Raw genomic sequence first — 57,671 nt, 5'->3', positions numbered from 1 at the left:
GCCAGAAATCGCCGGTGGCCCGGCGGCCGCCGACGAAGGGAATGCAAACCCGTTGCGTTTGGCCTGAGTCTCATACGCGAGCGTTCAAATGAATAAGGAAGAATGCAGTGAAAGGTAAGCTAGCGCTCGTAACAGGGGCGGCGGCGGGGATTGGAGCCGCCAGTGGTGCTGTGCTAGGGCGTCGCGGTGCCAAAGTGATATTTGCCGATATTAACGCGGAAAGAGCGTCAGAGCGGGCCTACGAATTGACGCAGCAGGGACTTCAGGCTTGTTCCCTGTCTCTAGATGTCACAGACCGCCGTGCATGCCAGCAAGCAGCTCTAAAAGTACGCGAAGAACACGGCCCGATTTCTATTCTAGTGAACAACGCCGGTATCAATGGGAACTCACATCTCGGTTCAGGTGCTTTCGAGCGAGATTGGGACCGATGTATTAGTACCAATTTGACCGGAATCGTGAATGTTACTAGATCTTTTTTGGAAGATCTGAAATTAACTAAAGGTACGATTGTCAATATGGCATCTATCCTGAGCTTTGTCGGCGGTATTGACCACTTGGGCTACACAGCATCAAAAGGGGGCGTCAGATCACTTACCCAAGCGATGTGTCGTGAGCTCGCTCCATTCGACATACGGRTGAACGCAGTTGCGCCGGGATATGTGGATACTTCAATGGGAGGAAAGGGAAACGTGGACGTTGAAAACTGGCTCGGATTCCATTGCCCTATGAAGCGTCATGGGCGCCCCGAGGAGATAGCGAATGCCGTTTCGTTTCTATGCTCCGACGATGCCAGCTATATAACGGGTACGACGCTGACCGTGGATGGCGGCTTCCTTGCTGTCTGACAGTAGGAAGCTCTGGCGTGGATCCGGATTCGCGCGCGTTGACGGTTGAGGGTTGCGAACCTGGCCTTCAAGCAGACAATTCGGTCGAATKGCCGGGCCAGCAGACCCGGCTCTGGATCAGAGTTTGGCGCGGCGCTGCGGTTCGATGAAGCTATCGAGGGCAATGGATCTGTTTTTTGTCTGTGCCGACATTGCACTTTGCGACCGCAGTCTGCCATGAGGAAATGGTGGGGTTCGGCGTGTTTTTTAGCGACGCGGGATAACACTTGCATGCCAACTTCTCCGCTACCGCGATGGAATGCGCGCGGCATTGTCGGATCGGCATGTAACGATTCGCCCATTGATGGTTTTGGCAGCTGGTGCCGCGAATAATTAGCCGAGCACGGTCATGCCGTTTTTGACCACAGTGACGTCGCGCGCCCTTACCTTGGCTTCGAAGGAGATTACGTTGTCGTCCTTCCATATCGCCAGAGTTACAGTATCACCAGGATAGACCGGTGAGGAGAACCGCGCTGCATGCCGCCGGAAAGCGCTCGGATCGTAATCGGCATACGTCTGCAAAATCGCACGACAGGTAATTCCAAAGGTGCACATGCCGTGCAGGATTGGTTTGGGAAATCCTAGGCGCTTTGCGTATTCTGGATCTGAATGCAGCGGATGTCGGTCACCGCAGAGACGATAAATAAGGGCTTGGTCGGGGCGCGTGCTGATTTCAACAATCCGATCGGGCCTGCGAGTGGGCATCTGACGTGGCTTTGGTTGACCATCTTGTCCGCCAAAGCCACCGTCGCCTGCTGCAAAGTACGAGGTCACTAATGTCGCCAGCGGCACGCCGCCACTGCTTCTCAGCACGCTCTCAAWTGACTGCACCCTTGTCTCGGCCTTTGTCATGGACCCCAATTACGGAAGAGTCAGCGGTGATATCTGCCGTGGCCGTGAACGTGTTGTGAAATGTGATATCGCGTTCACCGTCAAAGGCAATTGAGTCGAGATTCAGCTTTCCGGGTTCAGCAAAGCCGGCAGCCACGGAGGCAAATGTCGGCACAACCTTTAGAGCCCGTGGCCGAGCTGCCTCCTCGTTGACGAAGGCGAGTTCGTTTTCGTTTGTTGGATCGGCGCCCATGCCGATGGCAAGAGCGTAAAGAATCACGTCCCGATCGCAGTAGCTATGTCTCTGGCCTAAATTCTTCAAAGCCATCAGCCGACCATAATCGATGGGCATTGATCTCTCCCCGCACAGAACGTTGGGCCCAACGACTTCCTGACCCATGCTCGGCCACTTGTGTTTAGCCGAGGTCGCCGGCGATGTTTCTAGACATTCCTCAAAGCCGAAGCGTTCAATTGCGGCCATTTCCCGATTGCTTATACCCGCCAAACGGCCCGGTATGGCCAAGGGGCGCGCCTTGCAAAACGCTCGCGGTAGGTTATTGACCCTTTGATGCCGCTGGTCTGCGAAAAGCAGGATGGTTGCGCGGCCATGCTGCGTAGAATCGCRAGGTAGTATCGATTTCCATTTCGGTACGGCCGCTCGGCGATTGACGAGGTTAATGATGCGTCGAAATTGCTGTGCTAATCACAGCCGCCAAAGTTGCACGCGCTGAACACTGGATGGCTCCCAGCAAACAGAAGTTCAGGCCATTTCTGTTGCTGTCCAAATCCTAAGGTCACGCTGGTGGAATGCGCGCCGCTRCAAAAAGGGCATCTCGCGTTGGCAAGCTGCAAACCACTGATATCCGCCCGCAAACGCGGAATTTCGGCTTCCATGCTCAGTTACCATATCGAGCGATTTGGTGAGTGCATCCTAGCGGCGCGCTGATCAATACTGAGCAGGCGGCTTTGAAATGCGTGTCAGGCCCGACAATAGAGAAAAAATAGCGCTCGCAATTCCCAGCACATTGCGGCCCTCCATGTTTTCTCCCCTAGCCAACCGGACATTTAGATCTATTTGGTGGGCCTCCCAAGTGTCGTCCATCGGTTGGATGATGCAAACTGTCGCTATTGGCTGGATCATGGCAACGATCTCTTCTTCCGACCTCATCGTGGCCTTGGTTCAGACTGCGACCACCCTTCCAGCCTTTATCCTTTCTATTCTCGCGGGAGCTATTGCGGATAACCTCAGCCGCCGTGGAGTCATGCTGACCGGCCGCCTGCTGATTTCGGCAGGATCGGCGATACTGACTGGCTTCGTCGCTTTCRGAATCGTGGATCCATGGGTCATCCTGGGTGCTAGTTTCGTGCTCGGATGCGGTGTCGCTCTCAACGAACCTGCATGGCAGGCAGCAGTCGGAGATATCGTCGAAAAACGCGATCTTCCTGCCGCTGTGACTCTCGTCAATGTTGGTTTCGATACGACCCGAAGTGTGGGCCCGGCGCTCGGCGGGATCGTCATTGCCTCATTCGGACCTTTGACAACTCTGGCCCTAAGTACGATTAGCTATTTGGTACCTTTGACTGCTGTGCTGCGCTCAAAGTGGTCGGTTCGATCCTCACCCCTCCCGCGCGAACCGATAAGGACCGCGATCTATGATGGCGCGCGCTTCACCGCAATGTCATCTGAAATCAAAGCAGCGATAGCGCGTGCGACCCTTCTCGGGGCGGCAGGCATCGCCACGCTCGCGCTGTTGCCACTCATCGTTCGTGATCACCTCCATGGTGATGCGCTTGTCTACGGAGTCATGATGGCCGGCTTCGGTATCGGCGCGCTTATCGGAGGCGCCGCTGCCAGTCATCTAAGGCATCTCATGTCGCAGGAATGGCAGATTCGGCTTGCATGCCTCGCCTGCGGTGGCTGCTCGCTTGCTATCGCGCTTGCTCCATCCACGCCGGTGGCAGCGACAGCTCTCATTCCGGGTGGCGCGGGTTGGGTCATTGCCTGGTCTGGGCTAGGYGTGAGCGTGCAGATGGCGAGCCCCCGATGGATCGTCGGACGCACAATCTCGATCTATTACGCCTTGACCTACGGCGGCATGGCTGCTGGGAGTTGGTTTTGGGGTGCCGTGGCGGAGAGGTCTTCTCTAACATGGGCTCTCGAGGGATCAGCTGGCGCACTGGCATTGGTTTCCGCGACTGGCCTATTCTTGCCACTGATCGAGAATCGAGGAATTGACGACGATCCATTGGAAGGATTCGAGGCCCCCTCGGTCGCGCTCGACCTTAAACCGAGAAGCGGCCCCATCGTAGTGAAAATCGAGTATCATATACCGGACGAAAAGACAGAAATGTTCATCTCGCTCCTGCACAAACGCCGACGRGCGCAGACCAGTGTTGGGGCAYGGCATTGGACCATCGAGCGGGACCTCCAAGAGCCCCGTCAATGGACAGAGACATTCCGCACACCTACCTGGACGGATTACCTTAGATTAAATCATCGGCTTTCGGCTACGGATAAGGAGCTGGACGACCGTCTTCGAGGCTTACATGTGGGAACGCTGCCACCGACAACAAGACTTTCAATAGAGCGCCCGGCCGGTCATCCCCGGAAAGCGGATCACGTTTCGCCATTTGTCGCTCGATTCTGATGCAGGATCGCTCTGTGGCCGCCTCGCACGTGGTTGTAAAGCAAGACGGGTCCGTCGAGGTGAGGCTAATGATTTTCTTTACTCGTATTGCCTGTGGGGGCTTTCCACCGTCCTCTTGTTGGCGGCTCTGTTGCTTTACCCGCGCCTATCTCGACCTCGCTGCATGCTGCGCGGGAAATGTGCCCAAAACGCCTAGCTAGCGCAGGAATGCGGCTTAAAGGGCCCGCTAATCACATACACTGCCCTGAACAGATCGTTATGCTTCGGCCTGCTGCGCGACCGTCACAAGGAGTGCGGCCCGTAGAGGCGTCTAGGGTGGAGCCTTGTCACTGGCCCGGTGGCACCGGCGGGGAGCGGCCTACAGCTTGCGGTGCTCATTTCGAACTCCCGGGCAGCAGCGCTATACCGGGCGAAAGCTAGCCGATGTGCCTCGGTGCATGGATTTAAGGTTAGCAGCTAGTTCGGCCTTGCAGCACAGGTTGCTCTAAAAGCAGCAGGCTGGAGGAGCATGCTCAGCTAGTAATCCCAGATGGATTGTACGGTCAAACAGTAACATAGCTATGGAGTGGAGAATATGACGATCCCGAAGGGACCTCAAGTATTTCCTAGAGCCGAATATTTGCGCAGACTTGACGCTGTAAAATCCGAAATGCTGCAACGAAACGTGCAATCACTCGTAGTCACGTTCGATCGCAACATCAATTACCTTGCCGGGTATACAGCTCGCTCGGCTTATGTCCCGCAGGGGATGGTGGTTACGACAACGAAAGAGGAACCGACACTTATTCTGCGTCGCCAGGATGAGCCGGCAGGTATTCACCTGACCTTTCTGAATCGGAGTAGCATCATCGGATATCCAGAAGCGCTGATCGGCAGCGCAGAGAAGGATGGATACGACGCGATCATCGACTATCTGCTTGAAGCTGACCTAGTCAATGACGGTATAGGACTGGAGCTGGGTCAATTGCCAGCTCGATCGGCCGAGAAGTTCCGAGCACGGATACCCAAGGCAAGAATCGTTGATTGCACCCATGTTGTGACCTGGATTCGCACCGTTAAGTCCGATTATGAGATCGCACTGATGCGGGAGGCGGCCGCTATTGCCGACGCGGGGATCATGCGTGCCTCGGAAGTKATACGTCCGGGAGTTCACGAATCCGACGCGATCGCTGAAATCATAGCGACCCTTGCGCATGGGGCGAATGGCAAGYACGGAACCGGGATCGCGAACATATACATGTGCTCGTCACCGCGCACGGGGACATGCCACATCAATTGGAGCGATRACACCTTCAGGCAAGGTTCTCAGGTCAACTTGGAGCTTGGCGGGGTGCGTCATACCTACACCGCGGGACTCATGCGCACCTTCACAATAGGGAAGTCCTCTGACCGGCTGACTCGACTACACGAAGCCGAAGTGGCCGGTCTTGAGTCCGCATTGGAAAAGGTTCGACCCGGAGCAACTTGTAGCGACGTTGCTGAGGCGTTTAATCGCACCATTGCGCGGCATGGCTTCCAGAAGGACTCTCGCTGTGGCTACGGCATCGGCATCGACTGGAACGAAGCCGTCACTAGCCTCAAGGAAGGAGACATGACGGTGCTAAAGCCCAACATGACTTTCCATCTGATGTTGGGAAACTGGATCGACGAGGATTTCGGTTACGTGCTGAGTGAGACTTTTCGGGTGACCGACTCAGGTGTTGAGGTGCTCACGAAAGCGCCTCGCAAGATTTTTGAAATCTAACCTCAGTCACTGCGATCCCCGATCGATATCGTCGCGGTCCGCACCTGTGGCGTCCGACGAAATTTGTTGAGGATTAAGCCAGATTATTTGATCTCAAGCCGACGCTGGCCGGGGGAGCCGTGACAGGCAAACGCCCACTGCCAAACAGGACTGCCGTTGCGCAGCCCTGTTTTCCCGGAGCGCGTGCAGCGCAGTACAGCCGAAGCCCATTGTTCTCGAGGCGACAAACTGGTGCGTTTGTGGACGGAAACCAGCTAGGCGCGATATGTCGGATATGACCAGCTTAGCCACAGCACCCTTGGCCATTGYAGACAACCACTTGGGAGGAGGCCGGCGTTTCGCTTCTGGCGTTAGCAGGCAGTTGAAGCGCCGGCGCCGTTGTTTTGGAGCGTGATTCACTGCTCCCGTGGCGAGCCTCCATCCGCACGATCTGCRCATCAGAAATCGCTGTTTGCGGAAGGACTGCAAAAACCCAAAAGACCGTCACCTCGTGTGAACTCCTGCGTAAATCCGGAATGATCGAAGGATATAAGCTTAACTGAGGCGTATTCTGGTCGAACCGCTCGCTCCTCCGCCTTAGTCTAGTGCTTAATTACGATAGAGAGATCGAATATGAAGGGCATTGCCCTATCCGCACTCGGGAAACTCAAGCGCGCCGATCTGCTTGAATATCGCGCATTCGTCGGCGGTCAGTGGCGTGAAAAAAGCCGAGCGCTCGAAGTCGTTGACCCAGCCACTGGTGAGCGACTGATCGACGTAGCCGCTTGCAGTGATGCCGACGTCGACTTTGCCGTAAAGGCTGCGCAAGATGCCTTCTTCATCTGGCGCGACAGGCTGCCTGCAGAGCGTGCTGCCATATTGCGGTCATGGGCGGCCGCCATGCGCGCCAACGCCGATGACCTGGCCGTCATCATGACGGCCGAGCAGGGCAAGCCGCTTGCGGAGGCCAAGGGTGAGATTTTCTATGGCGCCAATTTCTTCGACTGGTTTGCTTCGGAGGGCGAAAGAGCCTACGGCGAGACGATTCCAAGTCATCTGACGGGAAGTCGTTTGTCGGTGCGCATGCAGCCTGTCGGCGTGACCGCTGCCATCACCCCGTGGAATTTTCCGTCTGCAATGATCACTCGCAAGGCCGGAGCGGCTCTTGCGGCCGGGTGCACAATCATTGTCAAGCCAGCCCCCGAGACGCCACTGTCGGCGCTCGCACTGGCGCGTCTTGCCGAGGAAGCAGGCATTCCGGCCGGAGTGTTCCAAGTGATAACCGGCGAGGCTCCGCCCCTTGCCAGGCGGCTGCTTGAGCGGACTGAAGTTCGTGCCTTTTCGTTCACTGGTTCGACTGAGGTGGGCCGGCTTCTGTTGGGGCTGTCTGCAAAGACGGTCAAAAAGGCTTCAATGGAGCTTGGGGGCCACGCCCCATTCCTGCTCTTTGACGACGCTCCAATAGACGCGGCTATCGCTGGCTGCCTTGGTGCGAAATTTGCCACATCGGGCCAAGATTGCCTGGCCGCTAACCGCATTTACGTCCAGCGCGGCATCTATGACCAGTTCGTACAGGGTTTCGCAGAGGCGACCGCCGAGCTCAAGGTCGGGCATGGTCTCGAAGAGGGTACGGACATAGGCCCGATGACGCGGCCGTCTGTCGCCGAGAAATGCCGTCAACAGATCGCGCAGGCAATTTCGGCCGGCGCTCGCATAGCTGCGGGTAGTCAGGATAATCCGCTGGGTGGCAACTTCGTGACGCCGACCGTGCTGRCCGATGTGTCTGACGATATGTTGATCGCCAGGGAAGAAACCTTCGGCCCCGTTGCTGCGATCCTACCCTTCGAACACGAAGACGAGGTTCTCGCTCGTGCCAACAATTCTGAAATGGGCCTTGCGGCCTATGTCTATACCCGGGACATCAACCGGGCGATGAGACTTACCGACCGGCTCGAGTACGGCATGGTCGCTGTGAACACTCCCAAATTCACTGGGGCGCCGATCCCCTTCGGGGGATGGAAACAGTCCGGTCTTGGGCGAGAAGGGTCAAAGCATGGCCTGTCCGAATATATGGAACCGAAATACGTCTGCATCGGGAATATTGCCGCTTGAGAGGTAGTGATGAGTATCAATATCAAAGAGATTATCGAAAAGGACAGAGCCTCTGTCTTGCATCCTTTCACCCAGTTGAAGGATTTTGCAACCGGCAAGCTCGGCGAGCCCTCCATCATCGAAACGGGCAAAGGCATTCGCATTCAGGACGCGTATGGCAATCAGCTAATCGACGGTTTCGCCGGACTTTATTGCGTGAATGTCGGCTACGGCCGCACCGAGGTGGCCGAGGCGATCTCGCGGYAAGCTTTTCGCTTGGCCTACTATCACTCGTACGCCGCTCACACTACGGACGAGCTCGCCATTCTTTCCGACCGGCTCGTCAAGATGGCCCCGGGCAAGATGAGCAAGGTCTTCTACGGGATGTCCGGATCTGACGCCAATGAGACCCAGGCGAAGCTCGTCTGGTACTACAACAATCTCAGGGGTAAGCCGAATAAAAAGAAGATCATTTCACGGGAAAGAGGCTATCACGGGTGCAGCGTCGTATCAGGCTCRATGACGGGCATGAGCTTCTACCACGACCACATGGATCTACCGTTGCCGCAGGTTGAGCATACAGGGGCGCCGCACCACTACTGGGGCGCGAATCCCGGCGAAACCGAGCGCGAATTCTCCACCCGGCGTGCCAGGGAACTTGACCAACTGATCGAACGTCTCGGCGCTGACAATGTTGGCGCATTCATTGGCGAGCCGGTACTCGGCACAGGCGGCATCACGCCACCGCCTGAAGGCTATTGGGAAGCTGTTCAGGCAGTTCTAAAAAAACACGATGTACTTCTGATTGCAGACGAAGTGATCACAGGCTTCGGCCGTACGGGCTCGATGTTCGGCTCGCAGCACTATCACATCGAGCCTGACCTGATTACGATCGCAAAAGGTCTCACCTCGGCATACTTCCCCCTGTCTGCTGCCATCGTTGGGCAGAAAGTCTATGAGGTTTTGGAGGATGGGGCCGACAGAGTCGGCGCGTTCTCTCACGGCTATACCTATTCCGGTCACCCGATCGGGGCGGCAGCGGYGAACGCGGTCCTGGATATCGTCGAGAAGGAAGACCTCCCTGGCAACGCTCGCGACGTTGGCGCTTTTTTTYAGGAGCAACTCAAGGAGAAATTCGCGCAACTGCCCATCGTAGGTGAAGTGCGCGGTGTTGGACTCATGGGGGCAATCGAGTTCGTTGCCGACCGCGACGGCAAGAAGCGTTTCGATCCGGCTCTCAAAGTCGGGGCAAGAATAGCCAAGGCAGCCCGTGCTCATGGCCTCATCGCCCGCGCCATGCCACATGGAGACATTCTGGGGTTTTCCCCGCCTCTTGTCATCACCAAAGCCGAGGCGGAAGAGATAGTTGCAATCTCTGAGAACGCCGTTCGAAGCGTGATGGACGAACTCGTTCGAGACGGACAGCGGATCTGACATTCTTGAAAGGCAAGAGTGCAGGTTTTGCCTGGCGCTGCTCGGGGGCATTTAACCCAGAGATCCGTCCGGGAGCGTCGCGGGAGCGCCTTCGGCTCAGATTCCTCGCGACGGCCTAGCTCAGTCTGCTTCTTAACAAAATGGGATGGGAGGGCCGCGGCAAGCTCGCCCAGGGGACAGTTTGGTATGAGAGATCAAAGCAGTCAGCCGCGGGAAAGTGTGCAGCTGCGTCAGATTCGCTGCGCTTGACCGATCCTTCTAATTTCCCGCTCAGGCCAATTCACTGCGTTTGTRAGGACTTGCGCGCAGAATTCTCAACCACTGCTGTCCGCATTGACGGAATTCAGCGCAGGGAAACAGCTATTATTCCTTTGCTGGTTTCTCCGGAACACTAGCTAAGCATCGACATCTTTGAGCCTTAAGCCATGACGCCGACGGTTTGCGTTCGCGATGTGCGACTTACGCCTCCTCCCAAGGCGCATCAGCCCGGCAGTGAGCTTTACCTCCTGCCGGGCGCTTGATTGGCTGACTCCTTCCATCAAGCGGCCTCACCTCAGCGGCTCTGGATGCTATCGAGCAAAAATTAGGATGAGCAGGGTCACAAGTCTCCAAGGAAGTCTTTGTGATCCGGCTGGTTCATCYGTGCATCGTTTCTCGGCGAACCCGACCTTAAGCAGAGGGCGGGGTCGTTGCAGCATACTGTGGCCAAGTGCCTTGTCATTGATACCTGCTCGGGTGCTCGCCCAGCGTGTGCCCCAGTAAACAGTGGCRGGTAGTTTGACAATGCAAGACGTCTTCCAAACTTTTGCGGAGAGACTTGCGAGAAGCGCCGATCTGACTGACCTGCACAGTACATTGGCTGAAACGGCGTCCTCGCTCGATTTACCGTTCTTTGCCTATCTGTCCCCGTCGCTGATCTCGGGCGGTCGCACCAACCTGATTTCCACTTACCCGAATCCTTGGACAGCCCACTATTTCGACAGTGAGTACGAGAAGGTCGACCCGGTGATCTTGCGGGCACGCTCAAGTGTCGAAACATTCAGTTGGCATRCAAAGGATTGCGGTCTTGACCTTTCGCTTCCGCAACAACAGCTGATGCAGGAGGCAACGCAATTCGGCATTCGCAGCGGCTTCACCGTCCCGATCCACGACAATCRCGGCCGGTTTGCGGCACTTACCTTCGCATCGGATGAACGACCGTCTTTGTTCTTCCGTGCCATCGAACGTTATCAAAGCGCGCTGCAGCTCATCGCCATCTTCTTCCATCTGCATGCCCGGCTTAGGCTCGCCGGCGGTCGGATGGTCGATGGCGTTTCCCTGTCCCGACGCGAGATCGAATGTCTCAGGTGGGCGGCCGAAGGCAAGTCGGCCTGGGAGATCGGTCGTATCCTTGGCATCACAGAACGCACAGCCGCTTTCCATCGTGACAACGCCCGGAAGAAACTTGGCGTCCGCACCGTCACTCAGGCAGCCGTTCTTTTGGYTCTTTCCCGGCCTTGGGACTTCAACTGACAACCAGCTCAACCTGTATACACGCACAGGCTGAAAGCGGGCCCGCCTTCATCTCCAATCGCAACTGTTTTCCATGCGAGGGAGTAGGCCGCCATGATGCAGTTGATAACGCCCCATTCGTACGCCGAGTTTACAGAAGAGCTGGAGCAGATGCACMGCTTGCGGCATCGTGTCTTCCGCGACCGGCTCGGATGGGAGGTCGCCGTCAGCGAGGGGCTGGAGGTCGATTCCTACGATTCCCTTTATCCCCACTACTTGCTTCTGYGGTCGACGGCCGAACGAGTTGACGGCTGTGTGCGCCTGCTGCCCACGACTGGACCGACAATGTTGCGCGACAGCTTTTCCATCCTCCTCGGCGACCAGCCGACACCAGAAGATGTTCGAATTTGGGAAAGCAGCCGCTTCGCGCTCGATCCCCCGTCCTCCGCTCCGAAACAAGGCGGAATCGCCGTCGGTACATACGAGCTTTTCGCCGGCATGATCGAGTTTGGCCTCTCTCTCAACCTGAAGAGCATCGTAACTGTGACCGATTTGCGCATCGAGCGGATCCTGCGTCGCGCCGGCTGGCCGCTGGAACGCCTGTCGGATCCGCAGACAATCGGCAACACGCGCGCTATCGCCGGCTATCTCGAGGTTTCGAGCGCCAGCCTGGAAGCCGTCCGCCGCAACGGCGGCATCAAAGGCCCGGTGCTGTGGGCGCCGGTCATGAAGAACGCATGACCGGGCGGCGATCCCATGGCACACGGAAATGGTACGACGGACGAGCCAGCACATGGGGTTGCCTGGCCTGACTGGCAGGATACTAGCACTTACGACTACACGGCGCAGCTAACTGCCCGCGGATGGGCTTGGGAGTTTCTGCGGCGCAATCCTGACTTCCAGAATGATTTGGCACCCATCGTGCATCGCGCCAGATGTACGCAGACAGACTCCGGAGATTCTACCATCAGGCTGCCCAAGTCTGTCGATCTTTCGCGCTGGGGGCTTTTGTTTTGCAAGTTCGATTGGAAGTGACGCAGCCGTGTTCTGGTGCCCTCGCCAATGCCAACACGTTTTGCCCGTCATGGCGCAACGCGCCGCGGGCACGGGCGACATTGTTCTAGATCTTGCGACGATATCTTGCCGCGTTTCCATTCTGGTTACAGCGGATGGGCGTCAGCACGTGCTCTTCGAGGAACGTGGCAGGACTTTGCAGCTTACAGTCTTGGGCGCGAGCCTGCGCAAACCTGTGCGATTGAGCTCGACCGTCCTCTGGCCTTCTGAGGAAGTGAAGACGCGCCTATACGGTTTGGAGTGTTTGAACGGTCTGCGGTCCGGCGGAAGACTGCCAGCAAGGTTCTATCCGGCTGAGCCACGGCGCTCCCGGCTTCGGGACGTGCTCCATGCGCTTGACGCGTCAATCGCCGGCGCACCGCATCGCGAGATCGCGGCCGCCGTCTATGGGACCTCACGCGTAGAGCGGGATTGGGGTGATCCCCGGGACCATCTTCGGGATATGGTGCGTCGAGCCATAAAACGCGGCCGATTGCTCATGAATGGCGGGTATAAGCAATCTCTGCTGTAGGAGAACYGGCTTCAGGCTTGGCCTCAAAACAGCTCCTTGTATCCGCTTGATATGAGCCAGTGCGCACGCGCGAGATGACTGCGAACCGCTTTCTCTGCGCGCTCCGGCTCCTGCGCAGGGTCGATCCCCAAGATAGTAGAGGCCATCTCATTTTCGCTAGCGCTATCGGCGCACGCATCAATCAGCCTCAAATAGATTGYGAAGTGCTCATGGTCGTAAGCGGTCAACCGTTCTGAGCAAGGGACTTCGTCGGCTACTTCTTCGTTCATCTTTATGTCGCAAGTCATGATCGTTAATTAGGTCTCGATAAAATTGCGGCAAATGCTTTTCTTCATGGTTGGCGACGACAGAACGGAAGAAAGCTTGGTTTAGTTTGTAGAGTATACTCCGTGGTGAAATCCTCTGCAAGCGGGTGGCTTCCCTTGCATGGAAATTCGAGAGGTCTTCGCCCGCAACCTCCGTAGGTTCCGACAGCGAAAGAAGCTGTCGCAAGAAGCGCTCGCGCACGACGCTGGCGTAGACCGCACCTATGTGAGTGCCCTTGAGCGCTGCGTCTACGCCGCGAGCATCGACACCGTCGCAAAACTGGCGAAGGTCCTTGAGGTTGAGCCAGCCGATTTGCTGAATCCAGAGGCCTGAGGAGTGCGTCGTCATGCGGCCAGCCTGGCTCTCTCGCAAGAGCTGCGGCTTTTGGGCGTTTTGTGTGATCTGATTTTTTCAATTTCGTTCTGGCTGCAAGGTTCAGCGTTCCGACTCCGGATGATTGCCTCACTATATCGAATAGGAACGATCATTCCTAGAACGATAGTTCCAGTTCTGGTCCGTATCTGGCCATGGACCTCAAGGAGGTTATGGCCATCAATATGCGTCGTGTGCGCCATGATCAGGACCTGACGCAGGAAGAATTGGCAGCCCGCGCAGAGCTCAGCATGCGCTACGTGGGCTCGATCGAGCGGGGTCGTGTCTCCGCAAGCGTATCGGTGCTTGGTAGGCTGGCAAAAGCACTTAACGTTGACCCTTGCGAACTGATCAGGCCGCCAAAATAGGCTCGGGCAGCCGGCCCCTGGACCGCCTCTTGTTTGGCATACGTGCGATTTGGACTGGCTGGGCGCCTGCACGCCTGACGGCGTGCACCGGGTGCTCGTGAACCGAGCCCGCTTTTCTTCGCCGGGCTCAGGCGGTCTCGGCCATTGAGGCTTCGCCCCCTGGCGCGTGCAGCCCTTGCGGGCTGCGACGGCCGCCGCCCTTTCGTGCGGCGCTGTCTTTTTGGGTTGGCCTTCCCGGCGGCGCGGTGTGGGCAACTCTCCCTTCTAGGCCTGCCGCGGCGGCCCGCAACCCTTCGCGTTCCGCTCCGGGTCCTCCACTGGCGTTGCGGTCCTGCGGATGCCGGCCACCTCTGACGGCGGGCCTTTCCGGTCGTTTTCGCCGCCCACCCCGCTTCCGGGGAGGGCGCAGCGAGATTGGCGAGCGGAGATTTAATCATGCGCAAGACCGGCAAACGCAGTGTCCGTGGAGACGTTGGTGAGAAGAGGGGCGAGCCGCTTAAGCGTAGCCTCTATTCCGAAATCACCGACCGCATCATTGCCGATCTGGAGCGGGGCTCGGTGCCTTGGGTCAAGCCTTGGGGCAGGGCGAGGGCGAGCCTTGGGCTGCCGAAGAACGCCGCTACCGGACGCAGCTATTCCGGCATCAACATCCTGATCCTGTGGGGCGCGGTGATCGAGCGCGGCTACCCGGGCCAGAACTGGCTGACCTTCCGGCAGGCGCTTTCGCTTGGCGGCAATGTCCGGAGGGGCGAGCACGGCACGACGATTGTCCATGCCGACCGTTTCGTCCCGAAGGACGAGAAGGAGCGCGCGAAGCAAGAAGACGCTGAGCCGCAGGCGGTACCCTTCCTCAAGCGCTTCAACGTCTTCAATGTCGCGCAGTGCGAAGGCTTGCCGGAGCACCTTTACGGTCAACCTGAGCCGCTGCCCGAACGCGATATCATCCCGCAAGCCGAAGCGCTCATGCGTGCAAGTGGCGCGGATATCCGCATCGGTGGGGATCGCGCTTTCTATATGCCAAGCGCGGATTTCATCCAGCTGCCGCCGCAGCCGGCCTTCTTCGAGCAGATCAACTATTACCGCACGGCTCTGCACGAGCTAGGCCACTGGACTGGCCATCCGGCCCGACTTGCGCGCGACTTCTCCGGCTCATTCGGTAGCAAGACTTACGCCCGCGAAGAACTGATCGCCGAGCTGACGGCTGCGTTCACCTGCTCGAGCCTCGGGATCGAGCCGACCGTGCGCCATGCCGACTATATCGCCTCTTGGCTCGAGGTGTTGCGCGAGGACAACCGCGCCATTTTCCGCGCCGCCAGCCTTGCCTCGAAAGCCGCCGATTTCCTTCTTGGCTTTCGGGCTGACGCGCGAGGTGAGGGGCCGGAAGGCATCGCGGCATGAGCGCGCGCGACTTCGTTCCGGCGCAGACCGAGCCGACGCYGGAAGGCGAGCAGATGCTCGTTCCGGGGGGCCAGCCGATCACTGCGCGTGATCGGCTGGCGCTGCTGATGGCAGCGCCGATGCGGCCGCGCGCAACCAACTCGACCTGTTTTGACGAGGAGTTTTTGTCATGATCCTGATCACCGACGAATTGCGCGCCTGCCTGCTCGCCAACGGCGCCGAGATCGAAACCGACCATGTACCGGTCGTCAAACTGTTCAATCCGGTGGGCGCGGCGACCTGGCTTCTGACCGAACTCGACGCTGACGGCGACACGCTGTTCGGCCTTTGCGATCTCGGCTTCGGCTTCCCTGAGCTTGGTAGCGTGAGCCTTGCCGAACTCCAAGCCGTGAAGGGGCCGCTTGGCCTTGGCATCGAGCGGGACCTGTACTTCAAGCCGCGGTTTCCGCTGTCGGTCTATGCCGAAGCGAGTCGCACTGCCGGCCATATCACCGAGGCCGAACAGCTTTTGCGGCAAGCCGCTGCCGCTCTTTCGATTTCCCTTCCTAAGCTTCCGCCCGACCGGGCGGAATAAGTGCGCCACAAGGCGCAAAAGCCGTGTCCGCCGCTCGGGCCTCCGGCCCTCGCGGGACAAATCCCAACCAGCCAAAGGAGAGAAGACCAATGCAACTCGCTCACGTTTCCATTGACCATTTGAGTGTCTCAGCCATCAACATGCGGCATTCCAAACGCGCGCCCGACATCTCCGATATCCTGCCATCCGTGCGGGCGCGCGGCGTGCTTGTGCCGCTGCTTGTGCGGCCCAACGGCGCGCCGGACAGCTTTGAAATCGTCGCCGGGCGGCGGCGTTATTTCGCGGCAAGAGCGGTGGCCGACGAGCGCGGCGAGGCCGAACCGCTGCCATGCGCCATCATGGAGGATGGTGACGACGCCAATGCGTTAGAGGCCTCGCTGATCGAGAACATCGCCCGCCTGGATTCCGATGAGGTCTCGCAATGGGAAACATTAACGCGCCTCATCAAGGAGGGGGCGCACCGTTGCCGACATTGCCGCCACTTTCGGGCTCACCGAGCATCAGGTGAAGCGCAYTCTGGCGCTCGGCGATCTGTTGCCGAAAATCCGCGAAGCTTATCGCAGCGAGGAGATCGACACCGAGACGGTCCGCCATCTCACCATGGCCTCCAAGGCGCAGCAGAAGGACTGGCTGGCGCTCTTTTCCGATCCCGATCAGCGCGCGCCGCGCGGCTTCCAGTTGAAGCAATGGCTGTTCGGCGGCCAATCGATCTCCACCAAAGTGGCTATCTTCGCCATCGAGGACTATGGCGGCCTGATCGTCTGCGACCTGTTCGGCGAGGAGAGCTATTTTGCCGATGCCGACTTGTTTTGGCAGAAGCAGAACGAGGCAATCACGGCGAAGCGCAATGCCTATCTTGAGGCCGGTTGGCCCGAGGTGGTCGTGCTTGAACCCGGCCAGTATTTCCATTCATGGGACTACGAAAAAACGCCGAAGAAAAAGGGCGGCAAGGTCGTCATCACCCTCTCGCATCGCGGCGAGGTCGAGGCTCACGAGGGCTACCTGTCGCGCAAAGACGCCCRCCGCGCCCGTTCGAATGCCGAGRCTGGCGAGGAGGCCGGGCCACCGGCCAAGCCGTCGCGGCCCGAACTCAGYGGACCGATGCAGAACTATGTCGATCTGCATCGCCATGCCGCCGTGCGCGCGGCGCTGCTCGATCATCCGAGCATTGTGCTGCGACTGACAGTGGCGCACGCGATCACGGGTTCGAACCTTTGGCAGGTGCGTCCTGACCCGCAGCGCGCAGCCAACGAGGCCGTGGCCGCAAGCATCGCGAGCTGCAAGGCCGAAGCCGTTTTCGCCGACAAGCGACGCGAGGTCTTGGCCCTGATCGGCGCGATCGATGAGGATGGTCCGGTCGCCGGCGGCAATGGCGACGACTTCGCCACGGCCAACGTCTTCGCCCGGCTGCTTACGCTTTGCGATGACGATGTCCTGCGTGTTCTGGCCCTCGTCATGGCTGAGACACTTAGCGTGGGCAGCGCCGTTGTTGAGGAGCTCGGCAATTATCTCAACGTCAACATGGGCATTTACTGGCAGCCGGATGATGCCTTTTTCGACCTGCTGCGCGACAAGGAAGTCGCCAACGCAATGCTCGCGGATATCGGCGGCAGTGACGTCGCCGAAGGCAATTCCTCGGAGAAGGTGAAGACGCAAAAGACAATCATCCGCGACTTGCTTGCCGGCGAAAACGGCAGGCAGAAAATCGACGGCTGGCTGCCGCGCTGGCTGAAATTCCCGGTCGAATCCTACACCGACCGCGGTGGTTTCCGCACCGCCGATCAGTGGTCGAAGGTCCGGCCGCTGTTCGTGTCCGAATGACGATCCTGCATGACGAGCGGCGACGTTTCGGACGTCGCCGCTTGTCCGCAAGCCCGGCCGCGTGGACCGCTCGGCACGTGCCTGCGATGGCGCCGCGCCGCGCCGGTCTCCAGCTTTGGYCCTTTCAGGTGGAAATCTCCCCGGAGCGCCTGCTCGACTTCCAGAAGCAACCGGGTTTAGTCGAGCGTTCTTCATAAGCGAAAGTGTCTTTCTGTAATAAAGGTCTGTGGACTGCTGCTGGACACTACAAATCCGTCTTGAAGCCGCGCTTGCCAATACATACGTGTGGCGCGGRCCTTGGGAGGGATCGCAATTGGCGGACGCAGTCGTGGCGAATTGGAGCGGGCATGATTTTCAGGCTCGCTTTTTTTGGATCAAGGCCTCGGCTCTCATGGATCCCGACCAGCATTACGTGATCGAGGTAACCTATGAAGCAGACGGCCCGAAGGCATTCGATGATGTCGTGGTGAAATACGACCCAGGCCGCCAGTCTCCCACCGGCTCGCCCATTTCGGCCGATTACCATCAGATAAAGTTCCATATGGATGGAGCAGGCCGGTTTGGCTACGAGGACCTCACCAAGCCGGAATTCCTGGGCGCAACGGCGTTTTCGCTCCTCCAGCGCCTGCAAGATGCAAAGAAKGTCGCCCCAGCCAATTCGGCATTCACTCTGGTCACGATCGATAAGATCGGGGATGGCGATCCCCTCGACAAGATCGTGAGTTCCATCGACGGCTCGCTTCTGCTTAACCGCTTGTTCGATGGCAAGGGCGATCGCAGCAAGTTCGGGAAGGTTCGGAAATGTTGGCGCGACCACCTGAACCTCGCCACTGATGATGAGTTGAAGGCTGTCTTGACAGGCCTGCGTATCGACGCAGGCTTCACCACATTGGAGAAATTGCGCGACGAGGTTAACCTTCGCTTCAGCGTGGTCGGGCTGCTGCCTTGCCGTGAGAGTGCCGGCTTCAAGTACGACGCCGCCGCGCGGGCGCTCAAGGTTCAAAACAGAAACCGGTTTGACCGGGTATCCTTCGAAGCACTTTGCCGTGAGCAACAATGGCTCGACCAGGGATCAGTCAAAAAGTATCGCTCGGTGTCCATCCGGTCGTTCCCGGTGATGYCGGTCCACGAATTGGAGGCGGCTCCCCAAGACACCTTGTCGCTGCTGCATCTTTTTGATGAGCGCCACTTGCAGGCCGGGGGCGATTGGCAGAGCGGCGTGCAGCCCGCTGTCGAGCAGTTTCTGAAAGAAGTGGCCAAGCGTTACACGGCGGTGCGGCTCCATCTCGATGCGCATGCCTCCATCGCATTTCTCGCGGGATCGCACCTGGGTCTCAAATCGGGGATAGCCGTTGAACTGGTCCAAAAGGGCCGCAGCGACCATTCCGTTTGGCTGGCCGACGATGGAAAAGACGGCCCCGATCCCATTGTCGAGACCGTGGTCGTTGGCCGGGGAAAGGATGYCGCCCTGATCGTCAGCTTGTCCCGGGACGCCTTCCACGATGTTCGTGATTACGTTGCAAAGAACCTGCCAGACGTGGGCAGGCTAATCCATCTGGTGCCGAAGGATGGTCCCGGCCAGCGTTCGATCATTGGTGGGGAACATGCCGCGAGCTTGGCTGACGCCGCTGAAAACGCGGTGCGAAAACTGYGTCTGCCAGTCGATGCCAAGACCCACATCTTTGTCTCAGGGCCTAACGCCTTCACGTTCTTCCTCGGCCAACATCGCCAGGCAATCGGACACTGCGTCCTTTATGAGTTCGACTTCGGCAAGCGTGTCGACGGCAGCTATCACCCCTCTTTTTGGATCAAATGATAATGGAACTGAAACCGCAATTTCGAGAATTCCTGACTTCCATCCGGCCGACCGACAAGCAGAAGGAGGACTGGCGTGTCGGCTCCAGCACCTTGCGCAATCGCCTGGCGGAGGACGATGAGTTGGGGCCTCAGATCGTCGCAACGTTCCTGCAGGGCAGCGTAAGGCGCTCAACCGCCATCAGGCCGCATGGAGATAAACGGCCCGATGTCGATGTCGTCGTGGTCACCACCATCGACCCAACCAGCACAACGCCGGCGAAGGCGATGAACAGGTTCATTCCGTTCCTGGACAAGTTCTATAACGACAAGTGGCGGCCGCAGGGACGTTCGTTCGGCATCGAGCTGTCATATGTCGATATCGACCTTGTGGTCACCGCGCTGCCGCCGGACCAGCAGTCCCGCAAGGTCATGGAGGRTCTTTACCGATCGCAATCCGTCAATTCGTTGGCCACTCTGGAGGAGCAGCCCGATTGGCGGCTGAACCGGAATTGGGTTCCCAGCAATCCCAATCCGCTAAGTATCCAGAAAGCGCAGCCGCTGGTGGAGGACGCGCCTGCATCCGAATGGAAGCCCAATCCTCTGCTCCTGCCAGATCGTGATGTCGGATCGTGGGGCAGAACCCATCCGCTCGCTCAAATCCAGTGGACCGCATCGAAGAACCGGGCCTGCAACGGGCACTATGTCGATATCGTGCGATCATTGAAATGGTGGCGGCAGACAAACAGCGATAGCTTGCCCAAATACCCCAAAGGCTACCCTTTGGAGCATATGATCGGATACAGCCTGCAGGACAACATCGCGTCTGTCGGCGCCGGTGTCGTTCAGGTTCTTGAACAGATGACCGCGCAATGGGCTTTGGCTGCCGAACTCGCAACAGTGCCGAACCTGAGCGACCATGGCGTGCCTGAGCACAACGTTTTGAAGCGGTTGTCGGTTGAGGATTTCCAGGCCTTCCACAAGGCTGCCGGAAACGCGGCCGCCATCGCACGGGATGCTCTTGACAGCGATGACGCTCAAGAGAGTGGAAAGCTTTGGCAACGTTTGTTTGGAAGCCGCTTCCCGCTTCCAGGACCCAACGGCGGTGACCGTGTCGGCTTCAGCCAACCTTCGCGCCCGGCGYAACCAAAGGATGCCCGCTTCGCGTGATTGAAAGCATTCCGCGTCCGCTTCAGTCACTTTCCGACGAAATCAACAATTGTCCCCGAACCACTCTCTCCAAGGGATGGTTCCGGGACAACAAGCGCCGCTGGGTGCTTGGCTTCAACGCTGCCCTTTCGGTAGATTCGTCTTCCCTCATGCCGGCTGAGAGCTCCTGGTATGTGGTGATAGAGGATCTGCCGCCTCGCCCGACTATCACGATCTTCCCGGCGCTCGAGGGTGGGATCACTTGCACTTTTCCGCATCAAGCCGCCAATTTGCGCGGGCCACCCGACTGCCTTTGGAGAATGGGCAATCCTTGTATCGAGCGACCTGAGGCAGYGTTCAAAAGGGACGCTGTAACGGGCGAACCCGCTGAATTGGCAGAACGGCTCATATGGAGGGTAGGGCGCCTCCTGAGCTGGATCGATGCCGCAGCATCGGGAAAGCTCATGGAAATTGGCGACCCCGTCGAGCTGCCCGCGTTCGGCGCTGYGGCGGGAACGACACTTGGTTTTAACGAAACGACTGGCGACCTGTCGGGCTGGTTGTCGCGGGTCGGAAGCTGGGGTTACGCGGTCACCGAGGCTATCAGCGGCGCGATCAAATATCGGCAGGTCATCAGCTATCTGTCGGCCGATGGGCAGGTTTTCAAAAAGGATGCCGTCAAGCAGGAAGGATCTGACCTGCCCGTCGACGCCGTTTGGGTGATGTTGCCGAGAATGCCTGTCGCTGAACCCTGGCAAGCGCCGATTACCTGGCAAGAATTGTCGATGTTGTTGGACAGCGACGGTATCGGGCTCGCCGAAATATTCCAGCGAGCGGGTTCCCGATCACGCGTGCTGGAGCGCGACAGCCCGAGCCGTTTGCTTCTGGGCTTTCCGTTTGCGGAGAGGCTTGGCCAGGTACCGCAGCGCGTTCATTGGATCGCCGCTGAAGATATTGGACTGTCCGATGCCACCGCGWAAAGGAACGGTTTCCGTCCGGTCGAGAAGAATCGGGCCATATGGGACGCAACCAGGGCTACCTCCAATGATCGCATCCGATGGATGAGGACCGCCAACTGGGCCAGCGATCAACTGCGCACGCGCGGGGAGGCGGAGGACGCGGTCAGGTCGCAACGTATCCTGGTCATCGGCGCGGGGGCGATCGRCAGTGCGGTCGCCGAGAACTTGGCAAGAATGGGTGTGCGCGATTTCGGCATACTGGACGGCGACTTTCTGGAGGTCGGCAACCTCAGTCGGCACACACTTGGTTTGTCTGACTGTGGTCACGCCAAAGCGAACGCAGTCGCGGCTCGGTTGAAAAACTGTGCGCCAGATATCGTCGCGACCGCGTACAAAAGCACCTTCCCGCCGGCGGATGCCCGTGTCGTGGAAGAGCTTTGCAAATATGATGTCGTGATCGATTGCACAGCTTCCGACGCGGTCCTGCATAGCATGGCCGCATTCGATTSGCAGAGCGAAAAGCTGTTTGTCAGCCTTTCCATCGGGTGGGGCGCCAAGCAGTTCTTCTGCTTTTCTGCCTCAGAGGTGGCGTTCCCCGCACACGATGCGTTGGAACGCTTTGATCGGAATTTGATGTTCAAACCTGAAATGGAGGGAGCCAATCGTGAGGGTATCGGTTGTTGGCATCCGGTGTTTCCAGCGAGCGCGGACGATATCCAGCTATGGGCGGCAATTGGCTCGAAATATGTGAGAAACGCTGTCGTCTCGCGAGGACGGCAATGCAAAGTCTATCGCCTTATGGACGATACGACTGTGACGGTCATCGATGGCTGACGCTGCTATCCAGGCTCAGTCTGCCGACGCCAGGTTTCGCGTTATTGTGGAGACCGGCGCATTAGACCTTATGTTATCAAACACCCGAGCCGCCAAGGATCGCGAGACCGGTGGAATCCTCATCGGACATATCGACAACGAAGGCCGCGCGGTGATCCGGGAGGCCACCGGCAAACCACGCGGTTCAATTTTCGGCTGGTACACATTCGTGCGCAAGACGGCCGGGTTGGGTGCGCTTCTGAAGAGAAGATGGCGAGAAAACCAATATTACCTCGGGGAATGGCACTCGCACCCTGGCATGCCACCGGTGCCCGGCGGGCAGGATCGGTCGACCATGAGAGCGATCGCCGCAGACGGCGCCTATTGTTGCCCCGAACCTATTTTGCTCATTGTGGGAGGCCGAGACGGTTCCCGGGAGATATCAATTACGGTTTTTCTGAGCAACGGGGATGCTGTGCAACTTAGATGAGCCTGGCCTCGCCTGGGTCAATGACGAGACAACGCTGCGAGCCTATGACCGCGCCAAAGACGCTGACGCCGTGTTCCRCAAAATGCGGAAACGCGGCAACCCACCCGACAGCTGGGCGGACCTGCTGGCCGCCGCCTCCGCCGCGTCGGCCAAGCGCCGGCTTGCCCGATCAACGCGTGAGCGTTGATGTGGAGACGGGGCCTTGACATCTGCTGGCGACCTCTTCGCATAGCGCCATTGTCGAGGGGCATGGCAGTCAGGCCTCGACACGCGCAGCTATTGGCAGCCTGACGATGCCTTCTTGATCTGCTGCGCGAGCCCAACACCTGTTGACCTGCAACGGCACCCGGCTGCTGGTCTGATTTGGCGCTTGCCGCCTGGGCAATTGCGTTGGCACGGCAGCCAAGCAACCCCGCCCCACCGCTGCCTGACCTCTACTTGGCACCAGCGACCGCGTCTCACAGGCGTCTCTTTTTTGCTGTCGCCTGGCACCATTCCACTGCGCTTGGCTGTTCGACCTATGGGCGGTTCCGGCCCGCCCGAAACCCTCCCCGGCAACTTTTTTCCCCGCCGCCTGCGGCGGCTTCCTCGCGCCGCTTCTCTTCAAAAAAGCCGCCCGCTCGGGTCCTCCGCTACCGCTGCGGCCCTGTCGGGTTCGGGCGGCCCGGACGCGCCCATCACGGTCCGCCATCGCAGGGGAATGGTCCCCGGCGAAAGCAAAAAGGAGACTTTCAGATGACCGCGATCGGTTACGTCACCAAGCAGGAAAACGGCGCCTACAAGGGCCAGCTCAAGACCCTCAGCGTCCGCGCCGACATCGACATCGTGCCCAATCAGGCCAAGAGCGCCGACAACCATCCGGACTTCCGGGTGCTGACCCAAGGGGTCGAAGTCGGCGCCGGCTGGGTCCGGACCGGCGAGGCTTCCGGCAAGGACTATGTGAGCCTGTCGATCGCAGCCCCCGAGTTCGGCCCGCGCAAGCTTTACKCCAACCTCGGCCGCGCCGCCGGCCAGGAGGACGACGACACCTACGCCATCATCTGGAACCCCGCCGACTGATCGGCAGAACTAATAGCCCTCGCGCTACCGGTGCGGGGGCTTTCCTTCGTCATCCAACGACACGCGCCTGAAGGGGCGGCGAAAACTCCCAACCGACTCTTCGCCCGTCCCGCAGACGCCCTCGCTCGCCGATCCTCTCCGCCGCCTTCCATCGGCAAAACGAGGATCATCATGGACGACGAAAACGAACGCGCGGCCCGCGCCAAGAAGGGCAGCCCGTTCCTCAACACGGCGCAAGCCGCCTTTTACATCGGGCTGTCGCAACGAACCTTGGAAAAGATGCGGATCAAGAGCGCCGGCCCGAAATTCCGCAAGCACGGCCGCTATGTCCGCTACCACATCGACGAGCTCGACGAGTGGTCGAAGGGCCACCAGGACAAGATCGTTGCAGATGATGGAGGTCGCTCGTGAGCCGGGGACCCTCCATCCATCTCATCGGCAGCAGGCTGCGRCGAATTCGCGCCCGCAAGGTGATCGCCGCGACTGCGATTGGCTTGGGTTTGYTTGCCTTCACGGCCATCGCCAAACCGACGCCCTGGCTCGTCTGGAACGCCTCGGCAAGTGCGCCAATCGGCCTTTACCACGTTGTCGCCGGCACCCCTGCAAGGGGCGATCTCGTGCTTGCCCGCGCACCGGCATTCATTGCCGATATCGCCGCTGAGCGCGGCTATCTGCCTCGYACTGTGCCGTTGGTGAAGCACCTCGCAGCACTCCCGCGCGAGCACGTCTGCGCCTTCAATGATGCGATCATCATCGGCGGCGAGATCGTCGCGCACCGGCTCGCGACCGACACCAAAGGTCGTGGCATGCCCTGGTGGAACCAGTGCCGGGCACTCTCGGCCGACGAGATCTTCCTGCTCAATGGCGAGGCCCCGCGCTCCTTCGACAGCCGGTATTTCGGGCCGGTTCCGGTCAAAAACATCATCGGGAGGCTCGAGCCGCTATGGACCGAGTAACCCTCCTCATGCTGGGCATGATCGCGGTCGCGCCATGCGCCTGTTCCGCCTCGATCGGAGCTGAGCCGATCGCCATCTCCTATAGTCCGCAGTTGCGAAACTGGCAGCAGTTCGTATCGGAAGCAAGCCAACGTTTTCGTGTTCCTGAAGGCTGGATCAACGCCGTTATCGATGCCGAGAGCGGCGGCAGGACCATGGTCCACGGCCACCCAATCACCTCGCGCGCCGGTGCCATGGGCCTCATGCAGGTGATGCCTGGCACCTATGATGAGATGCGCGTCGAGCATGATCTTGGCAGTGATCCGTATGATCCGCGCGATAACATTCTGGCGGGAGCCGCGTACCTGCGCGCCATGTATGATCGCTTCGGTTTTCCCGGCCTGTTCGCGGCCTACAATGCCGGACCAGAGCGCTACGACGACCATTTGCAGCGCGGACTACCGCTGCCGTCCGAGACAGTCGATTATCTAAGAAAGCTCAACGCAGCCGGGGTTTCGGCTGCGGACATCAACGAGTTCAAGGGCAAATCTCCTCCCTCACCGACCTCGAAAGCCTCCCCCGGGCGCTCGCTCTTTTTTCTGCGCGACGGCGTGCCAGCGGGCACTCCGAAGGGCCAAATTCTGGTGCCGCTTGGATCGCAGGGATCGGCATCGGAGCTGCCGGATCACAAGTGACAGCGAGGGTGCGGCGGACCYGGTGCAGGCGGGCGAGGGCAGGTTCGCGTAAGGCAAGATAAAGGTACCGCCTCCATGAGGCGGTCAAGTCTTTGTCTGCACATCGTTTTTCCAGGAGGCTGCCAACAGTATCAGGAGGCTGGGGCGCGCAAGCGGCTGATTTTGCTGCAATTATACGGGAGGCTGGGGTGAAAGACGACGAGTTCAGGCCAAAGCTTGGCAAAATCGGGTCGCTGGGCTCGAAGGCAGGGAAGCGGTTTGCCGGTCAGCTTAGGGCCGCGATCAACCGAGCCGGTGGCAAGTCCCGGCGCGGCAACCATTTCATTGGGAGTCGGGTTGGGCGCGGAGGGGCGGCCGCCGCGCTGCTCAAGTCACGCGACCGATATGCAGCGTTCCGGCAGCGTCGTGCGATCGTCAAGGCACGCGTAGTGAGGCTAGCCGGCAAGAGTGCGGACGGAGCGCGTGCGCATCTGCGCTATCTCCAGCGCGACGGCGTCACCAGCGAAGGCGAGCCCGGTGAGATCTATGATGCCGATAGCGATCGCGTCGACGGCAGAGCTTTCCTCGATCGCGCCAATGGCGACCGGCATCAATTCCGCTTCATCGTCGCAGCCGAAGATGGCATCGAGTATGAGGATCTCAAGCCGCTGACGCGGCGCCTCATGGCTCAAATGGAAGAAGACCTCGGCACCAGACTCGACTGGGTTGCCGTCGACCATTTTAACACCGGCCATCCGCATACGCATATCATCGTCCGCGGCAAGGATGATCGCGGTGAGAATCTCGTCATCGCGCGCGACTACATCTCGGCTGGCCTGCGCAAGCGGGCGGCGGAACTGGTGAGCCTCGACCTCGGCCCGCGYACCGACCACCAGATCGAGCAACGCCTACGGCAGGAGATGGAGCAGGAGTGCTTCACCAGCATCGATCGCCAGCTGCTGCGAATGCGCGACGAGGACGGAGTTGTTTCTCCGGTCGGCCGCGACGCGTTTCGCCAGACATTGCATCAGGGTCGCCTGCGCAAGCTCGAGCGGATGGATCTTGCAGCGGAGATCGGTTCCGGCCGCTGGCGCCTGGACGACGAGCTCGAAGCAACGCTCCGTCGGTTGGGCGAACGCGGCGATATCATCAAAACCATGCATCGCGAACTAACCGGCAAGGGACTCGCGCGCAGTGCAGCCGATTGTGTGGTCTACGATGCGGGACAAAATGCTGAGCCTGTGGTCGGCCGCGTGGTCGCGCGAGGACTGAGCGACGAAATCAACGACAGGCACTATCTCATCGTCGACAGCGTGGACGGCAAAAGCCACTACATCGATATCGGCAGAGGCGAGGCTACCGAACCGACGCCTGACGGCTGCATCGTCCGTGTCACGCCGCGGAACACTGAGCCCAGACAGGTCGACCGTACGATCGCARACATCGCAGCGGCGAATGGCGGGCACTATAACACCGATATTCATCTGCGGCACGATCCGTCCGCGACCGAACGCTTCGCCGAAACGCATGTCCGAAGGCTGGAGGTGATGCGGCGAGTCACCGGCGGGGTGGAGCGAAGGCYGGACGGTACTTGGATCATCGCACCGGATCATCTCGACCGCGTCTCCGATTACGAGCGCCGGCGGGCCAGGGCTGAGCCTGTCCTGGTCGATAAGCTCTCGCCGATGCCGCTGGAAAAGCAGGTCGGCTTCGATGGCGCCACCTGGCTCGACCGGGAACTGGTTTCCGATCGACCGGAAGGTTTGCGCAATTCCAGCTTCGGCTCTGAGATACGTGAGGCGCAGACCCAGCGACGGCAGTGGCTGGTTGCACAAGGCCTGGCGCATGAGGAGAAGGATCGGATCGTCTACCGCGCCAACATGATTTCAATCCTGCAACAGCGCGAGATGAACCGAATCGCCGGTCAGCTTTCGAGTGAGCTCGGGCTCTCCTATTTCGAAGTGAAGCCTGGAGATCGATTGGAAGGCAAAATGCTCCGATCCGTCGATCTCGCGAGCGGAAAATATGCCGTCATCGAGAAATCGCGTGAGTTCACGCTGGTGCCATGGCGGGCAGTGCTTGATCGACACGTTGGGAAGGAGGTCTCCGGGGTCGTGAGCGGGGAGGGGATTTCTTGGGCCATCGGCCGGCAAAGGAGCGGGCCAAGCGTTTCGTAGCGCCGCATTGGCGATCAGGCTGGGGCAGGTGGAATAAGGCGGCACCCTGCCTCTGAAGTGACTGAATTCTCAAGGATCAACGGCCAAGCTTCGAGTTCGTCCATCTCGACGACTGCAGGCACGCCAATTGCACTTGGCGATACATCGAGCTGATAATAAACCGCGCGAGAGCAAATCAAAGCTTGACGATCAGAGCGAAGCACCTTTTCTAAGTGGCAATCGCAAAGACGAGGGGGGAACGGGTGAGATATTCTCGGTTCGGGCGCGGAAACATCCAGCCCTCCGCGAGAATACGCGCGCGCGCTGAGAGGCGCGCGGCGCGTTCCAACGCCWATGCCGGCAGCCCTAACCCTGACGATGCACCTAAGTCTCGCCAAGGAGGAGCTCCGTCCRCGGAATCGGCTACCAGCGTAAACGGAACAACGGCTGAGGCAGACCAGACTGCGGCAGCAAGCTCACCTAAGGCGACTGACAGTGTGTCCATTGTGGAAGCTTACCACACTGCTCTCGGTAGCATGCTGCACGGCCGCATTGAAGACGCGCTGACCAGCGAGGCCCTGACAAGTCTCAAGGGCAAGATCAATCTCATCGTTACATCCCCGCCGTTTCCCCTTGTACGCAAGAAACGATACGGCAACGAGACCGGCGAAGCCTATCTAAACTGGCTTAAATCATTGGCGGTCCCCTTGACCGACTTGCTTACCGACGACGGTTCGATTGTCATCGAGATCGGAAACGCGTGGGAAGAGGGTGCTCCTGTGATGTCAACGCTTCCACTCGAAGCGTTGCTTGAATTCAAGCGTGCTGCAAGTTTGCATCTATGCCAGCACGTCATCTGTCACAATCCGGCTCGCCTTCCGAGCCCAGCGGCATGGGTCAACGTGAAGCGTATCCGCTTGAAGGATTCGTTTACCCACGTCTGGTGGATGTCGAAATCAAAGACTCCAAAAGCTGACAATCGCGAAGTCCTGACCCCCTACGGCCACGACATGAAAAAACTGCTGAGGACACAGAAGTACAACGCTGGAGTGCGGCCTTCGGGTCATGTCATTTCGGAGACGGGCTTCCTCAAGAATCATGGAGGGGCGATTTCCGCTAACGTACTGGAATTCGACGAGGAAAATGCCATTCCAGAGTCGCTGCTGAAATTCTCGGGTACGAAATGGGACGCCAATTATCGTGACTACTGCAAACGTTTGTCCCTCCCTGCTCACCCGGCGCGAATGCAGGCCATGTTGTCTGCCTTTTTCGTGAAATTTCTCAGCTCACCTGGTGACCTCGTCCTTGATCCGTTCGCCGGATCGAACACGACRGGGGCCATCTCCCAGCAGCTGGGACGTCGCTGGATCGGAGTTGAAGCCTCCGCGGAATATGTCGAGGGATCGCGCGGGCGCTTCGAGGAATTCGCGGACGGAGTCATGTCAGGGTAATTGAGCTGGGGGAGTGCAACTATTGGGCGATCCAAGCGAACCGCCCGAGGCGCGGGGCGCATTCTTGGGCGATCTGTCCGTCCTGAGACTGAAGACGGAATATCGATCCATCAAAGAGGCGCCTGCACAGGCGTTCTACCGCCCGTGTTTCCAGCATGCGATCAGCTATAAGCGTRCAACGGGTTATTTTCGGTCTTCCGTATTCCTCGTCACGGGACATAGCGTGATCGAGTTCGTGCGGCGCGGCGGAACAATAAACTTGATTTGCTCGCCCGAGCTGGACGCCGATGATATCGATTCGATTGCCCTCGGATACGCCAAGCGAAACCAGATCATCACCGAGAGGTTAGTTGCGCAAATCGACAGTATGCTGTCTGAGCATGAAACGTCTTACCGCACACGCATACTTGCAACTCTTGTCGCGGTAGGCGCCCTGGAGATTAAGCTAGCCGTCAGAGCAGATCGAAAAGGTCTATATCACGAGAAAATCGGGATCTTTGCCGACGGTATCGGTAATCGCGTTTCATTCAAGGGTTCCGCTAACGAAACCTGGAGCGCATGGGACCCGTCAGGCAACTTTGAATCGATTGAGGTTTTCTGCAGTTGGCGTGGGGGACTTGAAGAAGAAAGGGTCTGCAGACATGAAGCGCATTTTGACTCTCTTTGGTCGGAAAATGACATCGACATCGAAGTTTTTCCCTTCCCATCGATTGCCATCGACCGCCTGAAGAAGTCGGCATTAGCAAGGCTGGATGACGTGACGGAAATCGCTTTTCAGCAGCCGAATTCGAAACGTTCACCGCTAGCGCACCAGAACAACGCAATTGCAGGCTGGGTCGCGCAAGGCGAGCGAGGCATTTTCGAACATGCTACCGGCAGCGGAAAAACGTTTACTGCTATCATCGCGATATCACGGCAGGCGGAGAAGGGACTTCCCTCGCTCGTCCTCGTCCCAAGCCGTTTGCTGCTCGAACAATGRGCCGCAGAACTTCGTGAGGAGATTCCCACCGCTGCCCTTCTCCTTGCCGGTGCCGGCAACGACAAATGGCGGTTACCACGCAGGCTGCAAAGCATGACCGATCCCGATCCCACWCTTGGAGGCCGCATCATCCTTGCAAYAATGCAGACGGCCTCCATGCCGGAATTCAGGGAGAAGCTCGTTGCCGGCGATCATCTTCTCGTCGTTGCCGACGAAGTTCATCAGACCGGCAGTCCTCAGAATTCCGAGCTCTTCGGAATCCACGCGGGGTCTCGCCTGGGACTCAGCGCAACTCCCAAGCGGTATGGCGATCCCGACGGTACTGCAAAAATGTTCCACTACTTCGGGCCTGTCGTGCCTCCGCCTATCACGCTCAATGACGCGATCGATGCCGGACGGCTTGTTCCTTACGAGTATTTTCCACATGCCCTTAACCTGACCGCGGAAGAGGCTGATGAGTGGAGGGATCTGACGCGCTCGATCAAGCTTGAGATAGCCCGTCAACGGCCGGACGAAGGCGGTAAGAAGGCAATCAGCGAGCGGGCAAAGTTGCTACTGATCCGCCGTGCACGCATCGCAAAGAAGGCTGCTGCAAAAGTCAGGCTCGCGACCGAAATTCTCAAATCGAACTTTGAAAATGGGCAAAGTTGGCTCGTATATTGCGAGGATGCGGATCAGCTGGCTGAAGTTCTTGCTGATTTAAAAAGTGCTGGCATGGACGCCATCGAGTATCATTCATCGATGGCGGGAGACCGTGATGCCACAATGTCGTGGTTCCGGGTATACGGGGGGATACTTGTGTCAATCAGATGCCTCGACGAAGGAGTGGACATTCCGGCTGTCTCCCACGCGTTGATACTCGCTTCCTCGCAGAATCCGCGGCAATTTATCCAGAGGCGCGGACGCGTTTTGCGGCGGTCGCCTGGAAAAGAGATCGCCTTCATCCATGATGCCATCGTTGTGCCGGTCGACCCAGAGGATGAGCCGGAGCAGATGAGTCTGCTGCGCGCTGAACTGGTACGATCGATAGAGTTCTCGAAACATGCCGTCAACCGAGCGGCTGGAGCCGATCTGCGCGCAATAGCCATTGAAATGGGCATTAACCCCGACACTTTGATCGATGACGGAATGGAAAGCGACAACTGATGGCCGAAGAAGATATGWCGCTGGAAACGCTACTTGCGGTTCGCACAGAAGTATCTCCAGGTCTCGACGAATCGCTTTTGAGGCAATGTTATTTTGTTCAGAAGCGGTTCCAATTCAGCGCCGACCGGACAGTATCCGCGGCTAACATGGAGAAGCTGATTGACGAGCATGTCAAAGGTCTGAGCGGCGAGGCGCAGGACTAATGAAACTGCACCGGATTACCATTCATAACTTTATGCCCTACAAGGGCTCGATAACCGTCGACTTTCCGACCGACGACCAGCGCAATGTTATGATTGTCTTTGGCGACAACATGCGCGGCAAAACGAGTCTGCTGAACGCCCTTCGCTGGGGATTCTACGGGAAAGCGTTGGGGCGGCACTCTCGGCCAATCGGTCTCCATGATATCGTCAACAGAGAAGCCGCCCTGGAGGGCGATTGGAAGGTTCAGCTTTTTGTCGAGTACGAGGCGAAYGGATACAGGTACAATTTGAGGCGGACTGCGGACCGCCGCGTTCATGTCGCGGTCCCCAGCCGGTCAGAGGATTTCCAGGTTTCTGTCTACCTCACACGCGACAATGTGGTGGTAAGCGGCGATCAAATCGAGTCTGAAATCGATCAGATTGCGCMAGAGCAGATTTCCCGGTTCTTTCTGTTCGATGGCGAACTGCTGCAGGAATACGAGAGCCTCCTCATCGAGGGAAGCGAACAGGGGCGGYAAATCAAGGAAGCTATTGAGGAGGTGCTCGGCGTCCCTGCGCTAATTAGGGGGCGCGATGAACTCGGAGCCATCCTGAAAAGCGCGACCAAGAAGCAAACCGCTGAACTTCAGCACATCCAAGGGTTGGAAAAGCAGGCCAACCGCCAAAAAGAACTTACCGCAAAGCAGGACTCATATGACCGCGACCTGGTCGCCTTGCAGCAGAAACTCGACGACACGCGTAAGGAGCGTCTCAAGCTCGAAGACGAACTTGATGCCGCAGCCGTGCTTCTCGCGCAGAAATCGAAGCTGGATGGCCTCAAGACCCAGAAGGTCAGCTTGGAGGTTCAGATAAAGAAAAAGGAGGATGATCGCCGCTCCCTCCTAGGAGATGCCTGGCAGGACCTTCTTGATGCAAAGTTGGAGGTCAAAAGGCGCTTCCTCACTCTGYGTCAGGGTGAATTGACGCGTGCTCTAAAGCAGCAGGGCAAATTGGAGGATCAGATCGAGAGGCTGCAGAAACTACTGGCCAGCGGAGTGTGCTCTCTTTGCGGACAGGAAATTGCAGAAGGGCATCGCCACGATCTCGGTTCCTCCCTCGGCGGTCTGCAAGTGGAAATGAGCCGCGCCGTCGATACCAGCAATGAATTGCAGGCAATCGCAGCCCAACTTGCCTCGCTCAATAAGATAYGGGGCGTCCGCGCTCGCGACCGATTGCTRGAGCTCGATCGGGACTTGCGAATGGCGTCCGTAAATCTCCAGCGAGTAGAGAATGAAATCGAGACCATCTCCGATGAGATAGCGGGGCAGGACACGGCAGAGCTTGCAAGGAAACGGGTGCTGAAGGACGAAGCGGTGCGGGAAGAAGGCCGGCTTCAAGGAGACATCATTGCCGTCCGCAAGAGCATCGATCAGATCCGGCAGGACTTGGCTGTCAGTCAGAAAGCAATTGAGGGACTTGCACCCGCCCGCTCACGAAAAAGCACGATCAAGGTCAATGTGGCTAGCGAACTGGAGCGCACCTTCGCGGCCAGTATCGAGCGGCTGCGCGACCGCTTGCGCACGCGCGTCGGCAGCCTTGCCAACGATGCGTTCCTGAAAATGACTACTCAAAAAGGTTATCGCGGCCTCGAGATTAACGCCAATTACGGACTTAGCATTCTCGATGCCCGCGGCCACAAGGTGCCTCTCAGAAGCGCAGGAGCCGAGCAGGTGGTCGCCCTCTCGCTGATCGACGGTTTGAATCGCACCGGACGTGCAGTTGGCCCGGTAATAATGGACACCCCCTTTGGCCGCCTCGATCTGAAACACCGGGACAACATCCTCTCGTACCTGCCAGAGGTAACGAGTCAGTTTGTGCTGCTTGTTCATAGCGGAGAGATCCGTCCAGATACGGATCTGTCGAGCATCRAATCGCGGATTGGTGCCGCTTACAAGATTGTCGAAATTTCACCCACGCACTCGACGATTGAAAGGACGGCGCTGTGAGTCAGCAGGAGATTGTCAATATTGGTTTGTCTGAGGCGGGAAACGACAAACTCGACGACCTGAAGGAGAATGGCATCTTTGCGGAAAAGATGGACGGCTACCGCTTCGCGGTTGCCCTAGCATTGGCGCAGGGCGCCATCGCGCCGGAGATTGGCAAGAGATCGACATTCCTGAATGTGGGTTCTCTCGATCCAGACCAGACTTTGCGGCGCGCGGTCGAAACACTAATGCCCGAGCAACTTACTGAGACCACTCCTTACCGGCTGATCGAACGATTGGCAGATTGGGGCGTGAACGATCTTCACGCACAGGCAAAGAGCGGCGGGATCGATTTTGTCCGACTTTTCGATCAGGTAGCCGAGAAGGCTGTCTGATGGCAACTGGCTTGCGTGCATTCCTGATGATCAGGCGCGAGTCTGAATGGTCGATCAGCGTGCACCGCGATCTTGAAGAAATGCTTGGTGCCTGGAAGAACAGACTTTCGCCTGAACAAGTCGTGGGCGTACTTCATGTCGGCTTCGATCGGCCGCCCGCGCGGGAGTTTGACCCGATCGCAAAGCAATGGCAGGGCCATTTGCTTGTCACAGGTTCYGCGAAGTTCAGCCTCCCGGCGGGATTTATCACCTCGGAGCACGAGCTCGGAAAGATCGGCGAGCTGCCCGTCTATCTTGGCATCCGCGGCTGGGGCTACACCGTTGATGAGGCRCTGGTCCCGCAGGCAAAAAAGGCAGAGGCCGCCTTTTCAGGTCGAACGCCGGTAGGATGGGTCCGACGGCTGCTGGATCAGCATCCTGAGGCCGCACCTGAATTTGAAAAGTGCGGAATTTTCGACGAGTCCAGCTACATAGCGGCAGAGTCGGAACTTCCAGTGGCCTTAAGGAAGGCCGCAGGCGGATATCGCCTCGATCAGATGATTACTGGGGATCGGAATGATCCTTGCGAATTCGCACGGGCTGCCCCGCCATGGCTGCGGGAGCAGGACTTCCAGACGATAGCCTTGCCCGTTCGCGTCACCAATTTGTTCAATAGTCTCGGCATTCGAACGGTATCTGATCTTGCCAAGAGGTCCCTTAGTGAACTCCTGGAGGCGCAAAATTTCGGCAGAAGATCAGCGGCCGACTTGCTGTACTGCCTGCAGGCGGCTCTCGATGAAGGACCTGTCGAAAGAAAATCGCTCGAAAGCGAGGCTGTCTATGCCACGCTTATAGAATGCATCAAAGCATCCCTTTCGAAGTACCCAGAGAGGGAGCGGAACATCATGTTCAAGAGAATGGGTCTTGGTCAAAGGCCGCAGACTCTGCAAGAAATTGYTGGACAATATGGCGTAACGCGCGAGCGCATTCGCCAGATCGAGGCTGCAGTTGTCAAACGTCTTATCCGTGAGGAAATCTGGGATGACCTGCTCACCGAAAAGCTAGCCAGCTTGATGGAAGACCGCCGAGTGCCCTTGCCTCTGAAAGGCATCGAAGCGGTAGATAGCTGGTTTGCTGGGATGGGGCAGGAGGGGGAGGCACTTRGCTACCTTCTGTCAACCGTCTCGGCCGGCCCAGCCAAAGTGCTGCAGATCGACGGAACAGACTACATCGGCTTGTTGACCGAAGAGGAATGGAACGAGGCTGTATCGGCAGCGCGCCACCTGCTTGAAACCGGAGCCGATGGTGCCTGGACGCTCGATCATTGCCGCTCGGTCGCTCAGGGGATGCTGCCAGAGAAAGGCAAAGAGTTCGGCGAACTGTTGTGGGATCAGGCTACTCGTCATGCCCAGTTTGTCGAACGAGACGGGGTCGCCGTTCTTGTCGCGTTCGGTCGAGGGGTCGAAAACCTGGTTCAGGCGGTCCTGGAGGCTTCCGAGCGCCCGCTACATTACTCGGAGATTGCAACGCTCGCAGCAGAGCGTGCAGGCCGAGAGATTGATATCAGGAGAGTGCATAACGCCGCTGCCAATGTGGGTTATCTCTTTGCCAGGGGAACCTACGGACTTGATCGTCACGTCTCCCTCCCAAGCGAGATCATGGAATTGGTCGCCGACGAAGCTGAGCAGATCGTCGCGGAAGGTACACCGGGCAGACAGTGGCATACTGCTGAAATCACAACTGAACTTATAGAGCGCGGGTTCCAGCAGGCATCTCACCTTGACAAATATCTTGTAGATATTGCGCTAAAGCGGTCGGGCAATCTCGAGAACCTAGGCAGGCTCGTCTGGTCTGGTTTAGGTCCGGACCAATCCGCCAACCGCATTGATCTCCGTCAGGCGATTGTAGCCATTCTGCAGGAGGCGGGGCATCCGTTACGCACCGAAGAAATTCGAGAACGGATTGTATCGTTGAGAGGTGTTGGCGATCATTTTCAGATCGCTTCCGCCGATCCCRTCATGCGAGTTGCGCCGGGATTGTGGGGATTGAACGACCGGGATCTCCCGATCAAACGCCCGGAACAGCCCCGGATGCTTGACGCTTTGGTCGATATACTGCGCAAGCGGGGCACCGGTTTGCACTACTCTGAAATCGACCAGTCGCTTTTCCTCAGGTCACGTGGTCTCAATGCGACAGCTTTGTGCAGCTTGGCCACAACCGACCCCCGGCTTCGGGTCAGTACTAGTCGGTATTTGTACCTGCAGGGATGGGCTGGGCCTCGGCGGGAAAGCTTGGCGGAGGCCGTGAGTGCGGTGATGAACTCGGCAGAGCGGCCACTTGCATTGAGCGAAGTAGTTGATCTGGTGAAGGCCCGATTGGRCAGGCCCTGCGACGTCGCGGCGATCTCTGGAAGCCTTCAGGCCATTGACGCCGTCTACGATCCATCCACCGGCAGCTGGAGTCGGCGGCTGACTGACGATTCCGACGTCGAGATGGCAGCAGAGTAGAGGTTGTGCTGTTGGAACCGTTTCCTATTTAGCAGCCGYTCTGCTCGCGCGGGGAGGTAATCGTTGGCTTCTCCACCGCTGCGGGTTCTCAATCGATCGGGACGCACAAGGATAAACCGCCTGCGCCAGTCGGTACCGCAGGACTGACGCGCTTGTAGCACCGTATCAGAGGTCGGTGTCACAACATGTCCACGGTAGTCTGGCTGCCACAGGCGCCCGCTCGACCAGCTATGCATTCGATCGTAAGGTGCGAATAATCCCTTCGCGCCTTCCTGGGTGCGAATCGCTCGCACCAAGTCGTAGGTGGGGCACGTTACACTTTGTAGTGCGACGCGCCATGTTTGGTCCGCCTCTCAAGACCTGCGGACCAAGCCAATGACACCGACGAAGCTACTGATTGGGCAGATAGCCATTGTGTTCGCCATCGTCATTCTTGGCGTATGGGCGGCAACGCAGTGGTGCGCCCACATGCTGGCCCATCAACCGGCACTGGGCACGCCATGGTTCGTCGCGGCCGGATGGCCGATCTACAAGCCCTGGAAACTGTTCGAATGGTGGTTCCATTTCGACGCGTATGCGCCTGAGGTATTCGATAAGGCTGGTGCGCTGGCCGGCACGAGCGGGTTCATAGGCTGTGCCGCCGCGGTCGCCGGCTCTCTCTGGCGCGCGCGGCAGCGTGGGCTGGTTTCCACCTATGGGTCCTCAYGATGGGCCGATACTCGGGAGATCGAGAAGGCCCGGCTGTTTCACCCTGCTGGTGTCTTCCTCGGCAAGGTGAAGGATCGCTATCTTCGCCACGATGGACCGGAGCATGTGATGGCCTTTGCGCCGACACGCTCGGGCAAGGGCGTCGGTTTGGTTGTTCCAACTCTTCTCTCCTGGACTGGCTCGGCCGTTATTCACGACATCAAAGGCGAAAATTGGCAGCTGACCTCCGGTTGGCGGTCGAAATTCTCACACTGCCTGCTGTTCAATCCAACAGATTCGAGGTCGGCACGCTACAACCCTCTGCTGGAGGTACGCAAGGGCCCGGACGAGGTCCGCGATGTCCAGAACATTGCCGACATCTTGGTCGATCCGGAAGGTGCGCTGGAGCGGCGTAATCACTGGGAAAAGACCAGCCATTCCCTGCTGGTCGGCGCCATCCTGCATGTGCTCTACGCCGAGGAGGAAAAGACGCTCGCCCGCGTCGCCACCTTCCTGTCGGACCCGCAACGTTCCTTTGCCGCGACATTGCAACGGATGATGACGACGAACCACCTCGGCGCGGCGAACAAACCTCATGTCCATCCCGTTGTGGCCTCGGCGGCGCGCGAGGTGCTGAACAAGTCCGAGAACGAGCGTTCGGGCGTGCTTTCGACCGCCATGTCGTTTCTGGGGCTCTATCGCGATCCGACCGTGGCCGCGGCAACATCTGCTTGCGACTGGCGCATTGCCGATCTCATGGATGCCGAGCGCCCGATGTCGCTTTATTTGGTCGTACCGCCATCGGACATCTCGCGCACCAAGCCATTGGTGCGGCTGGTGCTCAATCAGATCGGCCGGCGGCTGACCGAGCGGCTGGAGGGAGATCCGAAGAAAAGCAAGAAGCACCAACTTCTCATGATGCTCGACGAATTCCCGGCGCTCGGCCGCCTCGACTTCTTCGAGACCGCGCTTGCCTTCATGGCGGGATACGGCATTCGTGCCTATCTGATCGCACAATCCTTGAACCAGATCTCCAAGGCGTATGGCGAGAACAACGCCATTCTCGACAATTGCCATGTCCGAATTGCCTTTTCCTCTAATGATGAACGGACGGCCAAACGCATCTCGGATGYGCTCGGCACGGCGACGGAACTCAGATCCATGCGCAACTATGCCGGCCATCGGCTGGCGCCTTGGCTGTCGCACGTGATGGTCAGTCGACAGGAGACCGCGCGACCGCTGCTGACGCCTGGCGAGGTGATGCAATTGCCGCCCTCGGACGAACTGGTCTTGGTGTCGGGACTGCCACCGATCCGAGCGAAGAAGCTACGCTACTACGAGGATCAGAATTTCACCGAGCGGGTACTGCCTGCGCCGGGGTTGCGTGACGGTCCTTACGCCGACTGCCCTGCGCCACGCCCGGAGGACTGGAGTGGACAGGTGCGCAGCGTCGATTGTCGTCTGGCCACTGACGAAGAAAGCGCCAGTGGGGTCGCTGAAGACGAGGGTGGCGTCCAGCAGCAGCGCCATCCCGGTTTGCCTGAAGAACACTATGCCGTCTCTCAGGAGCCGGATCAGGACGATCTGTTCAAGGCCACCGACGATGATAGCGAAGCGCTCGCCGACCAGCGCGTGATGGACCGGATTTCCACGGCGGCGCGTGCCTACGGCATCAACGAGGGCAGGGGCGACGACAAGGATATCGTGCCCGRCTTCTGAAGGCTCCCCAAAATCCAGAGCGTATCTCGGCGTAGATAACGACCGTAGGCGATTTCGGGCAGCTGCCTCATGCTTGTTGTCGTCGCCGGCGCAATGCCGGCCTGTCGAGAACAAGCCGTATGAAGCCCCACCGCATTCGTCACCAGTTTCTGCTCGACCCCGAGCTCAGCGAGAAGCTGGACGATCTCAGCCGCGATCCATCGACCACCAAATCCGCGGTGGTGGCGAAGGCGGTGGAAGCCTTCATCGAGCGGCGTGGCGAGAACGAGCTCGACCGTCGCTACGGTGTAAGGCTCGATCGTCTTTCCCGCGACGTCGCTCGGATCAGGCACGATGCCGAGATGATCCTGGAGAGCTTGGCGCTCTTTATCCGCTTTTCGATCACGCTTCAYGCCCACACGCCGGTTCCGGACAAGGCAACGCAGGCGATCGCGCACGAGCGTTTCGACAAATTCGTCGAGCAGGTCGGCCGTCAGATCGCGTCCGGCAAACGCTCGCTTGGCAAGGAGAGTGGCGTCGGAGGGGAAGGATGAGCTCTCATCCCGAAGCCGACCACCGCCGGCGCGCGATGCTGCGCACCGCGATGGGACCGGCGATCACCGRAGCTCTCGCCGATCCATTGGTCATCGAGGTGATGGTCAATCCCGACGGCGCGTTGCGGCTCGACCGCCTCGGAGAAGGTCGGATCGATACAGGCGTCCTCATGCACCCCTCCGAGGCGGAGCGCATCATCCGCCTGGTCGCCTCCCATGTGCGAGCCGAGGCGCATGCCGACAATCCGATCGTCAGTGYCGAACTGCCATCGGGGGAGCGCTTCGAGGGTTTGCTGCCGCCTGTCGTGCTGGCGCCGTGCTTTGCGATCCGCAAGCCCGCGGCAAAGCTCTACACGCTGGCCAACTATGTCGCTGACCGCATCATGCTTCCGCTGCAGGCCGATGCGCTGAAGAAGGCGGTGCGCGAGCGGCGCAACATCCTGGTCGCAGGCGGGACGTCATCGGGCAAGACCACGCTTGCCAATGCGCTGCTGGCCGAAGTCGCCGAATGCGACGAGCGGGTGATCCTGATCGAAGACACGCGCGAACTGCAATGCGCGGCAAAGGACTGCGTAGCCTTGAGGACGAGGCGGGGCTCGGTGTCGCTTGCCGATCTCGTGCGCTCCACGCTGCGGCTCCGGCCCGACCGGATCATCGTCGGCGAGGTGAGAGGCGCCGAAGCCCTCGACATGCTCAAGGCATGGAACACCGGGYATCCTGGCGGCATCGCCACCGTTCACGCCAATTCGGCACGCTCTGCCCTCTATCGCATCGAGCAGCTCGCCCAGGAAGCTGTCGCCACCGTTCCCCGCCGTCTCATCGCCGAGGCGATAGACCTGGTCGTCTTCATCGCGGGGCGGGCAGCTTCGCGCCGCATCGACGCGATCGCCGAGGTCACCGGTCTCGACGGCACCGGCGATTACACCGTTGCCCCACTCATGCCTCCGCAACTCCAGCAATTTTGAAAGGTCGTCTCATGCGCAAGAAGCTTCGCTTTCTTTCGTCCACCGCGCTCGCGTTTCTTATCACGGCCCAGGCTTACGCCGCGGGTTCCGGCATGCCTTGGGAACAGCCGCTGCAGCAGATCCTGGAGTCAGTTCAGGGACCGGTCGCCAAGATCGTCGCGGTGATCATCATCATCACCACCGGCCTGACACTTGCCTTTGGCGACACGGCAGGCGGTTTCCGCCGGCTGATCCAGATCGTCTTTGGCCTCTCGATCGCCTTTGCCGCATCGAGCTTCTTCCTCTCCTTCTTCTCCTTCGGTGGCGGGGCGCTCATCTGATGGCCACCGGAGAACAGCATATCGAAGGCTTCGAGGTGCCGGTTCATCGGGCGCTGACGGAGCCAATTCTGCTCGGCGGTGCGCCGCGCGCGGTGGTGATCCTCAACGGCACGATCGCCGCGGCAATAGGCCTTGGCTTGCAGCAGTGGATTGCCGGATTGGTGCTCTGGCTTGTTGGCCACACGCTCGCGGTTTTTGCCGCAAGACGTGATCCGGATTTCGCCAGCGTGCTTGTCCGCCACCTTCGGCTGAGAGGGTGGCTGGCATGCTGAACCTTTCAGAATATCGCAGCAAAGCCGACCGGCTTCCCGACCATCTGCCATGGGCCGCACTCGTCGCATCGGGCATCGTGCTCAACAAGGACGGCAGCTTTCAGCGAACGATGCGGTTCCGCGGGCCCGACCTCGAGAGCGCGACGGAAGCCGAACTCGTCGGCATTTGCGCCCGGGCGAACAATGCGCTGAGACGCCTTGGCTCCGGCTGGGCTTTGTTCTTCGAGRCTGAACGGGCCGAAGCGCTGGGCTATCCAGCCTCGCGTTTTCCCGACGMGGCCTCATGGCTTGTCGACGAAGAACGCCGTGCAGGCTTCGAGGGCAAGGTCGCACATTTTGAAAGCCRCTATCATCTGACATTGCTGTTCATGCCGCCAGTGGACAGCCAGGCTCGTGCGGAAAGCGCGCTCGTCGACTCTGATCATCGAGAAGGCCAAAGAGACTGGCGCCAGGAGCTGGCCCGATTCCGTGATGAGACCGACCGCGTCCTGGATCTCCTGGCCGGCTTCATGCCGGAAGTGCGTTGGCTAGACGATGGCGAAACGCTGGCCTATCTGCACGGGACAATCTCGACCCGTCGCCATCCACTCGCCGTGCCGGAGAYGCCGATCTATCTCGACGGCATTCTGGTCGATGCGCCGCTCACGGGCGGGCTGGAGCCGATGCTGGCCGACCAGCATCTGCGAACCCTCACCATCCTCGGATTCCCGAACCTCACCCGTCCCGGAATTCTCGACGCGCTCAACTATCAGGATTTCGCCTATCGCTGGATGACGCGCTTCATTCCGCTCGACAAATCGGAAGCGACCAAGACGCTGACACGACTGCGGCGGCAGTGGTTTGCCAAGCGCAAGTCGATCGTCGCTATCCTGCGCGAGGTTGTGACCAATGAGCCGGTGCCGCTGGTCGACAGCGATGCCGACAACAAGGCGCTCGATGCCGACGAAGCCCTTCAGGCGTTGGGTGGCGATCACGTCGGCTTCGGCTATCTCACCACGACGGTGACGGTATGGGACGAGGACCGCCAAGCCGCCGCCGAAAAATTTCGCGCGGCCGAGCGCATCGTCAATGGGCTCGGCTTCACCTCGATCCGCGAAAGCGTCAATGCGGTCGAGGCCTGGCTCGGCTCGTTGCCCGGCCACGTCTACGCCAATGTTCGCCAGCCGCTCGTTCACACGCTGAACCTTGCCCACCTCATGCCGCTATCGTCGGTGTGGGCTGGCCCGGCAGCAAACGAGCATCTCGCCAAGGTTACCCAGACGGAGGCACCACCGCTTCTCTTCGCCGAGGCCAGCGGGTCAACTCCGTTCCGGCTTTCCACCCATGTCGACGATGTCGGCCACATGCTGATCGTCGGTCCGACAGGCGCCGGCAAGTCGGTGCTGCTCGCACTGATCGCTCTGCAGTTCCGACGCTATGGCGGCGCCCAGGTCTATGTCTTCGACAAAGGCAATTCCGCTCGTGCCGCAACGCTCGCCATGGGTGGAGAACACCACGCCTTAGCGGCTGACGGATCGCTCGCCTTCCAGCCGCTGCGCAACATCGACGATCCGGCCACGCGCAGCTGGGCGGCGGAATGGATAGCCAGCCTCATCGCTCATGAGAATGTCACCGTCACGCCGGAGGTGAAGGAAGCAATCTGGTCTGCACTTAGCAGCCTTGCCACCGCGCCGGCGCAGGAGCGCACGCTCACGGGTCTTTCGGTCCTGCTTCAGTCCAATGCGCTAAAGTCCGCCTTGATGCCCTACACGCTCGACGGCCCCTTCGRCCGGCTGCTCGACGCTGATGACGATCGACTGGCCCTGTCTGATGTGCACTGTTTCGAGACCGAGGAGCTGATGCACAGCCGAGGCGCCGTGCTGCCGTTGCTCACCTATCTCTTCCATCGTCTTGAAGAGCGCTTCGACRGACGGCCAACGCTGCTCATACTCGATGAGGCGTGGGTCTATCTCGACAATCCGCTCTTCGCCGCACGCATTCGCGAATGGCTGAAGGTGCTGCGCAAGAAGAATGTGTCGGTCATCTTCGCCACGCAGTCGCTTGCCGACATCGCGAGCTCGGCGATCGCGCCGGCAATTATCGAGAGCTGCCCGCAGCGCATTTTTCTCCCCAATGATCGTGCCGTGGAACCTCAGGCACGAGCCGCTTACGAGCAGTTCGGTCTCAACGAACGCCAGATCGAGCTGGTCGCCCGCGCCACGCCAAAGCGGCAGTATTATCTGCAGTCGCGGCGCGGCAACCGTCTCTTCGAGCTCGGCCTTGGCCCGATCGCGCTTGCGCTTTGCGGCGCCTCAGATCCGGCCACGCAGGCTCTCATCGACAGCGTCCTGTCCGAAGTCGGGCGGGAGAGTTTTGCCTCCCGATTTCTCAGTGCTCGCGGCCTCGACTGGGCTGCCGAGCTTCTCCAGCAATTCCGCCAACCAGACAAGGAGCAATCGTCATGATGCGGCGCCGCTTTCTCTCCGGCCTGATCACCCTTTCGCTGATCGCCAAACCGCTGGCCGACTATGTGCAGCCAGCCTATGCCCTGATCGTCTTCGATCCCTCGAACTATACGCAGAATGTGCTATCGGCGGCACGCGCATTGGAGCAGATCAACAATCAGATCCAGTCGCTGCAGAACCAGGCGACCATGCTGCAGAACATGGCGCGCAATCTTCAGAGCCTGGATTTCTCTTCCGTCGGCCAGCTTACCGGTTCGCTGCAACGGATCGACGGTTTGATGGACCAGGCGAGCGGCCTGAGCTTTGACCTGGGTAAGCTTCAGGACCAGTGGCGACARCAATATCCGGAAAGCTACGATGCCACGATCAAAGCGAGCGATGTGGCCACCGCTGCACGCGAGCGTTGGCAGAGCGCCATGCAGGCGTTCCGCCAGACCATGTCTGTCCAGTCGCAGATCGTGGAAAATGTCCGGGGCGATGGGGACTTRCTTGCCGATCTCGTCAACCGCAGCCAAGGGGCTGCCGGTGCGCTTGAGGCAAGCCAGGCCACCAATCAGCTGATCGCGCTTTCGACCAAGCAGCAGATGCAGATCCAGACGCTGCTCGCGACTCAGTTTYGGGCTGAGGCTGAGGATGCCRCCCGGAAGGCCCAGTCCGAAGAAGCCGCTCGCGAAACGACGAAGCGCTTCCTGGGCACCGGCACAGCCTATCCCGGCAACTGATCAACAGTTCATCAGACGAGGAAGGCGGCGGCATGAACGACCTTAGCGTCATCGATCGCTTCATGGAGACTTTTATCCGCTATATCGATAGCGGGTTCGGTCTGCTTTCGGGCGACGTCGCCTTCCTCACCACGATCTTAATTGGCATCGACATCACGCTTGCGGGCCTCGCCTGGGCTCTCGGCGGCGAACCCAACATTCTCGGCCGCCTCATCCGCAAGGTGCTCTATGTCGGCGTCTTCGCCTTCATCCTGAACAATTTCAAGAACCTCGCCGACATCATCTACCGCTCCTTTGCCGGCCTCGGTATCCACGCATCCTCCGGCAATCTCTCCGCCGACAATCTGCTGCACCCGGGCCKCATCGCCGCCACCGGTTTCCAAGGCGCCTGGCCGCTTCTCGATCAGGCAAGCCAGCTTCTTGGCTTCCCGGAAATCTTCGGCAACGCGCTGACCATCTTCGTTCTGCTCGTGGCCTGGTTTCTGGTCATCATCGCCTTCTTCATTCTCTCGATCCAGCTCTTCATCACCATCCTGGAGTTCAAGCTCACCACGCTGGCCGGATTCGTTCTGGTGCCCTTCGCGCTGTGGAACCGGTCGGCGTTTCTGGCCGAGCGCGTGCTCGGCAATGTGATCTCGTCGGGCATCAAGGTGATGGTGCTCGCCGTCATTGTCGGCATCGGCTCCACGCTCTTTGGCGAGTTTGCTTCGGCGCTTCAGGGCAAGGAGCCGGACCTGGCGGCGGCCATGTCACAGGTGCTAGGCGCGCTGGCGCTTCTCGGGCTCGGCATTTTTGGCCCTGGGATCGCCTCGGGTCTTGTCTCGGGCGCGCCACAACTTGGTGCCGGCGCCGCGCTGGGGACCACGGCGGCCGCTGCCGGATCAGCGCTTGGTGCCGGAGGAGCTGCCTTTGCCGGTGCGCGCATGGCAACCGGCGGCGGGCTTGCTGCCGTCAGAGCCGGCACGACGATGGGTTCGGCAGCTTCCTCGGCGTGGCAGTTGGGACGTGCAACCTCGGCCGACTCCGGCCTGTCCGGTGTGGCTGCTGGAATGCAGGGCGTGGYGGGTGCCGCCGGCGGCGCCGTGATGCGAGCAGCAGGATCTGCTGCGGGAAGCTTCAGGCCTAGCGCCAGCGCCGGACGCGAAGCTGCATGGACCGCGACCGGCGGTGCGCCGACCGCGTCAATGCCCGGAGGTCAGGCCGGTTCTGCCCCTAATACCGCGCCCAATTGGGCGAGACGCATGCGTTCCGAGCAGACCTCTCGTGCTCATCGCCACGCCGCCATGCAGGCTGTCCGCGACGGTGACAGGCCGGGCGGCAGCGCCAATCCCTCTCTCAACGACAAGGACGACTAAATGTTCTTCAAGCGACCCGTTCAACGTTACGGCAAGACGCCCGAGCCGGTCACGCCGTATCAGAAGGCTGGCCAGCTCTGGGATGAGCGCATTGGCTCATCGCGGGTGCAGGCCCGCAATTGGCGGCTCATGGCCCTTGGCTGCCTGGCTTTGACAACTGGGCTCTCCGGCGGCCTTGTTTGGCAGTCGATGCAAAGCCGCGTTGTGCCTTACGTCGTCGAGGTTGACCGTTTTGGCGAGGCGCGTGCCGTTGCACCGGCGATCCAGGACTACCAACCTTCCGATGCCCAGATCGCCTGGCATCTCGGCCGTTTCATCCAAAATGTCCGATCCGTCTCCACTGACCCAGTGCTGGTGCGGCAGAACTGGTTGGCAGCCTACGACTTTGCCACCGACCGTGCAGCGCTTTTCCTCAACGAGTATGCCAAGGTGAACGACCCATTCGGGCAGATCGGCACGCGCAGCGTGTCGGTGCAGGTAACCAGCGTGGTCAGGGCTTCCGACAGCTCGTTCCAGGTCAAATGGACCGAGCAGATCTTTGAGCGCGGCARCCTGGCCAGCACGACGCGCTGGACGGCGATCCTAACCATCGTGATCCGCCCGCCAAGCAATACCGAGCAGCTGCGTAGCAATCCGCTCGGCGTCTTCATCAACGCCATCGATTGGTCGCGTGAACTCGACAGCGCAGCACCTGCATCCGTTTCCCCGAAGGAGCCCGCCAATGACAAATAGAGCCCCATCGCTCCGCGCCGCGCTGATCCTGTCAGCGTCGGCAGCCGTCCTCTCGGCTTGCGCATCGAAGGTGCCACCACCTGAGATTTCCTATGACACGGCCGACTTCAAAGCAGCGGCAATCGAGAAGCCGCCGGAGAAGCCGGTCAAGATCGTCGAGGTGCCAAAGCCGCTCCCTTTGCCGGGTCAGCTGCTGCCTGATCCAGGCAAGGTCGGCGAAGACAAGCGCTCCCCTGAACAACGTGTCGCGGACGCCAACAAGGCGGCGACACAGCAGCCCACCAAATACGGCTATGTCAATGCGGTTCAGGTCTATCCCTTTGCCGATGGCGCGCTCTATCAGCTCTACGCAGCACCCGAGCGCGTCACCGATATCGCTCTGCAACCGGGTGAGAAGCTGACGTCAGTGTCCGCGGGCGATACGGTCCGTTGGGTCATTGGCGATACAGTGAGCGGCACTGGAGACAATCAGCGCACTCATGTGCTGGTAAAGCCTTTCGCGCCGGGGCTTAGCACCAACCTGGTGATCACCACGGAACGGCGGACGTATCACCTGCAGCTTCAAAGCACTGACAAGACCGCAATGGCGGCAATCTCCTGGACCTATAGCGAGGACCAGATCGTCGCGCTGCGCCAGCGTAACGCTCAGGCCGAAGCGRCCACGCCCGTGGCGTCGAATGTGGCGCTCGAGAACATCCGCTTCCGCTATGCGATTAGTGGCGACACGCCGCCCTGGAGACCGACGCGTGCCTTCGACGACGGCAGCAAGGTGTATATCGAATTCCCTCGCCGCATCGATCAGGGCGAGGCGCCGCCGCTCTTCATCGTCGGAGCCGACGGCAGCAACCAGCTCGTCAACTACCGCATGCGCGGCAACTATTACATCGTCGATCGGCTCTTTGCCGCCGCCGAACTGCGGCTCGGCTCCAAGCAGCAGCAGGTGGTGCGCATCACCCGGACTGACGGGCGGCAGCCGGCGCGGCGGATCTCGCCTTTTTCCCGTTTCGGCAGGTGAGGGGAGGGCCCATGACTGACACGTCCCATTCCACCGCCCCGCCGAAGCTCGATCCAGAGYAGCTGCAATTGCGCGCTTCGCCTCGTCGCGCTGTGCGTTTCAGGCGCGGCGTGATCGTCGCGATCGCGGCGCTCGGATCCGGCGCAATATTCGGCGTCACCATGGTCGCGCTTAGGGGCCCAGTTCTGCGCATCCAAGACTTGACGGAAGATCGCTACAACACCGAGCGCAAGCCGACAGCTGAAGGACTCGATAGCCTGCCTAAAGACTATTCCGCGATCAAGCCAAAGGCGCCCGTGCTTGGACCGCCACTACCCGGAGATCTCGGTCGGCCTATTCTTGAGCGGCAACGCCAGCTCGGCATCGCGCCAGGGCAGGAGACGTCCGCCGAGGAGCAGCGCCTCGCCCAGCAAGCTATCGAGGCACGCGAGTCGCAAGTCATGTTCCGGATCGACAATCGACCGAAGCAGACKGATGCCGCGAGCAACGGGCTGGGTGCCCAGCAACCATTTGAGGYACTTCCGGAACCCGGTTCCTCCCGCACGTCAGCTTCCATTGCGCCTGCCGAGGGCGACCAGAACAACCAGCAACGCAAGCTGGATTTTATTAGCCAGCGGGATACAAGCGGGATCTACAATCCGCATGCACTGCAGACGCCAGCTTCGCCCTATCAGCTGATGGCYGGGAGCGTGATCGCGGCAAGCCTCATCACCGGCATCAATTCCGACTTGCCCGGGCTGGTCGTCGCGCAGGTCACCGAGAACGTGTACGACACAGTCAGGGGCAGCACCCTGCTCGTTCCTCAAGGTTCACGCCTGATCGGCACCTATGACAGCGTCGTCGCTTTTGGCCAGAAGCGTGCTTTGCTGGTCTGGCAGCGAATAATCCTGCCCGACGGCTCATCGATCGAAATCGAAAATCTGCCGGCAACAGACACTGCCGGCTATGYAGGGCTGGAGGACAAGGTGGATTTCCACACCTGGCAGCTGATCAAGGGCGTTGCCCTGGCCACCTTGCTAGGTGTCGGCACCGAGTTGAGCTTTGGGGAAAACGAAAGCGATCTGGTCAAGGCGATCCGGCAATCCACTCAGCAGAACGTCAATCAGGCCGGTCAGCGCATCACCGAAAAGAACCTGAATATTCAGCCCACCATCACCGTCCGCCCAGGTTGGCCGCTGCGCGTCATCGTGCACAAGGATATTGTGCTTCGGCCGTACACGGGTTGAAAAGGAAGGCTCATGACAAACCTGAAATTGGGGAAGCTTCCAGACCGGACGCCTTCGAAGATCACAATCACTGTGAGCGCCGAACTGAGCCAAGCACTCAATGATTATGCCGTGCTTTACCGTCAAGCCTACGGCGAGTCTGAAACGGTGGCCGAGCTCATCCCGTACATGTTGCATGGATTTCTGGAAGGCGATCGAGCGTTTGCCAAGGCCAGAAAGGAGGGTGTACCTGCAGCCGGCGCGTCTGAGAAACCGCGCCGGCAATCAGCGTCGACAACAGACAACGCGTAGTGCGGGATGTTCCGAGGAGGCCGGTCTCTTGAAACTAGCCGCGCCGCCTCGGACGCTGCGACCTCACCGCCGGGTCTTAGGGATTATGTTTTCGCCTTACCCCTCGGCGTAGATTTCTTGGCCGGAGTAGCCTTCCTTCCCAAACCCAGTGATTTGGCCAGCGCCGATCGGGTGGCCGAATAGTTCGGAGCGACCATGGGATAATCCTTCGCCAATCCCCACTTCGCTCGGTATTCATCAGGCGTCATGCCGTGCCTGGTCGCAAGGTGGCGCTTCAGTGACTTGTATTTCTGACCGTCTTCGAGGCTGATGATGTAGTCCGGGAACACGGACCTCTTGGGATTGACCGCCGGCTTCTGAACGGGTGCTTCTACCGGAGCTGTCTGGCCAATATGGGACAATGCCGAATTCACGCTGGCGATCAAATCGGGCAGTCCAGACACTGGAACGGCGTTCTTCTGGACATAAGCGGAAACGATATCCGCAGTAAGCTCGATGAAATTGTTGGCGTCTTCGGACATCGTCACGCTCCCAATTGAAAATCAATACGCTCATATCGCCCAATTCCCGGATGCGCAACCAAGCGCCAAGCCGGCGAATGGCTACTGGGTCCGAGCGGCAGCCGCTCAAATTCTGTGGCTAGCGACCGCGGTCATCGTCGCGTGGGTGCAGTGGTTGGTCAGAACGTTGGCGATCAGCTCGCCAAGTTCGGGCGCCGCACTCATATAGCGATCTCCGGCACACCAGCGTCGGTGAGGAGCTGGTAGAGCTCGGCGACGTTGTTTCGCTGTCCACGCTCCTGACAGAAGGCGAAGATGGCGCGCTGTTTGGCCCGCGAGAGGGCCACGAAGAAGGCCGCCACGCCCTCAGGATCGCCCGGGGCATGCGACCACCATGCTTTGTCGTCGAGGCCGACGAAAACGATGGTGTCATATTCCAGCCCCTTGCTCTTGTGGACCGTCATCATCGGGATTTGATTGACGCCTTCGAATGCATCGAGGCAGGCAGTCCAGTCAGCGGCACCGTCGGCTGATGCGAAGAAATGAATGCAGAAGGCCTTGAGGATGATCGCAAGGAGATCGCCTACGCCATATTCGGGGTAGGTTCGTGCGATGGCTGCGAGATCGAGATATTCAAAAACCCGCTTGACGAAATCAGCGGCGCTGTTTCGGGAAGGCGCAGTCGCTGCCATGTCGGCTCGAAGCGAGGCAAGGAAGGCGGTCAGGTCCGCCTCGACCTTCGCTGCGCCGCCATCGTCGTCTGGGATCGTGGCGCGGAGCGCCAGGAGCGAAGACGAGGCCAATTGCCAGGCTGCCGGCGCGCGGCGGGTCGCGCCAAGCCGAAACATCGCGATCGCCAGGCGGCACAGGTCATCGGAAAGGAGATCCTGAAGCGACGTTTTTCCGAGAGCATGGCTCTCGTTCCGAATGCGTAGGCCGTGAGCCGCGAACGCTCCCGCGAGCTCACGCTCGTAATCGTCGGATTTTTGCTTGACGAGAAGCGCGTAATCGCGCGGCGAGCGCTCGCGGGCCGCCATATCATTGGCGAGCCATTGGGCGAGATGGGCGGCTTCTGCTGCTTTGGTCTGGCTGCGCCAGACCTGCGCCACGTCGCCATCGACTTCGCGCACTGCCTGAGCGAGCGTGGGCGCCGCACCCGGATCGAGCGCACGAGCAACGACATGCTGGATTGCGACCAGATCGGGCGACGAACGGAAGTTGAAGAGGAGAGGAAAACGCTCCGCGCCGAAATCGACCTGCAATCGTTGGAACGCATCTCCGCGAGCCCCTGCAAACACCATGATCCGTTGCTTGTCGTCGCCAACGCCAGTGACGATGGTCTGCCCGCCCGAGAAGGCTGAGAGGAGGAAGTCGTACTGCGAATAAGTCGTGTCCTGGAATTCGTCGACGAACACGAAGGGATAGGTGGCGACAAGCGCGCGGCGGATATGCGGATTGGCACGGAGCAGCAGCTCGGCCAATCGGTTGATTCCGACAAAGGTRAGGGCGGAAGGGTGGCCCGGCGGCAATTGCCTCGCCCACCAGCGGGCGATCGTGAACTGGGCGGCATTTTGCGGTTGCTGAGGCACGATAGGCAGGCGATAGCTGCCGAACACGCGCGGTTCGAAAACCGTCGCGCTGAAGCCCGCGATATCGGCCTGCCATTGCAGTGGCGCGCTGAGGCGAGAAAGCGTCAGGAATTCGTCCACCTGCCAAGTTTTCGGCAAGGCAATGTCGTATGGCCGAGTGGGGCGCCAATCGGTCGGAATGGCATTGAGAAACCGATCGACCAGACTCTTGGTAAAGGAGTCGAAGGTGAGCGACACAAAGCGCTCGGCGAGATCCGGAGGGCAGCGCTGCCAGACGCGCTTGGCAAGATTGCTGGCTGCGTCGGTCTTGAAGGAAATCGCCAACACGCGATGTGGGGAGGGACAAATGCCCGTCTCGAGCAGGTAGACGGCACGCTGCGCCAGAAACTCGGTCTTGCCGGCGCCGGGGCCGGCGACCACACATGCCGATCCCTCGTGCCGGAGTGCATTCCAGGCAGCTGGCTCGAGATCGTCGATGCCACGCGGGCGCCAGTCGTCTGGCGGAACGAGACGCATGATCAGGCACCCGCTGCAGGTGCAGGCGCGAGGCGGGCAACGATCGACGATAGGAGCGCTCGGAGTTCCGGCGGTGCGCCAGCGGCGAGCACAGCCGGATTCTCGTTGCTCAGAACGCGCACATGCGTGCTGGGTTTGCCGCGTCCGAGAAACAAGTAGCGATACCAGCGAAGCAAAGCGTCATGCGGCTGCCCATAGAGATTGGGCAGGCCATCCTCGCCGAGGACCGCTGTGCGCGGGTCGCCCAACGGCGAGGGGCCCTGACGACCCGGCTCGACGACCTGATAGGCGGCAGGGAAAGCCTGGAGCATGGAATAATCGAGATCGAGCGGTGTGCAGAAATAGACGTGGAAATGGTTCAGCCAACCGATCCACTGGTTAAGGCCGGCTATGTTGTCCGGCGCTAGCGCGTCGAAGCCCGCGAGACTGGCAACGGGCCCCGCGGCGTTGAGATTGGGATTGAACAGCTGCGCGGGCTGAACACCAATGGCGAGCAGCTGCGCGCAAGTCGTCTTGATGCGGCCCCATCCGCCGCCGGCGCGGCCCCAGTCGAGATCGAGCAGTGTCGCATATGGGATGTTGAGGTCCGTCAGCAGGCGCCAAAGGTGGTTCACGTGCCGGCCGCCCAGCGGAACGACCGCGACGAAGGAGCGGTCGACGTCGAGGCCCATCGTTTCGGCAAGCCGCGGCAGAACGACCTCTTCGGAGGCACCTTCGCCRAGCACGACAAAGCGCGCAAAATAAAGCTCGGGATAGGTTCGCACGGCCTCGCGGACGAACTTCGAGGCTTCTTCATCACCGGCCGGCAGGTTGATCGGGCGGATGCGGCAAGTGCGATCATGAGGATCGAGCCGGAAGTGCCTGACCTCGGGTGGATCGACCCTGCTGAGGATGCTCGGGGAGTGACTGGAGACCACGGCCTGCGCGCGTTGCCCGCTCGTAAGGTCTTTGATCTGCTTGATGATGCGGGAGAGATAGAAGGGGGCGAGATTGTTCTCCGGCTCTTCGACGGCGATAAGCGTCAGTGCCGGAAGCGGCACGCCGCCGGCCTGGAAGCCCGCGGCCGCAGGATTAGCTGCGATCCCGCCTTCCACGTCGAGCGTCGCAGCCGTCATGGCTAGATGAAAGAGCGAACGCTGCCCATCACTCAGGTCATCGAGGGCGCGCTCGCGGCCGGCCTCGTCGGGACGGAAGACGACTTCCACCTTCCGGATGAATTCCTGGAACCGCAGGTCGATCGGTCGGAAGAGCGGTGTCGTGTCGGTGCCGGCTGTGTGAACCTCCTGCCACCGACGCGTTACGGCCGCGGCAATCACGTCGACCGCAGGCTCACCAGCGAAAGCGCCGTTCAGGGTCGTGCCGGCATCAGTGAACATGTCCCGGACCCCTTGCGACCAGTTGATCGCGCGCCACAGCCTGCCACGGAGGAAGGTGGTGACTTGGGAGGCGCCGTCGCGTGTTGCGGGGACATAGATCATCTGGATGCGGGCGCGGTCGGTCGCCTTGAGYTCGGTGCAATCCGCATCCGTGAACGCACCGAATGTCCGAATTGCCCAGTATTTCTGTTCGATCGTCCCGTCGAGCGATCCGTCGTCGGTCCATGTCGCCTCAAGGCGCAGGCGACATTTCAGCTTGCCGGCCTCGTCCGCGGCCATCTGATGGAAGAACTCTGGAATGGCTGCACCGCCAGCGCCGTCCGCGCCGAGTTCGGGGAAGGAAACGATGGCCTCCAGCACGAAGCTTCGTTGCTGCGGTGCGACTACCTCGGCAGAGGGGATATGAAAATCCTGGCGTCGAAGCCGTCTTTGATCGCCGGTCACGCCGAAAAGGCGCTGCAGTGCCTGCATTACGGCGGTCTTTCCGGCGCCGTTCACGCCAACGAATGCCGTTAGCCCCGGCGTCAGATCGATGGTGAGCGGGGCAGGTCCGAAGCACCGGAAATTTGAGAGCGCGAGGCGTTCAATGAACATGGGGCGTCGTAGACCTCGTTGAAGACTGTGCGGGCTGGGCGTGGCGAGCGGTCATTCCTATTCCTCTTCACCCAGGTCCTCGAAATGGTGCGCCAGATAGGCGTGGCGGAATTTCTCGGCGATCAAGGCAAGCTCGTCTGCCAAGGCAGACACGCGGGCGATTGGATATTCGTGTGCCTTCGCAGCCAGTAGGAGGCCGTAGGAGCCGTCGAACGGGTTCTGTTCGAAATGGCCGTGGGCGAGGCGATACCGGTCGGCATTCAAGGACCGCAGGCGGGCCATGGGCAGTGCCGCGATATCTCCCACGCGCGAAGTGGTCGATAGAGCTTCAAGTGTGTCGAGGCGCGCCGCGAAGGGCCCAGTCGTGGGCGTGGCGCGCAGATGTACGGCGTTTCTCTCGCCAAGCTCCCAGGCGATGATCTGGCTCAGATAATAGTCGACCTCGTTGAAGGCGAGGATGAAGCGGCCGAGAGCAGCTTCGTAGTCGGTCCGGATGGCAGGGTCGGCCCAGGGTTCCTCGTCTTCGATTTCGTTCATCGTAACGGCATTCGTGTTCGGAGACCGGCCTCTCGAGCGGCGGTCTAGTTGAAGCGTAGCCCGAACAGTCCGCCGGTGTCGGTCGCATCCGTGAGCTTGGTGTCCATGACGTAGTCCTGGACGGCGAAGCCGCGCTGGAATCCTTCCTTGGGGAGGGCGTCGGAATTCATGGTGACGATATACTGGAAGCCCGCCGCTTCGGCACGCTCGGCGCCTAGTTGAAGGGCTTTGGCAACCTGGCGTTCATCGACGCCATCGAAGAGATGGCTGTCGTGAACGAGGAAACCCGGGCCGCGTCCCTGGCGCAAACTGATCTCGGTCAACATCAGGTCGAAGCAGAAGATCTGCATGTTCGTGATGCCCTTGCTTCGCTGACCATCGATGTGGACATCGAACTGCGGGCCGCTGCTGGTTTCGGAGATAGTCAGGCTGCCYGCCTTCTCATAGAGAGACTCGGACAGTGCCTCGAAGGCGAGGATCGCCTCGCGGATGATATCGCTGCGCTCATGGATGTCATCGCGCAACGCCTTGGTAAGATTGGCCCGTTCGATGTCGAGCTCAGCCTTGGTGCTCTCAATGCGCTCGGCGGTCTCGAGGCGCTGTCTGAGTCCCTCGACCTCGGCTTCTGCGCGGCCAGCTTCTTCGCGCAGGTTTGTGTAATGCTCAAGCGCGCCACCGGACCTGAGAACACCCATGATCTGGCGCCGGCGTCGATCGCGCTCGACCTTGCGCTGGTCGCGATCGGCGATGCGAGCCTCGGCGGACGAAATCTCCGCGTTGAGATGAGCGCGGCGGTTTTCGATGATCGTCCGGTGGAACCGCTCCACCTCGTCGAAGCGGCGACGAACCATGTCCGGAAGGACCACGCCTGCCTCTGCATACAGCTTCGTGACATCGCCGAGATCCGGCGCGGCCTCTTCGTCGAGCGATGCACGCAGCTGCTGGAGTAGCTCGCCGTCCACAATATTTTCGACATTCAGGCCATCGATTTCGCGCGTGATCTTATTGGCCTCGCGTTCGAGCTCCTTGTACTCGGGCACGACCTCGAAATTGGYGAGCTGCTGGCGCAGCCGGGTCGTGCGGGCTTCGGCAATGGTCAGCCTCGTGCGCAGGTCTGCGGCACGGCCGAAAAAGCGGCCGAGATCGCCCCCCTTGGCGGCCTTTCTCAGCTCTTGGGCGACCTTCTCCTGCCCGCGTAGTTCCTGGAATTTACCCGGAATGGTCCAGTCGAGGCCAAGAAGGTAGCAGATCGCGACTTGCTGGTTCCATGGCGGCTGAACGGTCGCATGCTGCATCGGCCGCTGGAAACCGCCATCGAGCTGACGGCGCGCGAAGTAGGAGAAGAGCGACCGGAACGAAGGCTGGAAGCGATCTTCGTCCCCGGCGCTGACAGGTAGACCGAACCACAGGGCGCCGAGATTGGCTTTCCAGTTCTCGTTGGAAAGCTCGTAGAGGCCAGCCTCGCGACTGAATTGCGGCGGGACGGGCCAGCTTTCAACATCGCCATTGACGGTGATCCGGCTCGGCTTCGCGCCGCTGCGGGCTGCGGAGATCGTTTGCTCAGCGATATCGACCGCGACGTCGAAGGTCCACTCGATCAGCTCGGGCGAGCGGAAAATGCTCTCTTTCCGAGCCTCTGCCCCGAACAGGAAATGCACCAGCTCGACAAAGCTCGTCTTGCCGGCGCCGTTGCGCGATTGGCGATCGCTGGCGCCGGCGCTCTTGTCGGCCAACAGGATGTTGAGGCCCGGCTTGAAAGTCAGCGTCTTGAAGGACGCCAGGTCACTGCTGAACCGCCGGATCATGATGYGGCCCTCCGCACGACGCCTCGGTCATAGTCAACGGCGCCAATCGTGTAGAGCAGGTCCAGCGACAGGATGAACCACTGATAGTCTATGGGCGCGTTGGGCGTTTGAAGAGAGCGACGGCCGCGCAACTCATCCCACAGGCGGGACATCGTCATCGGCCGCTTCAGAATCTCGAGCACTTCGGCGCCGACACCGATGAGGGCGCGCTCAGCGCGGACATGCTTCGTTGGGAGGATCATGAAGCCTCCAACATGATCGTCGGATCCTCGAAGATGTCGCAGCTGTCGAAGAAATACGCGAGGACAGCAAGCGCAGCTCCTTGCCGCTTAGGATCGCCGTTCATGCCCGCATAGTCCTGCAGATAGCCGAAAATCGAATCGGCGGGCAGGTCGAGGCTCTTGAGCTCGGCGTATCGCGTGCGGAAGGCTTYGGCGATTCGCTCGCCGAGGTCCGGGCGGGGGCTCTTGCGAAAGAACGTGCCGACGAGAGCGCTTTTTCGGCGCCCCATTTGAAGGAGCAGCGCACTGTCTTCCGAGAGCGCGTTCTTTTTGAGTTTCTCGAGCGACGGTGGCGTCAGAGGCGGATTGGGGTTTGGCTCCTCACGGGCGAGCTTCTCGATGATGGGGACGATGTCGGCCAGAGCCAGATGGTCAAGTACGGTGATCGAAGGGGCATGCCCGAACAAGGCCTGCATGGCCGGAAGAGCCAAGGTGAAGGCAAGTGCATGCAGCTCCGGTTCGGACCACGTCTCGATCTTGATGTCGGGATGCGCGGCGCGAAGCGCGTCGATGTGCTGCACGACCTTTGGCGGCAGACCCTCGCCGTCATTGTGGACGAAGATCCATTCGCTTATCTGGTCGCCCCAATGGGCGCGGGCACCGTGGAAATCCTCATTGATCTTGGCGATCAACTTGGTGTCGGTCATCTRCTTGGGCGCATAACACTGGAAGACCGCGCRCGTGCTGACCCGGCGCCCATCGCATTTGAGATCGCCCTGGGCGCCATAAGGGCGCACCTCTTCGAAATCCGCGCCAAAGGCATGCCCCGCAAGCTGGACGAACCAATCCTGAAACGCGATGCCTTGTTTAGTGTGGAAGGCCAGCCGGAAGTGAAGGACGTAGAAGGCGCGCTGCAAGTCATCCATCATGACGGGACTTGGCCTCGCGTGTCATGCTCCGCCGGCTGCGACCGGACCCGGGCTGTGAAATTGCTTCTCCGAGATGATGAATGCGGAGGGCAGGGYGCTTGGGGAGCCTTACGACCAGTTCGAGTTGCCCCCCAACTGCCTCGACATAGCTCCTGAGCGTCGACAGATACATGTCCGCCTGGTTCTCTATCTTCGAGACCGACGGCTGCTTGATGTTGAGCGCGGAGGCGATGTCGGCCTGCCCCTTACCGGCAATCTGCCGAAGCTCGCGCAGACCCTCTATCTCTTCCCGGCTTGCAGCCAGGTGTGGATCGCTAGCGGAATGCCGCATTACAGTCAGATCCGAAACGGCCTCGAGGCGTCGCCCCATCATGCTTCCCATTGGCTCGACGCCGTGGCTCCTTCACAAGGTCGACGATGCGCTCGCGCCTCCTTAACTCGACCGTTCGTTGGTCTAGGCAAAAACGCCGATCATAACGAATTATATAGCTGTTAGGCTATGTGGTGTCATCGGCATTTTGCGTTGACGAGCAAGATTTCCGCTCTATTCAGCGGCCCGCTAAGGCTGCAGACGGGAGTACCCTCGTTGCAGCAGGTCGCCGATTGACGCCATCTAGTCGGCAGATCACAATGAGCCAGTCAAAGACGATGGCGCRTCTGTCACTCCTGGAGTGGCAACGGGGTGCACGGCCTGCCCGAGCATCGCCTTGGGCAAAGATCTCCTTGCCGTACGGCCCACGCAATCGTTGAGCTCCTGGGAATCGAAATCGGCGAGTTGCATGTCCCCCTTCCCATGGTTGATGCGAAGTTCGGTGCCCTTACTGTGTCGGTCGAGAAACGTTAGGTTCTGCAAGCTTAAGCGGCCGCGCGAAAGAGCAATTTGAGACGGTTGCGTGCCCCCGCAACCATTTCAAATTGCCATGCTAAATCGCGCAGATCAACCGCCCCGGCTTTTTTGCGTCCGCAGGTTCTGATGGTTGCGCCCTCCTGCAACTTGCGAATTCCGCAAGTTCTGATCAAAGCCGGTCCAGGATTTGAACCTATGACCGACGCTTGAGACCGCAGCGATCGAGACTTCGGGTAGGTAAGTCAGCGGTTGCTCGCGGAAGCATACGGAACGATACGGGAAGCGTCCTGGGTTTGG

General features: G+C 59.8%; 53 protein-coding genes and 2 pseudogenes. 44 read left to right on the top strand and 11 right to left on the bottom strand.

What is annotated here, in order from left to right:
* Window positions 1–107: 107 nt before the first annotated feature.
* On the top strand, window positions 108–845 hold the full coding sequence (locus ORS3428_RS31750) for an SDR family NAD(P)-dependent oxidoreductase (RefSeq protein WP_244508059.1): 738 nt from the start codon (window positions 108–110) through the stop codon (window positions 843–845).
* A gap of 372 nt (window positions 846–1,217) precedes the next feature.
* On the opposite strand, the pseudogene ORS3428_RS22140 reads toward ORS3428_RS31750, so the two are convergent.
* Window positions 1,218–2,067: pseudogene (locus ORS3428_RS22140) on the bottom strand (MaoC/PaaZ C-terminal domain-containing protein).
* A gap of 685 nt (window positions 2,068–2,752) precedes the next feature.
* On the opposite strand from ORS3428_RS22140, the gene ORS3428_RS22135 reads away from it, so the two are divergent.
* The 8 genes from ORS3428_RS22135 to ORS3428_RS22105 all read left to right on the top strand — a co-directional run bounded on the left by ORS3428_RS22135 (window position 2,753) and on the right by ORS3428_RS22105 (window position 12,687).
* Window positions 2,753–4,363 (top strand): MFS transporter, encoded by a 1,611-nt coding sequence (locus ORS3428_RS22135; RefSeq protein WP_244508060.1) that lies wholly within the window; start codon window positions 2,753–2,755, stop codon window positions 4,361–4,363.
* A gap of 574 nt (window positions 4,364–4,937) precedes the next feature.
* Window positions 4,938–6,107 carry a M24 family metallopeptidase gene (locus tag ORS3428_RS22130; protein WP_071100443.1) on the top strand — a complete coding sequence of 390 codons (1,170 nt, stop codon included), beginning with the start codon at window positions 4,938–4,940 and terminating at the stop codon, window positions 6,105–6,107.
* A gap of 612 nt (window positions 6,108–6,719) precedes the next feature.
* Window positions 6,720–8,198 (top strand): NAD-dependent succinate-semialdehyde dehydrogenase, encoded by a 1,479-nt coding sequence (locus ORS3428_RS22125; protein ID WP_071100428.1) that lies wholly within the window; start codon window positions 6,720–6,722, stop codon window positions 8,196–8,198.
* A gap of 9 nt (window positions 8,199–8,207) precedes the next feature.
* Entirely contained in the window at window positions 8,208–9,611 is a 1,404-nt protein-coding gene (locus ORS3428_RS22120; protein ID WP_071100427.1) for an aspartate aminotransferase family protein, read from the top strand.
* Window positions 9,612–10,394: 783 nt separating this feature from the next.
* Window positions 10,395–11,123 carry a LuxR family transcriptional regulator gene (locus ORS3428_RS22115; RefSeq protein WP_071100426.1) on the top strand — a complete coding sequence of 243 codons (729 nt, stop codon included), beginning with the start codon at window positions 10,395–10,397 and terminating at the stop codon, window positions 11,121–11,123.
* 93 nt (window positions 11,124–11,216) lie between these two features.
* Window positions 11,217–11,843 (top strand): acyl-homoserine-lactone synthase, encoded by a 627-nt coding sequence (locus tag ORS3428_RS22110; RefSeq protein ID WP_071100425.1) that lies wholly within the window; start codon window positions 11,217–11,219, stop codon window positions 11,841–11,843.
* 15 nt (window positions 11,844–11,858) lie between these two features.
* Window positions 11,859–12,137 carry a transcriptional regulator domain-containing protein gene (locus ORS3428_RS34460; protein ID WP_443136869.1) on the top strand — a complete coding sequence of 93 codons (279 nt, stop codon included), beginning with the start codon at window positions 11,859–11,861 and terminating at the stop codon, window positions 12,135–12,137.
* A gap of 49 nt (window positions 12,138–12,186) precedes the next feature.
* A complete protein-coding gene (locus ORS3428_RS22105) occupies window positions 12,187–12,687 on the top strand; it encodes a DUF2285 domain-containing protein (protein WP_108723128.1) in 501 nt (166 codons plus the stop codon).
* A 23-nt stretch (window positions 12,688–12,710) separates the two neighbouring features.
* Here the strand turns inward: ORS3428_RS22105 and ORS3428_RS22100 are convergent, their stop codons facing one another.
* Complete coding sequence (locus ORS3428_RS22100; RefSeq protein ID WP_071100441.1) at window positions 12,711–12,956, bottom strand: DNA -binding domain-containing protein; 246 nt, start codon at window positions 12,954–12,956, stop codon at window positions 12,711–12,713.
* A 157-nt stretch (window positions 12,957–13,113) separates the two neighbouring features.
* Between ORS3428_RS22100 and ORS3428_RS22095 the strand changes: the two genes are divergently transcribed.
* From ORS3428_RS22095 to ORS3428_RS21940, 35 genes and pseudogenes are all read left to right on the top strand, one after another.
* On the top strand, window positions 13,114–13,326 hold the full coding sequence (locus ORS3428_RS22095; RefSeq protein ID WP_071100424.1) for a helix-turn-helix domain-containing protein: 213 nt from the start codon (window positions 13,114–13,116) through the stop codon (window positions 13,324–13,326).
* Between the two features lie 194 nt (window positions 13,327–13,520).
* Window positions 13,521–13,733: a helix-turn-helix domain-containing protein gene (locus ORS3428_RS22090; protein ID WP_071100423.1), complete on the top strand. Its 213-nt coding sequence runs from the start codon at window positions 13,521–13,523 to the stop codon at window positions 13,731–13,733.
* Between the two features lie 435 nt (window positions 13,734–14,168).
* Window positions 14,169–15,131 (top strand): ArdC family protein, encoded by a 963-nt coding sequence (locus ORS3428_RS22085; protein WP_071100422.1) that lies wholly within the window; start codon window positions 14,169–14,171, stop codon window positions 15,129–15,131.
* Complete coding sequence (locus ORS3428_RS33380; protein ID WP_157895982.1) at window positions 15,128–15,304, top strand: hypothetical protein; 177 nt, start codon at window positions 15,128–15,130, stop codon at window positions 15,302–15,304. Before ORS3428_RS22085 ends, ORS3428_RS33380 begins: the two co-directional genes overlap by 4 nt.
* On the top strand, window positions 15,301–15,705 hold the full coding sequence (locus ORS3428_RS22080; protein ID WP_071100421.1) for a DUF2958 domain-containing protein: 405 nt from the start codon (window positions 15,301–15,303) through the stop codon (window positions 15,703–15,705). The genes ORS3428_RS33380 and ORS3428_RS22080 overlap by 4 nt, the downstream gene beginning before the upstream one ends.
* Window positions 15,706–15,794: 89 nt before the next feature.
* Window positions 15,795–16,037: pseudogene (locus tag ORS3428_RS34095) on the top strand (ParB/RepB/Spo0J family partition protein); the annotation flags it as partial.
* A gap of 172 nt (window positions 16,038–16,209) precedes the next feature.
* Entirely contained in the window at window positions 16,210–17,526 is a 1,317-nt protein-coding gene (locus ORS3428_RS22075; protein ID WP_244508061.1) for a chromosome partitioning protein ParB, read from the top strand.
* A gap of 313 nt (window positions 17,527–17,839) precedes the next feature.
* Window positions 17,840–19,342 (top strand): SAVED domain-containing protein, encoded by a 1,503-nt coding sequence (locus ORS3428_RS22070; RefSeq protein WP_071100420.1) that lies wholly within the window; start codon window positions 17,840–17,842, stop codon window positions 19,340–19,342.
* Window positions 19,343–19,344: 2 nt separating this feature from the next.
* A complete protein-coding gene (locus tag ORS3428_RS22065; RefSeq protein WP_071100419.1) occupies window positions 19,345–20,490 on the top strand; it encodes an SMODS domain-containing nucleotidyltransferase in 1,146 nt (381 codons plus the stop codon).
* A 443-nt stretch (window positions 20,491–20,933) separates the two neighbouring features.
* Window positions 20,934–22,262, top strand: coding sequence for a ThiF family adenylyltransferase (locus ORS3428_RS22060; RefSeq protein ID WP_157895981.1), 1,329 nt, complete (start codon window positions 20,934–20,936; stop codon window positions 22,260–22,262).
* On the top strand, window positions 22,255–22,731 hold the full coding sequence (locus tag ORS3428_RS22055; RefSeq protein ID WP_071100418.1) for a Mov34/MPN/PAD-1 family protein: 477 nt from the start codon (window positions 22,255–22,257) through the stop codon (window positions 22,729–22,731). Before ORS3428_RS22060 ends, ORS3428_RS22055 begins: the two co-directional genes overlap by 8 nt.
* Window positions 22,712–22,918 carry a type II toxin-antitoxin system YhaV family toxin gene (locus ORS3428_RS31745; protein ID WP_108723127.1) on the top strand — a complete coding sequence of 69 codons (207 nt, stop codon included), beginning with the start codon at window positions 22,712–22,714 and terminating at the stop codon, window positions 22,916–22,918. Before ORS3428_RS22055 ends, ORS3428_RS31745 begins: the two co-directional genes overlap by 20 nt.
* Before the next feature lie 548 nt (window positions 22,919–23,466).
* Window positions 23,467–23,790, top strand: coding sequence for a DUF736 domain-containing protein (locus ORS3428_RS22050; protein WP_071100417.1), 324 nt, complete (start codon window positions 23,467–23,469; stop codon window positions 23,788–23,790).
* Window positions 23,791–23,961: 171 nt separating this feature from the next.
* On the top strand, window positions 23,962–24,201 hold the full coding sequence (locus ORS3428_RS22045) for a helix-turn-helix transcriptional regulator (protein ID WP_071100416.1): 240 nt from the start codon (window positions 23,962–23,964) through the stop codon (window positions 24,199–24,201).
* Window positions 24,198–24,746, top strand: coding sequence for a S26 family signal peptidase (locus tag ORS3428_RS22040; RefSeq protein ID WP_071100415.1), 549 nt, complete (start codon window positions 24,198–24,200; stop codon window positions 24,744–24,746). The genes ORS3428_RS22045 and ORS3428_RS22040 overlap by 4 nt, the downstream gene beginning before the upstream one ends.
* Window positions 24,734–25,420 carry a lytic transglycosylase domain-containing protein gene (locus tag ORS3428_RS22035; protein ID WP_071100414.1) on the top strand — a complete coding sequence of 229 codons (687 nt, stop codon included), beginning with the start codon at window positions 24,734–24,736 and terminating at the stop codon, window positions 25,418–25,420. The genes ORS3428_RS22040 and ORS3428_RS22035 overlap by 13 nt, the downstream gene beginning before the upstream one ends.
* Before the next feature lie 188 nt (window positions 25,421–25,608).
* Complete coding sequence (rlxS, locus tag ORS3428_RS22030; RefSeq protein WP_071100413.1) at window positions 25,609–27,576, top strand: relaxase/mobilization nuclease RlxS; 1,968 nt, start codon at window positions 25,609–25,611, stop codon at window positions 27,574–27,576.
* A 476-nt stretch (window positions 27,577–28,052) separates the two neighbouring features.
* Window positions 28,053–29,006 (top strand): DNA-methyltransferase, encoded by a 954-nt coding sequence (locus ORS3428_RS22025; protein WP_201788334.1) that lies wholly within the window; start codon window positions 28,053–28,055, stop codon window positions 29,004–29,006.
* A 22-nt stretch (window positions 29,007–29,028) separates the two neighbouring features.
* Window positions 29,029–31,131, top strand: a complete 2,103-nt coding sequence (locus ORS3428_RS22020) for a DEAD/DEAH box helicase family protein (RefSeq protein ID WP_083355248.1) — start codon at window positions 29,029–29,031, stop codon at window positions 31,129–31,131.
* A complete protein-coding gene (locus ORS3428_RS22015; protein WP_071100411.1) occupies window positions 31,131–31,334 on the top strand; it encodes a DNA modification system-associated small protein in 204 nt (67 codons plus the stop codon). Before ORS3428_RS22020 ends, ORS3428_RS22015 begins: the two co-directional genes overlap by 1 nt.
* Window positions 31,334–33,319 (top strand): AAA family ATPase, encoded by a 1,986-nt coding sequence (locus tag ORS3428_RS22010; protein WP_071100410.1) that lies wholly within the window; start codon window positions 31,334–31,336, stop codon window positions 33,317–33,319. Before ORS3428_RS22015 ends, ORS3428_RS22010 begins: the two co-directional genes overlap by 1 nt.
* On the top strand, window positions 33,316–33,693 hold the full coding sequence (locus tag ORS3428_RS22005; protein ID WP_071100409.1) for a hypothetical protein: 378 nt from the start codon (window positions 33,316–33,318) through the stop codon (window positions 33,691–33,693). Before ORS3428_RS22010 ends, ORS3428_RS22005 begins: the two co-directional genes overlap by 4 nt.
* Window positions 33,693–36,179: a DNA-directed RNA polymerase subunit alpha C-terminal domain-containing protein gene (locus ORS3428_RS22000; protein WP_071100408.1), complete on the top strand. Its 2,487-nt coding sequence runs from the start codon at window positions 33,693–33,695 to the stop codon at window positions 36,177–36,179. The genes ORS3428_RS22005 and ORS3428_RS22000 overlap by 1 nt, the downstream gene beginning before the upstream one ends.
* A 375-nt stretch (window positions 36,180–36,554) precedes the next feature.
* Complete coding sequence (locus tag ORS3428_RS21995; protein WP_071100407.1) at window positions 36,555–38,585, top strand: conjugal transfer protein TraG; 2,031 nt, start codon at window positions 36,555–36,557, stop codon at window positions 38,583–38,585.
* A 119-nt stretch (window positions 38,586–38,704) separates the two neighbouring features.
* Entirely contained in the window at window positions 38,705–39,118 is a 414-nt protein-coding gene (locus ORS3428_RS21990; protein WP_071100406.1) for a CopG family transcriptional regulator, read from the top strand.
* A complete protein-coding gene (trbB, locus tag ORS3428_RS21985) occupies window positions 39,115–40,083 on the top strand; it encodes a P-type conjugative transfer ATPase TrbB (protein WP_071100405.1) in 969 nt (322 codons plus the stop codon). Before ORS3428_RS21990 ends, trbB begins: the two co-directional genes overlap by 4 nt.
* A gap of 11 nt (window positions 40,084–40,094) precedes the next feature.
* Window positions 40,095–40,403, top strand: a complete 309-nt coding sequence (locus ORS3428_RS21980; RefSeq protein WP_071100404.1) for a TrbC/VirB2 family protein — start codon at window positions 40,095–40,097, stop codon at window positions 40,401–40,403.
* Window positions 40,403–40,675, top strand: coding sequence for a VirB3 family type IV secretion system protein (locus ORS3428_RS21975; protein ID WP_071100403.1), 273 nt, complete (start codon window positions 40,403–40,405; stop codon window positions 40,673–40,675). The genes ORS3428_RS21980 and ORS3428_RS21975 overlap by 1 nt, the downstream gene beginning before the upstream one ends.
* A complete protein-coding gene (gene trbE / locus ORS3428_RS21970) occupies window positions 40,669–43,119 on the top strand; it encodes a conjugal transfer protein TrbE (protein WP_071100438.1) in 2,451 nt (816 codons plus the stop codon). Before ORS3428_RS21975 ends, trbE begins: the two co-directional genes overlap by 7 nt.
* Window positions 43,116–43,841 carry a P-type conjugative transfer protein TrbJ gene (gene trbJ / locus ORS3428_RS21965; RefSeq protein WP_071100402.1) on the top strand — a complete coding sequence of 242 codons (726 nt, stop codon included), beginning with the start codon at window positions 43,116–43,118 and terminating at the stop codon, window positions 43,839–43,841. The genes trbE and trbJ overlap by 4 nt, the downstream gene beginning before the upstream one ends.
* A 32-nt stretch (window positions 43,842–43,873) precedes the next feature.
* Window positions 43,874–45,196, top strand: a complete 1,323-nt coding sequence (trbL, locus tag ORS3428_RS21960; RefSeq protein WP_071100401.1) for a P-type conjugative transfer protein TrbL — start codon at window positions 43,874–43,876, stop codon at window positions 45,194–45,196.
* Window positions 45,197–45,928 (top strand): conjugal transfer protein TrbF, encoded by a 732-nt coding sequence (trbF, locus tag ORS3428_RS21955; protein ID WP_071100400.1) that lies wholly within the window; start codon window positions 45,197–45,199, stop codon window positions 45,926–45,928. It abuts the gene before it with no gap.
* Window positions 45,918–46,943: a P-type conjugative transfer protein TrbG gene (gene trbG / locus ORS3428_RS21950; RefSeq protein ID WP_071100399.1), complete on the top strand. Its 1,026-nt coding sequence runs from the start codon at window positions 45,918–45,920 to the stop codon at window positions 46,941–46,943. The genes trbF and trbG overlap by 11 nt, the downstream gene beginning before the upstream one ends.
* Before the next feature lie 11 nt (window positions 46,944–46,954).
* Window positions 46,955–48,169 carry a TrbI/VirB10 family protein gene (locus ORS3428_RS21945; RefSeq protein ID WP_071100398.1) on the top strand — a complete coding sequence of 405 codons (1,215 nt, stop codon included), beginning with the start codon at window positions 46,955–46,957 and terminating at the stop codon, window positions 48,167–48,169.
* A 12-nt stretch (window positions 48,170–48,181) separates the two neighbouring features.
* On the top strand, window positions 48,182–48,460 hold the full coding sequence (locus tag ORS3428_RS21940) for a DUF2274 domain-containing protein (RefSeq protein WP_071100397.1): 279 nt from the start codon (window positions 48,182–48,184) through the stop codon (window positions 48,458–48,460).
* Window positions 48,461–48,543: 83 nt separating this feature from the next.
* Here ORS3428_RS21940 and ORS3428_RS21935 read toward each other — a convergent pair whose 3' ends face one another.
* From ORS3428_RS21935 to ORS3428_RS33780, 9 genes are all read right to left on the bottom strand, one after another.
* The gene (locus ORS3428_RS21935; RefSeq protein WP_071100396.1) at window positions 48,544–48,981 is read right to left on the bottom strand and encodes a MucR family transcriptional regulator; all 438 of its coding nucleotides are present in this window, start codon (window positions 48,979–48,981) and stop codon (window positions 48,544–48,546) included.
* 200 nt (window positions 48,982–49,181) lie between these two features.
* On the bottom strand, window positions 49,182–51,065 hold the full coding sequence (locus ORS3428_RS21930) for a UvrD-helicase domain-containing protein (protein WP_071100395.1): 1,884 nt from the start codon (window positions 51,063–51,065) through the stop codon (window positions 49,182–49,184).
* A gap of 2 nt (window positions 51,066–51,067) precedes the next feature.
* Complete coding sequence (locus tag ORS3428_RS21925; protein WP_071100394.1) at window positions 51,068–53,035, bottom strand: ATP-dependent nuclease; 1,968 nt, start codon at window positions 53,033–53,035, stop codon at window positions 51,068–51,070.
* Window positions 53,036–53,092: 57 nt separating this feature from the next.
* The gene (locus tag ORS3428_RS21920; RefSeq protein WP_071100393.1) at window positions 53,093–53,572 is read right to left on the bottom strand and encodes a hypothetical protein; all 480 of its coding nucleotides are present in this window, start codon (window positions 53,570–53,572) and stop codon (window positions 53,093–53,095) included.
* A 44-nt stretch (window positions 53,573–53,616) separates the two neighbouring features.
* A complete protein-coding gene (locus ORS3428_RS21915) occupies window positions 53,617–55,377 on the bottom strand; it encodes an ABC-three component system protein (RefSeq protein WP_071100392.1) in 1,761 nt (586 codons plus the stop codon).
* On the bottom strand, window positions 55,374–55,619 hold the full coding sequence (locus ORS3428_RS21910) for an ABC-three component system middle component 6 (protein ID WP_071100391.1): 246 nt from the start codon (window positions 55,617–55,619) through the stop codon (window positions 55,374–55,376). Before ORS3428_RS21910 ends, ORS3428_RS21915 begins: the two co-directional genes overlap by 4 nt.
* Window positions 55,616–56,527 carry an ABC-three component system protein gene (locus tag ORS3428_RS21905; RefSeq protein ID WP_244508058.1) on the bottom strand — a complete coding sequence of 304 codons (912 nt, stop codon included), beginning with the start codon at window positions 56,525–56,527 and terminating at the stop codon, window positions 55,616–55,618. Before ORS3428_RS21905 ends, ORS3428_RS21910 begins: the two co-directional genes overlap by 4 nt.
* The gene (locus tag ORS3428_RS21900; RefSeq protein WP_443136868.1) at window positions 56,517–56,909 is read right to left on the bottom strand and encodes an XRE family transcriptional regulator; all 393 of its coding nucleotides are present in this window, start codon (window positions 56,907–56,909) and stop codon (window positions 56,517–56,519) included. The genes ORS3428_RS21905 and ORS3428_RS21900 overlap by 11 nt, the downstream gene beginning before the upstream one ends.
* Before the next feature lie 555 nt (window positions 56,910–57,464).
* Window positions 57,465–57,671, bottom strand: a 207-nt coding sequence (locus ORS3428_RS33780; RefSeq protein WP_210185693.1) for a hypothetical protein, incomplete at its 5' end; no start/stop codon positions are given.

Source organism: Mesorhizobium sp. ORS 3428, from assembly GCF_001854785.1.
Taxonomy (GTDB): domain Bacteria; phylum Pseudomonadota; class Alphaproteobacteria; order Rhizobiales; family Rhizobiaceae; genus Mesorhizobium.
Note: the sequence above shows the minus strand (reverse complement) of the source record. Positions and strands in the feature narration are given on the sequence as shown.

Excerpts from the sequence above, each read along its gene's own strand:
- ORS3428_RS34460 (WP_443136869.1), top strand. The coding sequence starts at position 11,859 with ATGGCACACGGAAATGGTACGACGGACGAGCCAGCACATGGGGTTGCC.
- ORS3428_RS22105 (WP_108723128.1), top strand. The coding sequence starts at position 12,187 with ATGGCGCAACGCGCCGCGGGCACGGGCGACATTGTTCTAGATCTTGCG.
- ORS3428_RS22095 (WP_071100424.1), top strand. The coding sequence starts at position 13,114 with ATGGAAATTCGAGAGGTCTTCGCCCGCAACCTCCGTAGGTTCCGACAG.
- ORS3428_RS22090 (WP_071100423.1), top strand. The coding sequence starts at position 13,521 with ATGGACCTCAAGGAGGTTATGGCCATCAATATGCGTCGTGTGCGCCAT.
- ORS3428_RS22085 (WP_071100422.1), top strand. The coding sequence starts at position 14,169 with ATGCGCAAGACCGGCAAACGCAGTGTCCGTGGAGACGTTGGTGAGAAG.
- ORS3428_RS22080 (WP_071100421.1), top strand. The coding sequence starts at position 15,301 with ATGATCCTGATCACCGACGAATTGCGCGCCTGCCTGCTCGCCAACGGC.
- ORS3428_RS22055 (WP_071100418.1), top strand. The coding sequence starts at position 22,255 with ATGGCTGACGCTGCTATCCAGGCTCAGTCTGCCGACGCCAGGTTTCGC.
- ORS3428_RS22045 (WP_071100416.1), top strand. The coding sequence starts at position 23,962 with ATGGACGACGAAAACGAACGCGCGGCCCGCGCCAAGAAGGGCAGCCCG.
- ORS3428_RS22035 (WP_071100414.1), top strand. The coding sequence starts at position 24,734 with ATGGACCGAGTAACCCTCCTCATGCTGGGCATGATCGCGGTCGCGCCA.
- ORS3428_RS21980 (WP_071100404.1), top strand. The coding sequence starts at position 40,095 with ATGCGCAAGAAGCTTCGCTTTCTTTCGTCCACCGCGCTCGCGTTTCTT.
- ORS3428_RS21975 (WP_071100403.1), top strand. The coding sequence starts at position 40,403 with ATGGCCACCGGAGAACAGCATATCGAAGGCTTCGAGGTGCCGGTTCAT.
- ORS3428_RS21940 (WP_071100397.1), top strand. The coding sequence starts at position 48,182 with ATGACAAACCTGAAATTGGGGAAGCTTCCAGACCGGACGCCTTCGAAG.
- ORS3428_RS21935 (WP_071100396.1), bottom strand. The coding sequence starts at position 48,981 with ATGTCCGAAGACGCCAACAATTTCATCGAGCTTACTGCGGATATCGTT.
- ORS3428_RS21920 (WP_071100393.1), bottom strand. The coding sequence starts at position 53,572 with ATGAACGAAATCGAAGACGAGGAACCCTGGGCCGACCCTGCCATCCGG.